At 61.9% G+C, this 56,919-nt stretch carries 53 protein-coding genes and 1 tRNA gene (2 of these 54 cut by a window edge); 15 read left to right on the plus strand and 39 right to left on the minus strand.

Annotated elements, in window-relative coordinates; translation table 11 throughout:
* The 16 genes from rpsJ to V4T21_RS08575 form a co-directional block, all read right to left on the minus strand.
* Positions 1-227: the 5' portion of a 30S ribosomal protein S10 gene (gene rpsJ / locus V4T21_RS08500; RefSeq protein WP_309160994.1), read on the minus strand. 82 nt of this gene lie to the left of the window's left edge; only the first 227 of its 309 coding nucleotides appear in the window; its start codon is at positions 225-227; the stop codon falls past the left edge of the window.
* A 72-nt stretch (positions 228-299) separates the two neighbouring features.
* The gene (gene tuf, locus V4T21_RS08505) at positions 300-1,490 is read right to left on the minus strand and encodes an elongation factor Tu (protein WP_332715462.1); all 1,191 of its coding nucleotides are present in this window, start codon (positions 1,488-1,490) and stop codon (positions 300-302) included.
* Between the two features lie 50 nt (positions 1,491-1,540).
* Positions 1,541-3,631 carry an elongation factor G gene (fusA, locus tag V4T21_RS08510; protein WP_332715465.1) on the minus strand — a complete coding sequence of 697 codons (2,091 nt, stop codon included), beginning with the start codon at positions 3,629-3,631 and terminating at the stop codon, positions 1,541-1,543.
* Positions 3,632-3,643: 12 nt separating this feature from the next.
* Positions 3,644-4,114, minus strand: a complete 471-nt coding sequence (gene rpsG, locus V4T21_RS08515) for a 30S ribosomal protein S7 (RefSeq protein WP_332715467.1) — start codon at positions 4,112-4,114, stop codon at positions 3,644-3,646.
* A 15-nt stretch (positions 4,115-4,129) separates the two neighbouring features.
* Positions 4,130-4,501 carry a 30S ribosomal protein S12 gene (rpsL, locus tag V4T21_RS08520; protein WP_041528652.1) on the minus strand — a complete coding sequence of 124 codons (372 nt, stop codon included), beginning with the start codon at positions 4,499-4,501 and terminating at the stop codon, positions 4,130-4,132.
* Between the two features lie 451 nt (positions 4,502-4,952).
* Positions 4,953-6,032 carry an esterase-like activity of phytase family protein gene (locus V4T21_RS08525; protein WP_332715469.1) on the minus strand — a complete coding sequence of 360 codons (1,080 nt, stop codon included), beginning with the start codon at positions 6,030-6,032 and terminating at the stop codon, positions 4,953-4,955.
* A 75-nt stretch (positions 6,033-6,107) separates the two neighbouring features.
* The gene (locus tag V4T21_RS08530; RefSeq protein ID WP_332715471.1) at positions 6,108-7,424 is read right to left on the minus strand and encodes an esterase-like activity of phytase family protein; all 1,317 of its coding nucleotides are present in this window, start codon (positions 7,422-7,424) and stop codon (positions 6,108-6,110) included.
* A 157-nt stretch (positions 7,425-7,581) separates the two neighbouring features.
* Positions 7,582-11,784, minus strand: coding sequence for a DNA-directed RNA polymerase subunit beta' (rpoC, locus tag V4T21_RS08535; protein WP_332715473.1), 4,203 nt, complete (start codon positions 11,782-11,784; stop codon positions 7,582-7,584).
* 120 nt (positions 11,785-11,904) lie between these two features.
* Positions 11,905-16,047, minus strand: a complete 4,143-nt coding sequence (gene rpoB, locus V4T21_RS08540; protein ID WP_332715476.1) for a DNA-directed RNA polymerase subunit beta — start codon at positions 16,045-16,047, stop codon at positions 11,905-11,907.
* A gap of 355 nt (positions 16,048-16,402) precedes the next feature.
* Positions 16,403-16,780, minus strand: coding sequence for a 50S ribosomal protein L7/L12 (rplL, locus tag V4T21_RS08545; protein ID WP_332715478.1), 378 nt, complete (start codon positions 16,778-16,780; stop codon positions 16,403-16,405).
* Positions 16,781-16,840: 60 nt separating this feature from the next.
* On the minus strand, positions 16,841-17,356 hold the full coding sequence (rplJ, locus tag V4T21_RS08550; protein WP_332715480.1) for a 50S ribosomal protein L10: 516 nt from the start codon (positions 17,354-17,356) through the stop codon (positions 16,841-16,843).
* 378 nt (positions 17,357-17,734) lie between these two features.
* Positions 17,735-18,427, minus strand: a complete 693-nt coding sequence (rplA, locus tag V4T21_RS08555) for a 50S ribosomal protein L1 (protein WP_332715482.1) — start codon at positions 18,425-18,427, stop codon at positions 17,735-17,737.
* 5 nt (positions 18,428-18,432) lie between these two features.
* Positions 18,433-18,861: a 50S ribosomal protein L11 gene (rplK, locus tag V4T21_RS08560; RefSeq protein WP_332715484.1), complete on the minus strand. Its 429-nt coding sequence runs from the start codon at positions 18,859-18,861 to the stop codon at positions 18,433-18,435.
* A 126-nt stretch (positions 18,862-18,987) separates the two neighbouring features.
* Positions 18,988-19,518 (minus strand): transcription termination/antitermination protein NusG, encoded by a 531-nt coding sequence (gene nusG / locus V4T21_RS08565; RefSeq protein ID WP_332715486.1) that lies wholly within the window; start codon positions 19,516-19,518, stop codon positions 18,988-18,990.
* A 33-nt stretch (positions 19,519-19,551) separates the two neighbouring features.
* Complete coding sequence (gene secE / locus V4T21_RS08570) at positions 19,552-19,746, minus strand: preprotein translocase subunit SecE (protein WP_332715488.1); 195 nt, start codon at positions 19,744-19,746, stop codon at positions 19,552-19,554.
* 152 nt (positions 19,747-19,898) lie between these two features.
* Entirely contained in the window at positions 19,899-20,297 is a 399-nt protein-coding gene (locus V4T21_RS08575) for a VOC family protein (RefSeq protein WP_332715491.1), read from the minus strand.
* Between the two features lie 324 nt (positions 20,298-20,621).
* Between V4T21_RS08575 and rnk the strand changes: the two genes are divergently transcribed.
* Together rnk and V4T21_RS08585 are read left to right on the plus strand one after the other, a co-directional pair.
* Positions 20,622-21,074: a nucleoside diphosphate kinase regulator gene (rnk, locus tag V4T21_RS08580; RefSeq protein WP_332715493.1), complete on the plus strand. Its 453-nt coding sequence runs from the start codon at positions 20,622-20,624 to the stop codon at positions 21,072-21,074.
* A gap of 215 nt (positions 21,075-21,289) precedes the next feature.
* Positions 21,290-21,880: a YbhB/YbcL family Raf kinase inhibitor-like protein gene (locus tag V4T21_RS08585; RefSeq protein ID WP_332715496.1), complete on the plus strand. Its 591-nt coding sequence runs from the start codon at positions 21,290-21,292 to the stop codon at positions 21,878-21,880.
* Positions 21,881-21,892: 12 nt separating this feature from the next.
* Here the strand turns inward: V4T21_RS08585 and V4T21_RS08590 are convergent.
* The 10 genes from V4T21_RS08590 to V4T21_RS08635 form a co-directional block, all read right to left on the minus strand.
* Positions 21,893-21,968 (minus strand) — tRNA-Trp (locus V4T21_RS08590).
* 158 nt (positions 21,969-22,126) lie between these two features.
* Complete coding sequence (tuf, locus tag V4T21_RS08595) at positions 22,127-23,317, minus strand: elongation factor Tu (protein WP_332715462.1); 1,191 nt, start codon at positions 23,315-23,317, stop codon at positions 22,127-22,129.
* A gap of 109 nt (positions 23,318-23,426) precedes the next feature.
* The gene (locus tag V4T21_RS08600) at positions 23,427-24,620 is read right to left on the minus strand and encodes a TadE/TadG family type IV pilus assembly protein (protein ID WP_332715498.1); all 1,194 of its coding nucleotides are present in this window, start codon (positions 24,618-24,620) and stop codon (positions 23,427-23,429) included.
* Positions 24,621-24,773: 153 nt separating this feature from the next.
* Positions 24,774-25,748 carry a class 1 fructose-bisphosphatase gene (locus tag V4T21_RS08605; RefSeq protein ID WP_332715500.1) on the minus strand — a complete coding sequence of 325 codons (975 nt, stop codon included), beginning with the start codon at positions 25,746-25,748 and terminating at the stop codon, positions 24,774-24,776.
* Positions 25,749-25,822: 74 nt separating this feature from the next.
* Positions 25,823-27,751, minus strand: coding sequence for an acetate--CoA ligase (acs, locus tag V4T21_RS08610; RefSeq protein ID WP_332715502.1), 1,929 nt, complete (start codon positions 27,749-27,751; stop codon positions 25,823-25,825).
* A gap of 113 nt (positions 27,752-27,864) precedes the next feature.
* Positions 27,865-28,623 (minus strand): ABC transporter ATP-binding protein, encoded by a 759-nt coding sequence (locus V4T21_RS08615; protein ID WP_332715504.1) that lies wholly within the window; start codon positions 28,621-28,623, stop codon positions 27,865-27,867.
* Positions 28,623-29,390: an ABC transporter ATP-binding protein gene (locus V4T21_RS08620; RefSeq protein ID WP_332715506.1), complete on the minus strand. Its 768-nt coding sequence runs from the start codon at positions 29,388-29,390 to the stop codon at positions 28,623-28,625. Before V4T21_RS08620 ends, V4T21_RS08615 begins: the two co-directional genes overlap by 1 nt.
* Before the next feature lie 11 nt (positions 29,391-29,401).
* Positions 29,402-30,550, minus strand: coding sequence for a branched-chain amino acid ABC transporter permease (locus V4T21_RS08625; RefSeq protein WP_332715508.1), 1,149 nt, complete (start codon positions 30,548-30,550; stop codon positions 29,402-29,404).
* Positions 30,551-30,553: 3 nt separating this feature from the next.
* Positions 30,554-31,582, minus strand: coding sequence for a branched-chain amino acid ABC transporter permease (locus V4T21_RS08630; RefSeq protein ID WP_332715510.1), 1,029 nt, complete (start codon positions 31,580-31,582; stop codon positions 30,554-30,556).
* 74 nt (positions 31,583-31,656) lie between these two features.
* The gene (locus tag V4T21_RS08635; RefSeq protein ID WP_332715512.1) at positions 31,657-33,012 is read right to left on the minus strand and encodes a substrate-binding protein; all 1,356 of its coding nucleotides are present in this window, start codon (positions 33,010-33,012) and stop codon (positions 31,657-31,659) included.
* 173 nt (positions 33,013-33,185) lie between these two features.
* Here V4T21_RS08635 and V4T21_RS08640 point away from each other — a divergent pair, with 173 nt between their 5' ends.
* The 4 genes from V4T21_RS08640 (at position 33,186) to V4T21_RS08655 (ending at position 38,200) form a co-directional block, all read left to right on the plus strand.
* Positions 33,186-34,766, plus strand: coding sequence for a helix-turn-helix domain-containing protein (locus V4T21_RS08640; RefSeq protein WP_332715514.1), 1,581 nt, complete (start codon positions 33,186-33,188; stop codon positions 34,764-34,766).
* A 76-nt stretch (positions 34,767-34,842) separates the two neighbouring features.
* Entirely contained in the window at positions 34,843-35,232 is a 390-nt protein-coding gene (locus tag V4T21_RS08645; RefSeq protein ID WP_332715516.1) for a response regulator transcription factor, read from the plus strand.
* A 5-nt stretch (positions 35,233-35,237) separates the two neighbouring features.
* Entirely contained in the window at positions 35,238-35,471 is a 234-nt protein-coding gene (locus tag V4T21_RS08650) for a hypothetical protein (protein WP_332715518.1), read from the plus strand.
* Positions 35,468-38,200 carry an ATP-binding protein gene (locus V4T21_RS08655; RefSeq protein ID WP_332715520.1) on the plus strand — a complete coding sequence of 911 codons (2,733 nt, stop codon included), beginning with the start codon at positions 35,468-35,470 and terminating at the stop codon, positions 38,198-38,200. Before V4T21_RS08650 ends, V4T21_RS08655 begins: the two co-directional genes overlap by 4 nt.
* A gap of 3 nt (positions 38,201-38,203) precedes the next feature.
* On the opposite strand, the gene panC is transcribed toward V4T21_RS08655, so the two are convergent.
* From panC to pcaD, 7 genes are all read right to left on the minus strand, one after another.
* The gene (panC, locus tag V4T21_RS08660; RefSeq protein ID WP_332715522.1) at positions 38,204-39,070 is read right to left on the minus strand and encodes a pantoate--beta-alanine ligase; all 867 of its coding nucleotides are present in this window, start codon (positions 39,068-39,070) and stop codon (positions 38,204-38,206) included.
* A complete protein-coding gene (gene panB / locus V4T21_RS08665) occupies positions 39,067-39,909 on the minus strand; it encodes a 3-methyl-2-oxobutanoate hydroxymethyltransferase (RefSeq protein WP_332715524.1) in 843 nt (280 codons plus the stop codon). Before panB ends, panC begins: the two co-directional genes overlap by 4 nt.
* 108 nt (positions 39,910-40,017) lie before the next feature.
* Positions 40,018-41,088: a 3-carboxy-cis,cis-muconate cycloisomerase gene (locus V4T21_RS08670; protein ID WP_332715526.1), complete on the minus strand. Its 1,071-nt coding sequence runs from the start codon at positions 41,086-41,088 to the stop codon at positions 40,018-40,020.
* Positions 41,088-41,699: a protocatechuate 3,4-dioxygenase subunit alpha gene (gene pcaG / locus V4T21_RS08675; protein WP_332715528.1), complete on the minus strand. Its 612-nt coding sequence runs from the start codon at positions 41,697-41,699 to the stop codon at positions 41,088-41,090. Before pcaG ends, V4T21_RS08670 begins: the two co-directional genes overlap by 1 nt.
* Positions 41,699-42,451 carry a protocatechuate 3,4-dioxygenase subunit beta gene (gene pcaH / locus V4T21_RS08680; protein WP_332715530.1) on the minus strand — a complete coding sequence of 251 codons (753 nt, stop codon included), beginning with the start codon at positions 42,449-42,451 and terminating at the stop codon, positions 41,699-41,701. The genes pcaG and pcaH overlap by 1 nt, the downstream gene beginning before the upstream one ends.
* Positions 42,444-42,851 carry a 4-carboxymuconolactone decarboxylase gene (gene pcaC, locus V4T21_RS08685; RefSeq protein WP_332715532.1) on the minus strand — a complete coding sequence of 136 codons (408 nt, stop codon included), beginning with the start codon at positions 42,849-42,851 and terminating at the stop codon, positions 42,444-42,446. Before pcaC ends, pcaH begins: the two co-directional genes overlap by 8 nt.
* Complete coding sequence (pcaD, locus tag V4T21_RS08690) at positions 42,838-43,656, minus strand: 3-oxoadipate enol-lactonase (RefSeq protein ID WP_332715534.1); 819 nt, start codon at positions 43,654-43,656, stop codon at positions 42,838-42,840. The genes pcaC and pcaD overlap by 14 nt, the downstream gene beginning before the upstream one ends.
* A gap of 95 nt (positions 43,657-43,751) precedes the next feature.
* On the opposite strand from pcaD, the gene pcaQ reads away from it, so the two are divergent.
* On the plus strand, positions 43,752-44,666 hold the full coding sequence (pcaQ, locus tag V4T21_RS08695) for a pca operon transcription factor PcaQ (RefSeq protein ID WP_332715536.1): 915 nt from the start codon (positions 43,752-43,754) through the stop codon (positions 44,664-44,666).
* Here pcaQ and V4T21_RS08700 read toward each other — a convergent pair.
* On the minus strand, positions 44,644-45,528 hold the full coding sequence (locus tag V4T21_RS08700) for a helix-turn-helix domain-containing protein (protein WP_332715539.1): 885 nt from the start codon (positions 45,526-45,528) through the stop codon (positions 44,644-44,646). The genes pcaQ and V4T21_RS08700 overlap by 23 nt on opposite strands.
* A gap of 109 nt (positions 45,529-45,637) precedes the next feature.
* On the opposite strand from V4T21_RS08700, the gene pobA reads away from it, so the two are divergent.
* The 6 genes from pobA (at position 45,638) to V4T21_RS08730 (ending at position 51,659) form a co-directional block, all read left to right on the plus strand.
* Positions 45,638-46,807, plus strand: coding sequence for a 4-hydroxybenzoate 3-monooxygenase (gene pobA, locus V4T21_RS08705; RefSeq protein WP_332715542.1), 1,170 nt, complete (start codon positions 45,638-45,640; stop codon positions 46,805-46,807).
* A gap of 83 nt (positions 46,808-46,890) precedes the next feature.
* The gene (locus tag V4T21_RS08710; RefSeq protein WP_332715545.1) at positions 46,891-47,637 is read left to right on the plus strand and encodes a cytochrome c oxidase assembly protein; all 747 of its coding nucleotides are present in this window, start codon (positions 46,891-46,893) and stop codon (positions 47,635-47,637) included.
* Positions 47,634-48,137 (plus strand): CopD family protein, encoded by a 504-nt coding sequence (locus V4T21_RS08715; protein ID WP_332715547.1) that lies wholly within the window; start codon positions 47,634-47,636, stop codon positions 48,135-48,137. Before V4T21_RS08710 ends, V4T21_RS08715 begins: the two co-directional genes overlap by 4 nt.
* Positions 48,134-48,808 carry a cytochrome c oxidase subunit II gene (gene coxB, locus V4T21_RS08720; RefSeq protein ID WP_332715549.1) on the plus strand — a complete coding sequence of 225 codons (675 nt, stop codon included), beginning with the start codon at positions 48,134-48,136 and terminating at the stop codon, positions 48,806-48,808. The genes V4T21_RS08715 and coxB overlap by 4 nt, the downstream gene beginning before the upstream one ends.
* Entirely contained in the window at positions 48,805-51,315 is a 2,511-nt protein-coding gene (ctaD, locus tag V4T21_RS08725; protein ID WP_332715551.1) for a cytochrome c oxidase subunit I, read from the plus strand. Before coxB ends, ctaD begins: the two co-directional genes overlap by 4 nt.
* Before the next feature lie 29 nt (positions 51,316-51,344).
* Positions 51,345-51,659: a hypothetical protein gene (locus V4T21_RS08730; protein WP_332715554.1), complete on the plus strand. Its 315-nt coding sequence runs from the start codon at positions 51,345-51,347 to the stop codon at positions 51,657-51,659.
* An 11-nt stretch (positions 51,660-51,670) separates the two neighbouring features.
* Here V4T21_RS08730 and V4T21_RS08735 read toward each other — a convergent pair whose 3' ends face one another.
* From V4T21_RS08735 to V4T21_RS08750, 4 genes are read right to left on the minus strand one after another with little or no spacing between them, the layout of a single operon-like run.
* Positions 51,671-52,177, minus strand: coding sequence for a DUF2231 domain-containing protein (locus tag V4T21_RS08735; RefSeq protein ID WP_332715556.1), 507 nt, complete (start codon positions 52,175-52,177; stop codon positions 51,671-51,673).
* 50 nt (positions 52,178-52,227) lie between these two features.
* Positions 52,228-53,637 (minus strand): PAS domain-containing HWE histidine kinase family protein, encoded by a 1,410-nt coding sequence (locus tag V4T21_RS08740; protein ID WP_332715558.1) that lies wholly within the window; start codon positions 53,635-53,637, stop codon positions 52,228-52,230.
* An 18-nt stretch (positions 53,638-53,655) separates the two neighbouring features.
* Positions 53,656-54,159: a response regulator gene (locus V4T21_RS08745; protein WP_332715560.1), complete on the minus strand. Its 504-nt coding sequence runs from the start codon at positions 54,157-54,159 to the stop codon at positions 53,656-53,658.
* Entirely contained in the window at positions 54,156-54,554 is a 399-nt protein-coding gene (locus V4T21_RS08750; protein ID WP_332715562.1) for a response regulator, read from the minus strand. Before V4T21_RS08750 ends, V4T21_RS08745 begins: the two co-directional genes overlap by 4 nt.
* A gap of 244 nt (positions 54,555-54,798) precedes the next feature.
* Between V4T21_RS08750 and V4T21_RS08755 the strand changes: the two genes are divergently transcribed.
* Positions 54,799-55,419, plus strand: coding sequence for a flavodoxin family protein (locus tag V4T21_RS08755; protein ID WP_332715564.1), 621 nt, complete (start codon positions 54,799-54,801; stop codon positions 55,417-55,419).
* Between the two features lie 19 nt (positions 55,420-55,438).
* Positions 55,439-56,176 carry a Crp/Fnr family transcriptional regulator gene (locus V4T21_RS08760; protein WP_332715566.1) on the plus strand — a complete coding sequence of 246 codons (738 nt, stop codon included), beginning with the start codon at positions 55,439-55,441 and terminating at the stop codon, positions 56,174-56,176.
* 59 nt (positions 56,177-56,235) lie between these two features.
* On the opposite strand, the gene ligD is transcribed toward V4T21_RS08760, so the two are convergent.
* On the minus strand, positions 56,236-56,919 hold the 3' portion of the coding sequence (gene ligD, locus V4T21_RS08765; RefSeq protein ID WP_332715568.1) for a DNA ligase D. The gene runs 1,779 nt beyond the window's last position; only the last 684 of its 2,463 coding nucleotides appear in the window; its start codon lies beyond the right edge, outside the window — the gene reads right to left on this strand; the stop codon is at positions 56,236-56,238.

Raw genomic sequence — 56,919 nt, forward strand, 5'->3', positions numbered from 1 at the left:
ATGTCGAGAAGACGCTTGTGAGTCCGGATTTCGAACTGCTCGCGGCTCTTCTTGTCGATGTGGGGCGACCGGTTGACGGTGTATTTGTCAATTCGCGTCGGCAGCGGAATGGGACCGCGAACCTGCGCGCCCGTACGTTTGGCCGTGTTGACGATCTCGCGGGTCGAATTGTCGAGCACGCGATGGTCGAACGCCTTGAGCCGGATGCGAATATTCTGACCGTTCATTGTGTTCTATCCCGAAAAAAGGATTGCGGTGCGCGCCAGGATCGGGCGCACCGCATTCTCTATTGCTTGCCCTTAAGCGACGATCTTGGAGACGACGCCGGAGCCGACGGTGCGGCCGCCTTCGCGGATGGCGAAGCGCAGCTTTTCGTCCATGGCGATCGGAACGATCAGCTCGACATTGATCTTCACGTTGTCGCCCGGCATCACCATCTCGACGCCGTCATTGAGCGTCACCACGCCCGTCACGTCCGTCGTGCGGAAGTAGAACTGCGGGCGGTAGTTGGTGAAGAACGGGGTGTGACGACCGCCCTCTTCCTTGGTCAGGATATAGACCTCGGCTTCGAACTTGGTGTGCGGGGTCACCGAACCGGGCTTGCACAGCACCTGGCCGCGCTCCACCTGCGTGCGGTCGATACCACGGATCAGCGCGCCGATGTTGTCGCCGGCTTCACCCGAATCGAGCAGCTTGCGGAACATCTCAACGCCGGTCACCGTCGTCTTGAGCGTCGGCTTGATGCCCACGATCTCGACTTCCTCGCCCACCTTGACGATACCGCGCTCGACGCGACCGGTCACAACAGTGCCACGACCCGAGATCGAGAACACGTCTTCGACCGGCATCAGGAACGGCTGGTCCTTCGGACGCTCGGGGGTCGGGATGTAGGCATCCACGGTGTCCATCAGCGCCAGGACAGCATCGCGGCCGATTTCCGGACGCTTGTCTTCCAGCGCCATCAGCGCCGAACCCTTGGTGATCGGAATGTCGTCACCGGGGAATTCGTACGAGGAGAGCAGCTCGCGCACTTCCAGTTCAACCAGCTCGAGCAGTTCCTCGTCGTCGACCTGGTCGACCTTGTTGAGGAACACCACAAGCGCCGGCACGCCGACCTGGCGGGCCAGAAGGATGTGCTCGCGGGTCTGCGGCATCGGGCCGTCGGCGGCCGAAACCACCAGGATCGCACCGTCCATCTGCGCGGCGCCGGTGATCATGTTCTTCACATAGTCGGCGTGGCCCGGGCAGTCGACGTGCGCATAGTGGCGCGCATCGGTCTCGTACTCGACGTGCGAGGTCGAAATGGTGATGCCGCGCGCCTTTTCTTCGGGCGCCTTGTCGATGTTGTCATACGACGTGAACGTGGCACCGCCCTTTTCGGCCAGAACCTTGGTGATCGCAGCCGTCAAGCTCGTCTTGCCGTGGTCAACGTGGCCAATCGTGCCAATGTTAACGTGCGGCTTGCCGCGATTGAATTTTTCCTTGCCCATCACATATCTCCATCTTCAGCAGGTTGGGGCTGCCGATAAATTGTTTCTACTTAGGCGTACTTGGCCTGGACTTCGTCGGCGACCGCCTGGGGCACCTGCTCGTAGTGATCGAATTCCATGGTGTACTGTGCACGTCCCTGGCTCATCGAGCGCAGCGAGTTCACGTAACCGAACATGTTGGCCAGCGGCACGAAGGCGTTGATGGCCTGCACCACACCGCGGCTTTCCGTGCCCTGGATCTGACCACGGCGGGAATTGAGATCGCCGATGACGTCGCCCATGTAATCTTCAGGGGTGGTCACTTCGACCTTCATGATCGGCTCGAGCAGCTTGGCGCCGGCCTTCTGAAGACCTTCACGGAATGCCGCACGACCAGCGATTTCGAACGCCAGCACCGAGGAGTCGACGTCGTGGTAGGCACCGTCGATCAGGGTCGCCTTGACGTCCACGATCGGGAAGCCTGCCAGGATACCGGCGCCCATCACGGACTCCAGACCCTTCTGCACGCCAGGAATGTATTCCTTGGGCACCGAACCGCCGACGATCTTGCTCTCGAACGCGAAACCGGCACCGGTCTCGTTGGGCTCGATGACGAGCTTGACGCGGGCGAACTGGCCCGAACCACCCGACTGCTTCTTGTGGGTGTAGTCGATTTCGGCCTGGCGGGTAATCGTCTCGCGATACGCCACCTGCGGCTGACCGATATTGGCCTCGACCTTGAACTCGCGCTTCATGCGGTCGACAAGGATGTCGAGGTGCAATTCGCCCATGCCCGAAATGATCGTCTGGCCCGATTCCTCATCCGACTTGACGCGGAACGAAGGATCCTCGGCAGCGAGACGCTGCAGGGCGAGGCCCATCTTTTCCTGGTCGGCCTTGGACTTGGGCTCGACGGCGATGTCGATGACCGGATCGGGGAACACCATGCGCTCCAGGATAACCTGGCTGGTCGGCACGCAGAGCGTATCACCAGTGGTGGTATCCTTGAGACCCACGATGGCCACGATGTCGCCGGCAAAGGCTTCAGTGATCTGCTCGCGGGAGTTCGAGTGCATCTGGAACATACGTCCAACGCGCTCGCGCTTGTCCTTGACCGTATTCTGAAGCTGCGCACCGGCCTCGAGGTGACCCGAATAGACGCGGCAGAAAGTCAGCGAACCCATGTGGGGATCGTTGGCGATCTTGAATGCCAGCATCGACAGCGGCTCGTTATCGTCGGCGTGACGCTCGATCGGCTCTTCGGTCTTGGCGTCGATGCCCTTGATGGCTTCGATATCGTCAGGAGCCGGGAGGAAATCGACAACCGCATCAAGAAGAGGCTGCACGCCCTTGTTCTTGAACGCGGAACCGCAAAGCACGCCAAAGAAATCATTGGCGATGATGCCCTTGCGGAGCAGCTTCCGGATCGTATCGTTATCCGGCATGTTGCCTTCGAGATAGGCTTCCATGACGGTTTCGTCGAGCTCGACGGCGGCTTCGATGAGCTTCTCGCGGTATTCCTCGGCCTTGGCCTGGAGGTCAGCCGGAATCTCGACGACATCCCAATGAGCGCCCAGCTCTTCGTTGTGCCAGATCAGGGCATTCATCTCGATAAGATCGACCACACCGGCAAAATCGCTCTCAGCACCAACCGGAAGCTGAAGAACCACCGGCTTCGCACCGAGACGCTTTTCGATCATGTCGACGCAGCGGAAAAAGTCGGCGCCGATCTTGTCCATCTTGTTGACGAAGATCAGGCGGGGCACCGCATATTTGTCGGCCTGACGCCACACGGTCTCGGTCTGGGGCTCCACACCGGCGTTGGCATCGAGCAGCGCAACGGCACCGTCGAGCACGCGCAGCGAACGCTCGACCTCGATGGTGAAATCCACGTGGCCCGGCGTATCGATGATGTTGAAGCGACGACGCTTGCCGTCACGGCCCTGCCAGGACGTAGTGGTCGCAGCGGACGTGATCGTGATGCCGCGCTCCTGCTCCTGCTCCATCCAGTCCATGGTGGAAGCACCATCATGGGTCTCGCCCATCTTATGGTTCTTGCCGGTATAGAACAGGATACGCTCGGTCGTGGTGGTCTTGCCGGCATCGATGTGCGCCATGATGCCGAAATTGCGGTAGTCTTCGATCTTGTATTCGCGGGCCATGATCGTTCTTCCTTACCAGCGGTAGTGCGAGAACGCGCGGTTGGCGTCAGCCATACGGTGCGTGTCTTCGCGCTTCTTGACGGCCTGGCCGCGACCGTTCATCGCGTCCATAAGCTCGCCGGAAAGACGGCCGACCATGGTCTGCTCACCGCGCTTGCGGGCAGCGTCGATCAGCCAGCGGATGGCAAGAGCCTGCTGGCGGTCGGTACGGACTTCGACCGGCACCTGGTAGGTGGCACCACCGACGCGGCGCGAACGCACTTCAACGGCCGGACGGATATTGTCCAGCGCGCCGTGGAAGACCTGGATGGGGTCCTGCTTGGTGCGTTCTTCGATGATCTCGAACGCGCCATAGACAATGCCCTCTGCGGACGACTTCTTGCCGTCCTTCATGAGCGAATTCATGAATTTGGAGACAACCAGATCACCGAACTTGGGATCGGGGTTGATCTCACGCTTTTCTGCACGATGCCGACGGGACATGACTCACAGATCTCCTTATTTCGGCCGCTTGGCGCCGTACTTCGACCGGCGCTGCTTACGATCTTTTACCGACTGGGTATCCAGCACACCGCGCAGCACGTGATAACGCACACCCGGAAGGTCACGCACACGACCGCCGCGGATCAGCACCACGGAGTGCTCCTGCAGGTTATGACCCTCGCCAGGAATATAGGTAATGACTTCACGCTGATTGACCAGGCGCACCTTGGCCACACGACGCAGAGCCGAGTTCGGCTTCTTGGGGGTCGTCGTGTAGACACGCGTGCAAACACCGCGCTTCTGCGGGTTGGCCTCCATAGCCGGAACCTTGTTCCGCTTCGGCTTGGCCTGCCGGGGCTTGCGGATCAGCTGATTAATGGTCGGCATATTGCTCGAACCCTCTTTCCATCCGTACAAACAAAATCCTTGTTCGACATAACAAGCGAGCGGCGCCAGTCCGGCATTCCAACGGGAACCGGCGGCGCCAAGAATGCAGAGGATCACCCCCATACGGAAGCAATCATGCGCCCAAGACTTGTTTCGTCTAACTACCCGACAGTGTGTTTGATCGGCTTGAATGCGTCGCATTGGGCGCTTCGCATTCGGTGCCGGATCACGACCGACCGCTTAGGTAGGGCGGGTATTACTGGGTTGATTCAGAATCGTCAAGGCTTTCCGGGAAAAAAGCCTCGCACCCGCATCGATCACCTGCCCTGCATCTCGTGCATGGCGGAAATATGGGAGAGCGGACGCCGCGATCAAGAGGTTGACCGAAGGTTAATGAAAAGAAAAGGGGCGCGAAGGCCCCTTCCCCAACAAACCATGTCGATAAACCGACTCAGAGACCGGGAACCGAGAACAGCACGAATTGAGTGAACTGGCCGACGCGGTTGAAATTGTTGTCCGAGGCGATGACGATCGTGCGCTCGCCATCCACGTCCGGACCCCAGGTGATGGATTCGATATTGTCGACGTCGAGCCCGAAATCGCCTTCGCCGATGGTGAACCAATGCTGCTTGTTCATCGCGGCCACGTCCTGGCCCTCGATGGTTTCGCTGCCGGCAATGTCGTCGGCCTCGTCCCAAGAGGCGACATAGAAGGCGATCTCATTGCCATAGCCGCTCGCGAAGGTGCGCTCGACGGCGATCAGGCGATTGTCGTCCAGCATCAGGAATTCCGAGAGGCCGTTGTCGTTGTAATGCGGCTCCTCGGTGGAGGGCACGCGGATCGGGTCGGTCTGGTAGATGTATTCGGCGAACAGATCGCCGCTTTCCCGATCGAACACGGCGACGCGCGCCGGGCTGCCGGCATCGACGGTGGCCTTGTCGCCATCCTGGGCCAGGCCATTTTCGGTGCCCACGAAAATACGGGGGCCATCGGTGGACAGCGCAAGGTTTTCGAAGGCGAGGTTGCCGTAGATGCCCTTGGATTCGGCGTCGGGCAGATAGGCGGCGGGCACTTCGATCCGGCGGATGGCGCTGCCGTCGAGGTTCGCTTCATAGATGGCGGGATTGCCGTCCGCATCCCCCTCGCTGGACCAGAAGAGTGTGCCGGTCTCGGCAGAAAAGCGGATGGCTTCGGGATCGACGCCGCCTTCGGGGAAGCTGGCGCCGTCCTCATCGGTGAGTTCATGGGTCGAGACGATATCGAGCCTTGCGATCTCGCCATCCTCGACGGCCAGCTTGATCACATAGAAGCGTGCCGGGCCGTTCTGGGCGCGATCGTCGGAGATCGCGTAGAAGACGTCGTTTTCCGCGTCATAGTCGAGGCCCGATATCCCCCCGAAGGGAACGCCGGCGATGGCCAGTTCGGTGGGCAGCACCACCTCGTCGAGAAACACCGGCGCCGCCAGTTCCTGAGCATTGGCGGCGGAAGCAAGAATCGCGATGGACGGCAGGATCGAATACAGGCTGCGCATTTCAGCAATCTCCAGGGCTGATATTTCGCTTTAGAAAAGAAAGGGGCCGAAGCCCCTTCCCTGCTTTCGGCACGCTTATTCGGCGGCCAGGAAATCGGCGACGTCGAGCAGGATGATCTCGTTGTCGTCGGCACGGCCCTGTTCACGGCCGGTCGAGCCGGGATAGTTGTTGTCGTTGGCGACAACGATGGTGGTTTCATCGACGCGGTCGACGTCCTCGATGGTGACGAAGGGGAAGTTGAAGACGCCTTCGATCGAACCGCGCGAGGCGATGCCGTCGGGGGCCTCGATGTTCATCAGGTCGATATAGGCGATCTTTTCGAGGACGCCGTTCTCGTCGGCGCGCTCGAGATCGACCAGATAGATGCGCTTGAACCCGGCGGGATTTTCGACGCTCTCGTCGCGCGGATCGCCCTGGTTGTTGTCGCGCTCGATAATCAGGGCGCGGGTGCCCTCGATGATGTTGAAATCGCCGATGGCGTGGGTGGCGTCATCAAGCGGATAGTAGCGGATGACGTCGCTCCATTCGCCTGCCTGGGTGTCGAACTCGAACATACGCAGCACGGACGTGCCATCGACGGTTTCCTGGGCACCCTCTTCGGGCATCCAGATCGGCTTTTCGAGCAGCGGATAAAGCGTGGTGCCGTCCTCGCCGAGCGCCATGCCTTCATAGCCGCCCGAGTTGAAGGTGCGGACGTTTTCGGGCTGAGCGGCGCCGGGGTTGACCGAGCCGATGAAGAAATTATCAGGGCTGCGCAGCAACTCGCCGTCCGGCTCGGTGGCGAACACCTGCTGAACAACGCCCTCGGCATCGACCTCGAACAGCCAGGGACCGAACTCGTCGCCAATCCAGTAATGATCGCCGACCGGCTGGATGGATTCGGGGTCGAAATCGGCGCCGGTGAGATAGCGGGTATCGGTGTGCTCATTGGTGATCGGGAACGGCACGACGCGGTTCGGGTCGGACAGGAACACCGTCTTTTCGATGGCGACCTGACCTGTCTGCCAATCGGGATGAAGGATGTTGAACATCAGCATGGCGTCGGACGAGTTGAATTTGTTGCCGAAACCGTTGTCGGTGAGGAACAGGAAACGATCCTCGCCCAGCGAGCGCACGCCGGAGAAACCCTGCAGCGGCTGGCCGGGGAACGGGCGGCCGAGGCCGGAATTGGCGTCGATGACGCTGTAGGGCGCTTCGCTGCGCTCGCCGCCGGCAAACCGCCCCGAAATGTTGAGGCTGGCGGGCGCATCGGCCGGAGCGGGAAGGAAGGTTTGCGCCGGAACCTGGGCGTGCTCGATGAGAAGCGCGGGGAATTCCTGCGAGTCCTGCGCCTGCGCGACAGCGCCGACAGCAAGAATGGAAACGACGGACAACAGCGATTGCCGGATCATTTGGGCCTCCTGACCGGTGGGTACGGGTCGGGATTTAGGCCCAGGTATATGACAGCCCGTTTACCGTTGCGCGACGGATCGATGTCGGTTTGACGACACCGCCGCAAATGAAAATGGGGGCCGAAGCCCCCATTTCCCTGTTCGATGATACGCGGCCTTATTCCGCCGGTGCGTCCGGAGCGGCCGGCATGGCCTCGGGCGCCGGAATGGCGACGGTTTCGGCCTGGCGGCGACGCTCTTCGAGGATGAGGTCGTCGCGCTTGGTCGCGATCTGGCGCACGTTGGAGATGCGCGCACCTGTACCCGCCGGGATGAGACGGCCGACGATGACGTTCTCCTTGAGACCTTCGAGAAGGTCCGCCTTGCCCGAGACGGCGGCCTCGGTGAGGACGCGGGTCGTCTCCTGGAAGGACGCGGCCGACACGAACGAGCGGGTCTGCAGCGATGCCTTGGTGATGCCGAGCAGGACCGGAACGGCCACAGCGGGCTTCTTGCCATCGGCAACGAGCTGCTCGTTGAGCTCGTCGAAATCGAGGCGATCGATCTGCTCGTCCTTGAGCAGGCCGGATTCGCCCGGATCGGTGATCTCGACCTTCTGCAGCATCTGGCGAACGATCACCTCGATGTGCTTGTCGTTGATCAACACGCCCTGGAGGCGATAGACCTCCTGGATCTCGTTGACGAGGTAGCGCGCCAGCTCCTCGACGCCCTTGATCGCAAGGATGTCGTGGGGGGCCGGGTTGCCGTCGAGGATGTACTCGCCCTTTTCGATCGGATCGCCTTCCTGCAGGTGGAAAGGCTTGCCTTTCGGGATGAGGTACTCGACCGGCTCGATGCTCTCGTCGTTCGGCTCGATGATGATGCGACGCTTGTTCTTGTAGTCGCGACCGAAGCGGATCGTGCCATCGAGTTCGGCAATGATCGCGTGATCCTTCGGACGGCGAGCCTCGAACAGTTCGGCCACACGCGGCAGACCGCCGGTGATGTCCTTGGTCTTGGCGCTTTCGAGCGGGATACGGGCCAGGACGTCGCCCTGGGCCACGCGGGTCCCCGGCTCGACGGCGATGACCGCGTCCACGCTCATCAGATAGCGCGCATCGGTGCCACGATCGGTCTTGAAGGGCTGGCCCTTCGAACCGACGGCGATGGCGGGCTTGAGCCCGTCGCCGCGCTGGCTCGAACGCCAGTCGATGACCAGACGCTTGGTGAAGCCGGTGGTCTCGTCGGTCTGCTCGGAGACCGAAGCCCCATCGACCAGATCCTCGAAGATCACTTCGCCTTCGACCTCGGTCAGGACCGGACGGGTATAGGGGTCCCATTCGGCAAGACGCTGGCTGCGCTTGACCTGATCGCCTTCGTTGACCCGCAGACGCGAACCATAGGCCACCTTGTGGACGGAGCGTTCCTTGCCCTCGGCATCGACGATGACGAGGGAAACGTTGCGGCCCATGACGACGATATGGCCGTCCGAGTTGGTCGCAATGTTCTTGTTGCGGAACGCAATCGTACCCTCGGCACCGGCCTCGAGATACGAATTGTCCACCACCTGGGCCGTACCACCGATGTGGAACGTACGCATGGTGAGCTGGGTGCCCGGTTCACCGATCGACTGCGCGGCGATGACGCCGACGGCTTCGCCCATGTTGACGGGCGTACCGCGGGCAAGGTCACGGCCATAGCAGGTCGCGCAGGTGCCCTGGCGGACTTCACAAGTCAGCGGCGAGCGGATGCGCACCGACTGCACCTTGGCGGCTTCGACCTTTTCCACGTCGGCTTCGTCCATCAGCGTGCCCTTGGCGACGAGAACCTCGTCGGTGCCGGGAACCAAGATGTCGTCGGCCGAAACGCGGCCCAGGATACGCTGGCCGAGCGAGGCCACGATCTGACCGGAGTCCACGATCGCTTCCATGGTCAGGCCGCTCTCGGTGCCGCAATCCTGCTCGGTGATGATCGCGTCCTGCGCCACGTCGACGAGACGACGGGTCAGGTAACCCGAGTTCGCCGTCTTGAGCGCGGTGTCGGCCAGACCCTTACGGGCACCGTGGGTCGAGTTGAAGTACTCGAGAACGGTCAGGCCTTCCTTGAAGTTCGAGATCACCGGGGTTTCGATGATTTCGCCCGACGGCTTGGCCATGAGGCCGCGCATGCCGGCGAGCTGCTTCATCTGGGCGACCGAACCACGGGCGCCCGAATGGCTCATCATATAGACCGAGTTGATCTGCTTGGAGCGGCCGTTTCCGTCCTTCTCCTGCGCCGAGATGCGCTTCATCATCTCTTCGGCGACCTTGTCGCCGCACTTGGCCCAGGCGTCGACGACCTTGTTGTACTTCTCACCATGGGTGATCAGTCCGTCATTGTACTGCTGCTCGAATTCCTCGACCTGCTTGCGGGTGTCGCCCACAATCTTGGCCTTGGAATCGGGGATCACCATGTCGTCCTTGCCGAACGAGATACCGGCGCGGCAGGCCTGCTTGAAGCCCAGATCCATGACGCGGTCACAGAAGATCACAGTCTCCTTCTGGCCGCAGGCACGGTAAACCGTGTCGATGACCTTGGAGATGTTCTTCTTGGTCATGAGCTGGTTGACCACCTCGAACGGAACGTCCTTGGGCAGGATCTGACCCAGCATCATGCGACCCGGCGTGGTCTCGATGACCGCCGTGACCATGTTGCCGTCCTGATCCGTGGTCTTGACGCGACCCTTGATCTTGGTGTGCAGCGTGACCGACTTGTTCTCCAGCGCGTGCTCGAGTTCGGACATGGACGAGAACGCCATGCCTTCGCCCGGCTCGCCCTCGGCCATGATCGACACGTAGTAGAGACCGAGGACGATGTCCTGGCTCGGCACGATGATCGGCTGGCCGTTGGCGGGGTGCAGGATGTTGTTGGTCGACATCATCAGGACGCGCGCTTCAAGCTGGGCCTCAAGGCTCAGCGGAACGTGCACGGCCATCTGGTCGCCGTCGAAGTCGGCGTTGAACGCGGCGCAGACCAGCGGGTGAAGCTGGATGGCCTTGCCTTCGATCAGGATCGGTTCGAACGCCTGGATGCCCAGACGGTGAAGCGTGGGCGCGCGGTTCAAGAGAACCGGGTGCTCGCGGATCACTTCGTCAAGGATATCCCAGACTTCGGGCTTTTCCTTTTCGACAAGCTTTTTCGCCTGCTTGACGGTCGAGCTGAGGCCCTTCGCGTCGAGACGCGAATAGATGAAGGGCTTGAACAACTCGAGCGCCATCTTCTTGGGCAGGCCGCACTGGTGCAGCTTGAGTTCCGGACCCACGGTGATGACCGAACGGCCCGAATAGTCGACGCGCTTGCCGAGCAGGTTCTGACGGAACCGGCCCTGCTTGCCCTTGAGCATATCGGACAGCGACTTGAGCGGACGCTTGTTGGCACCGGTGATGGTGCGGCCACGGCGACCGTTGTCGAACAGCGCGTCGACGGCCTCCTGAAGCATGCGCTTTTCGTTGCGGATGATGATGTCGGGCGCACGCAGCTCGATGAGGCGCTTCAGACGGTTGTTACGGTTGATCACGCGACGGTAGAGGTCGTTGAGATCGGACGTGGCAAACCGGCCGCCATCGAGCGGAACGAGCGGACGCAGTTCCGGCGGGATCACCGGAATGACGGTCATGATCATCCATTCGGGCTTGTTGCCCGAAACGATGAACTGCTCGACAATCTTGAGCCGCTTGGCGAGCTTTTTGGGCTTAAGTTCCGTTGTCGACTCGGCAATTTCAACGCGCAGATCGGCGGCGAGCTTTTCGAGGTCGAGAGCGGCCAGCATCTCGCGCACGGCTTCAGCGCCGATCATGGCGGTGAAGGCGTCGGGACCGTAATTGTCCTGAGCGTCGAGATATTCTTCTTCCGTCACCAGCTGGTGCTGGGTGAACGGGGTCAGGCCCGGCTCGATAACCACATAGTTCTCGAAGTAGAGGATGCGTTCGACATCCTTCAGGGTCATGTCGAGCAACTGGGAAATGCGGCTCGGCAGCGACTTCAGGAACCAGATGTGAGCGACCGGAGCGGCCAGCTCGATATGGCCCATGCGCTCGCGGCGAACGCGCGACAGGGTGACTTCCACGCCGCACTTTTCGCAGATGACGCCCTTGAACTTCATGCGCTTGTACTTGCCGCACAAGCACTCATAGTCCTTGGTCGGGCCGAAGATACGCGCGCAGAACAGGCCGTCACGCTCGGGCTTGAACGTACGGTAGTTGATGGTCTCGGGCTTTTTGATTTCGCCGTAGGACCACGACAGGATTTTTTCCGGGCTCGCGATGTTGATCTTGATCTGATCGAAAGTCGGCGCAGCCGCCTGCGAGTTGAACGGATCCATGACGTGCTGATGATGATTCATCTGGTGTCTCCTTGATGCCCGGGCAGCGCTTGGGAGCAGCACGCGCCCTGGGGCAAAAGCAATCGGTTCAGGCCGGAACCGTCCTATATAGGAACGATCCGGCCAGATGGAAGCGGCGGATTATTCCGCCGCGTCCGCAGGAGGTGCGAGTTCGGGATCGCCACCCGGCTCGTCATTGTCCGCTTCGATATCGGTCAACTCGACATTGAGACCCAGCGAACGGATTTCCTTGACGAGAACGTTGAAGCTCTCGGGGATGCCCGCTTCGAAGGTGTCATCGCCTCTGACGATGGCCTCATAGACCTTGGTGCGGCCGGCAACGTCGTCGGACTTGACGGTGAGCATTTCCTGCAAGGTGTATGCGGCACCGTAAGCTTCGAGCGCCCACACCTCCATTTCACCGAAGCGCTGGCCGCCGAACTGGGCCTTACCGCCCAGCGGCTGCTGGGTGACGAGGCTGTAGGGGCCGATCGAACGGGCGTGGATCTTGTCGTCCACAAGGTGGTTGAGCTTCAGCATGTAGATGTAGCCAACGGTGACCTTGCGGTCGAAGGCATCACCCGTGCGTCCGTCATAGAGCGTGGACTGACCCGAACCATCGAGGCCGGCCATTTCCAGCATATCCACGATATCGGCTTCTTTCGCACCGTCGAACACCGGCGTTGCGATCGAAACACCCTTGGAAATCTGCTGGCCGAGACGGACGATGCCGTCGTCGTCCAGATCGCCCACGAAGTCGTCGCCGTCATAGAGAGCGGAGATTTCCTTCTTGAGCGGGGTGACGTCCTTGGACTGCCGATAGGCCTCCATCATCGCATCGATCTTGCGGCCCATGCCACGAGCCGCCCAGCCAAGGTGCGTCTCGAGGATCTGGCCCACGTTCATGCGCGAAGGCACGCCGAGCGGGTTGAGCACGATATCCACATGCGTGCCGTCTTCGAGGAACGGCATGTCCTCGACCGGCATGATGCGCGAAACCACACCCTTGTTACCGTGACGGCCGGCCATCTTGTCGCCCGACTGGATCTTGCGCTTGGTCGCGACGAAGACCTTGACCATCTTCATCACGCCCGGCGGAAGCTCGTCACCGCGCTGCAGCTTGTCGACCTTGTCGATGAAGCGCTGCTCGAGCAGGCGACGGGATTCGTCGTACTGCGCCTGCAGGGCTTCGATTTCGCTCATCAGCTTGTCGTCCTCGATGGCGAACTGCCACCACTTGGACCGTGCGTGAGCGTCGAAGATCGAGTCGTTGAGCTTGGTGCCCGCGACATAGCCCTTGGGGCCCGAGGTCGCGGCCTTGCCGAACAGCATTTCCTTCAGACGCGCATAGACGTTGCGGTCGAGGATCGACTGCTCGTCGTCGCGGTCCTTGGCCAGGCGCTCGATTTCCTCGCGCTCGATGGCCATGGCACGCTCGTCCTTGTCGATGCCGTGACGGTTGAAGACACGGACTTCGACCACGATGCCCGCATCGCCGGGAGGCATGCGCAGCGAGGTGTCGCGAACGTCCGAAGCCTTCTCGCCGAAGATGGCGCGCAGGAGCTTTTCTTCCGGCGTCATCGGGCTTTCGCCCTTGGGCGTGATCTTGCCGACGAGAATGTCGCCTGCCTGAACCTCGGCACCGATATGGACGATACCCGCTTCGTCGAGGTTCTTGAGAGCCTCTTCGGAAACGTTGGGGATATCGCGCGTGATTTCTTCCGGACCGAGCTTGGTGTCGCGGGCCATCACTTCATATTCCTCGATATGGATCGAGGTGAAGACGTCGTCCTTGACGATCTTTTCGCTCAGCAGGATCGAGTCTTCGAAGTTGTAGCCATTCCAGGGCATGAACGCGACGAGCACGTTCCGGCCCAGGGCGAGGTCGCCCAGTTCGGTCGAAGGACCGTCGGCGATGATGTCGCCAGCCTGAACATGGTCGCCGACAACCACCAGCGGGCGCTGGTTGATGCAGGTCGACTGGTTCGAACGCTGGAACTTCATCAGATTGTAGATGTCGACGCCCGACTTGGACGCATCGGTTTCCTCGGTCGCGCGGACAACGATACGCGTCGCGTCCACCTGATCGACGATACCCGAGCGACGTGCGGCGATGGCGGCGCCGGAGTCCCGAGCCACGACCGACTCCATGCCCGTGCCCACGAAGGGGGCTTCGGCACGCAGAAGCGGCACGGCCTGACGCTGCATGTTCGAGCCCATCAGCGCGCGGTTGGCGTCGTCGTTTTCCAGGAACGGAATGAGCGAGGCGGCAACCGAGACGACCTGCTTGGGCGAAACGTCCATGAGGTCGACCATCTCGCGCGGGGTGAGCGAAGGCTCGCCGGCGTGACGGGCCACGACCATTTCGTTGGCGAACTGGCCGCTCTCGTCGATGTTGGCGTTGGCCTGGGCAACGTGGTGCTTGGCCTCTTCCATCGCCGAAAGATAGACGACCTCGTCGGTCACCTTGCCGTCCACGACCTTGCGGTACGGGGTTTCGATGAACCCGTACTTGTTGACGCGGGCGAAGGTGGCCAGCGAGTTGATCAGGCCGATATTCGGGCCTTCCGGCGTTTCGATCGGGCAAATACGGCCATAGTGCGTGACGTGAACGTCGCGAACTTCAAAGCCTGCACGCTCGCGGGTAAGACCACCCGGCCCAAGCGCCGAAAGACGGCGCTTGTGGGTGATTTCCGACAGCGGGTTGATCTGGTCCATGAACTGGCTGAGCTGGCTCGAGCCAAAGAACTCGCGCACGGCTGCGGCGGCCGGCTTGGCGTTGATCAGATCCTGCGGCATGACCGTATCGATCTCGACCGAGCTCATGCGCTCCTTGATGGCGCGTTCCATGCGCAGAAGGCCGAGGCGATAATGGTTTTCCATCAATTCGCCCACCGAACGCACGCGGCGGTTGCCGAGGTTGTCGATGTCGTCAATATCGCCCTTGCCGTCGCGCAGTTCGAGAAGCGTGCGAACGACCGCAACGATATCTTCCTTGCGCAGGACGCGCACGGTGTCTTCGGCTTCCAGATCGAGACGCATGTTCATCTTGACGCGGCCGACCGCAGAAAGGTCATAGCGCTCGCTATCGAAGAACAGCGAATTGAACATCGCTTCGGCGGTTTCGATGGTGGGGGGCTCGCCCGGACGCATCACGCGGTAGATGTCGAACAGCGCGTCTTCGCGGCTTTCGTTCTTGTCCACGGCCAGCGTGTTGCGGATGTAGGCGCCGACATTGACGTGGTCGATGTCGAGGATCGGCAGCGCGTCGAAGCCCTTGTCGACCAGGGTCGCAAGCAGCTTCTCGTCGATCTCGTCACCGGCTTCGGCAAAGATCTCGCCATTGGCAAGATCGACCATGTCGCGGGCCAGATACATGCCGAAGAGGTCTTCGTCGGTGGCCAGCAGGTGAGTAACGCCGGAATGGATGAGCTTCTTGGCGGCGCGCTGGGTCAGACGCGTGCCACCTTCGTGGACGACGTCGCCGGTCTTGGCGTCGATCAGGTCGAAGACGGGCTTGGTGCCCTTCATCTTCTCGGCGTCGAACGGCTTGTTCCAGCCCTTCTCGCTCTTGGTGTAGCTCTGGATGTCGTAATAGGTATCGAGGATTTCCTCGGCATCGAGCCCCAGCGCCTTGAGCAGCGAGGTCACCGGAATCTTGCGGCGACGGTCGATGCGCGCATAGACGATGTCCTTGGCGTCGAATTCGATATCGAGCCAGGACCCGCGATAGGGAATGATGCGCGCGGCGAACAGCAGCTTGCCCGAGGAATGGGTCTTGCCCTTGTCGTGATCGAAGAACACGCCGGGCGAACGGTGCATCTGGGAGACGATAACGCGCTCGGTGCCGTTCACGATGAACGTACCGTTGGACGTCATGAAGGGCATGTCGCCCATATAGACGTCCTGCTCCTTGATGTCCTTGACCGAACGCGCGCCGGTGTCTTCATCCACCTCGAACACGATCAGGCGCAGCGTCACCTTGAGCGGCGCGGCGAAGGTCATGTCTCGCTGGCGGCACTCGTCGACGTCATATTTGGGCTGTTCGAATTCGAAGCGCACGAATTCGAGGCTTGCCGTGTTGGAGAAGTCGGTGATCGGGAAGACCGACTTGAACACCGATTGCAGGCCCTCGTCGGCCCGTCCGCCCTGCGGTTCATCGACCATCAGGAACTGATCGTAGGAGGCCTTCTGGACCTCGATCAGGTTCGGCATCTCCGTGACTTCACGAATGGACCCAAAGGACTTGCGCACCTTGCGGCGCCCGTTGAACGTGGTAGCCATGTACCCGCTTCCTCTCGTTTGCGGACCGGAACACCGGTCCTCAGTCTCTTTTCGCCACGCTCCCGAACCGAAAAAGTGATGCTCACTTTTCCTTGGAAACGCGTCTTGATGTCTCGGAGGCAGCTGTTCAAAGAATCGACAATCAGCCGTCGGTTCTTTGAACAGGTGCCCTTTCTGACGTTATTCTCGTGTGGCGATCTTCGATACCGGCTGATTGTGGCCTTGCCGGGATCATCGCCATTTTCGCAACTTCCGCCCTACCCCGGTCCGGGGCGGCGTCCGCATCCGTCAAACACCGGAGGCGGGAACGGGACGGCCCTTGGGCCATCCCGCAAATCTATCGCAGAAGACGAACTTACTTGAGTTCGACCTTGGCGCCAGCAGCTTCGAGCTTCGCCTTGATGTCTTCGGCTTCCGCCTTGTTGACACCTTCCTTGACGGGCTTGGGAGCGCCTTCGACCAGGTCCTTGGCTTCCTTCAGACCCAGGCCGGTGATGCCACGGACTTCCTTGATGACGTTGATCTTCTGATCGCCAGCGCCGGTCAGGATCACGTCAAATTCAGTCTGTTCTTCGGCCGGAGCGGCACCGGCGGCAGCGCCACCGGCAGCAGCGACGGCAACAGGAGCGGCGGCGGAAACGCCCCACTTTTCTTCGAGCATCTTGGAGAGCTCGGAAGCCTCCAGGACGGTCAGTGCAGACAGATCGTCTACGAGCTTTGCAAGATCAGCCATTTGATCAGCCTTTTCTTTTCAACTTAGGTTTCAGTTTGAACCGTGGATGGTCGCGCCGCCTTATGCAGCGCCCTTTTCCGAATAAGCGGAGATAACGCGGGCGACGGATGCGCCCGGTTCCTTGGCCAGACGTGCAAGCTGTGCCGCAGGCTGCGTGAGCAGACCGGCGAGCTTGGCGCGCAGTTCGTCCAGCGAAGGCAGATCGGCCAGAGCCTTGATGCCGTCGGCATCGAGCTCGGTCGAACCCATCGCGCCGCCGAGGATCACGAACTTATTGTTCGAATCGGCGAACTTCTTGGCGACCCGGGGGGCCGTGATGGGATCTTCCGAATAGGCAAGGACCGTCGGGCCAGTCAGAAGGCCCGAGAAATCCGCAATTTCGGTTTCCTTAAGAGCGAGCTTGGCAAGGCGGTTCTTTGCGACCTTAACCTGTCCACCGGCCTGCTTCATCTGCACACGCAGCTTTTCGAAGTCAGACACCGACAGACCGGCATAGTGAGCGACGACGACCGCGCCCGAGCCGGCCAATGCCTGCTGGAGCGAGGAGACGACCTCAGCTTTTTCCGCTCTATCCATTGCTACTCTCCACGAGTTAGGCCCGATCCGAGCGGGATCGAACCCGTTGCAATAAGCCGCTTTGAGGGCGGCGGTGCAGCGCCTGTAAACCGGTCAAAACAACCGGTTCGGTTCAAACCAAAACGAGTGGGCATTCGCCCGAAATCTCGTGCCGGTCATCACCCCATCTCTTGGTGGCCACCGGGAGCCCCCGGCGATTAGGATGGCAAGCCGCCATCACCACACAGTCTCGGACAGGACTTTACCGGAAAGGGATTTCGCCCTTCCCGGCATCTCGGGCGGCCGGAACCGCCCGAAACTTGCTGGAGCGTTTCCGGAAAAAGTGGCACCCACTTTATTCGGTTCGGAAACGCGACCACTTAATCTTTCTCGCTGGTCTTAGAGGACCGACGAGGGATCGACATGGACGCCAGCGCCCATGGTCGAGGAAACGGCGACGCGCTTGACGTAGGTGCCCTTGGCGCCCGCGGGCTTGGCCTTGGACACGGCGTCGGTCAGCGCCTTGATGTTCTCGACGAGCTGGGCTTCGGTGAACGAAGCCTTGCCCACGCCGGCATGGATGATGCCGGCCTTTTCGACGCGGAACTCCACGGCGCCACCCTTGGCGGCCTTCACGGCGCCGGCGACATCGGGGGTCACGGTGCCGACCTTGGGGTTCGGCATCAAATTGCGCGGGCCCAGGATCTTACCGAGACGACCGACCAGCGGCATCATGTCCGGAGTGGCGATGCAGCGATCGAAATCGATCTTGCCGGCCTGAATGTCAGCAGCCAGATCGTCGGCACCGACGATATCCGCACCGGCAGCCTTGGCTTCGTCAGCCTTGGCGTCCTTGGCGAACACGGCGACGCGAACGGTCTTGCCCGTGCCGTTGGGCAGGTTGACGACGCCACGGACCATCTGGTCGGCGTGACGCGGATCGACACCCAAATTCATCGCGACTTCGACGGTTTCGTCGAACTTGGCCACGGCGCGTTCCTTGACCATCTTGATGGCCTCGTCGACACCATAAAGCTTCTTGCGGTCAATACCTTCGCGGATCGACTTCGTGCGCTTTGCGAGCTTGCTCATAACCCTCAACCCTCGACCTGGAGGCCCATGGAACGGGCGGAACCGGCAACCATGTTCATTGCGGCTTCGATGGTATCCGCATTGAGATCCTTCATCTTCTTTTCAGCGATCTCACGCACCTGCGCTTCGGTCAGCTTACCGGCGCTGTCGTGGCCCGGCCGCTTGGAACCGGACTTGAGGTTGATCGCCTTCTTGATGAAGAAGGTCACCGGCGGCAGCTTCATCTCGAAGGTGAAGCTCTTGTCGGCGAAAGCGGTGATCACCACGGGGATGGGCGAACCCTTTTCCATTTCCTGCGTAGCCGCATTGAAGGCCTTGCAGAATTCCATGATGTTGAGACCGCGCTGGCCGAGGGCCGGGCCGATCGGGGGCGACGGGGTCGCAGAGCCGGCAGGCACCTGCAACTTGATGTAGCCTGTAATCTTCTTTGCCATGATCGTTCCTTTCAATAAGCCGCCAAAGCGGCCATTTGGTGACGGTGTGGTGCGAGGTTTACCCGACGGATGGCAACCGCCGCCCTCTCCCACACATCGCTTGATCCATTTTCAGGATCAGACGGATCAGACCTTTTCGACCTGACCGTATTCCAGCTCGACCGGCGTGGGCCGGCCGAAAATCGAAACCTCGACCTTGAGGCGCGAACGTTCTTCGTCCACTTCCTCGACGACGCCCGAAAAGCTCGCGAACGGACCGTCCGACACACGCACGTTCTCGCCAACCTCGAAGCTGACGGACGGCTTGGGACGGTCGACGCCCTCCTGCACCTGCTGCAGGATGCTCATGGCCTCGCGCTCGGAGATCGGCTGCGGCTTGTTGTCCGCGCCCAGGAACCCCGTAACCTTCGGCGTGTTCTTGATCAGGTGGAACGTCTCGTCGGTCAGTTCCATCTTGACCAGCACATAGCCGGGAAAAAACTTGCGCTCGGCATCGACCTTGCGGCCACGGCGCACTTCTGTGACCTTTTCGGTCGGCACGAGAACGTCGTCGAACAAATGGTCAAGGCCGTTGGAGGCAACCTTCTGCTTGATGTCCTCGGCAACCTTGCGCTCGAAATTCGAATACGCCTGAACGATGTACCAACGCTTGGCCATACTGCTGTTTCGCTCCTCTTCCGTCGCTTCGCCTTAGCGAATGGACAGAATTAACCCGACAAAGAACTGGATGATCTGATCGGCGGCCAGAAAGAAAAGGCTCGCGAAGACCACCATGGCCAGCACCATCACGGTGGAGATCAGCGTCTCGTTCCGGGTCGGCCATACGACCTTGGCAATCTCCGAACGGACCTGCTGAAAGAACGTAAAAGGATTAGTCCGGGCCATATACCGCTCGATACCTGGTGTTTAAATCTGGGGCTTTTAGTCCATAAGCAATTGCCGCGCGAGTCGGATCGCACGGCCAAGAATGGCCTATCTAGACGTTGCGGCCTGTGAAGGCAAGTCCTGCCACTATCTTTTTTGGTCCGCCCGGGGCCTCAAACAAACCTGCCGCCGCGCTGTATAACCTCGATCTTATATCCGTCGGGGTCGGTCGCGAAAAAGAAGCGCGCGAAGGGCTGGCCCTTATAGGGGAAATCCTTGAGATCGCCAACCTCCAGATCCTCGGCCTTGAAGCGGGCGTGCTCCGCCTCGAGATTCTCGACGGTCACCGCCAGATGGCCATAACCATTACCCAGATCGTAGGGCTCGGACTGGTCGAAGTTGACGGTGAGCTCGACTTCGAAATCGGACTCGTCGGGGTGGCGCAGATAAACGAGCGCGAATCCTTCGAACTCCAGCCTGTCACGAATTTCCAGCCCGAATGCGCGGCGATAGAAATCGACCGACCGGTCCTCGTTGAGAACGCGGATCATCGAATGGACGGGCTTGGCCATGAAAACTCCGAGGGGTCGGGAAGGAATACCCATTTAGGTATTTCCAGCCCCGATTGCAATGGCCCCTGCCCTTATCGCGGAGGCATTGACTTTGCCGCGAGGTGACTTACCTTTGCCCCATGACAAAGCTTGCGGATATTTTCTTCGATAATCTCCGCCGCGGCCACATCGTGATGGGCTCGCGGCCCTAAGGTCATGCTTTGCGTCGCATGGCCTTGGGGTCATGCCTGTTGCCGATTCCGACACCGGAATCCCGACGCTTCTTCCTATTTCAGTTTTATATGATCGCCGCCCTCGTGCGGCCCACAACTCATGGAGTGAACAATGAGTTTGTTTGCACCTCACGGGCAGTTGCCCGCAATCCTGGTCAGCCAGGACGATTTCGAACTCCTCAGCCGCCTTGCTTCCGCCGGGCGCGGGGAAACTGCCGAGGACCTGATGAGCGAGCTCGAGCGCGCCACCCTGGCCGACCCTATCCCCGCCGATATCGTGCGCATGGGATCGACGGTGAGCTATGCCATCAATGATGAAGGCCCGCGCACCGTTCGGTTGGTCTATCCCGCCGACGCCGACATCTCCTCGGGCGCCATTTCGGTGCTCACGCCCATCGGCACGGCCCTTCTCGGGCTGAGCCCCGGCCAATCGATCGGTTGGACCGCGCGGGACGGACATGAACGCCAGCTCGAGGTGATCGCCGTTTCCAACGACGACGCCAACACGCAGGCAAATGGCGCCATCCAGCCTTCCCCAGAGGCGCCCGGCCCGTTCGCCGCCTGAAACTCTTGAAGGAGCCGGTTCCGCCGCGCTCCTTCTTTTTTATTCACGGCAAAGCACTATTCCGGGCCTTTCCGCGCCCTTCCGACAAATCCAAAATAGTAAAATAATATAATTCCTGGCGCCGCCAGATTTTATCGGCGGCGACATTGACCATGATGGATGCATGAATTGTACTCCCCGGTGGGGGATCATGAACTCACCAATGGAGATACAGAATGCGTAATCTATTTCTGAGCTCAATCCTGAGCATGAGCATGCTGGCCGCCGGAGCGGCAGTTGCACAGGATACCGAAGCCCCACCGCCCTTCGTGCTGTCCATACCCGGCTTCGAGGATGGTGGCGAGATTCCCGTCGATTTCTCCCAGGCCGCCGAGGGCGTCGCGGAAGGCGAAGGCACTTCCCCCGAAATCACATGGGAAAACGCGCCCGAAGGCACCGAGAGCTTCGTGCTCTACATGCACGATATCGATGTGGTTCGCGACATGACGCTGGAGGATCAGCTTCATTGGCTCGTCTGGAACATGCCGGCCGATACGGCGATGCTGCCCGAGGGCGTCGAACGCGGCGAGCAGCTCGAGGACGGCAGCTACCAGACCAGCGCCACCGGACCGGTCTATCGCGGCCCCGGCGCTCCCGCCGCCGGCCCGCTGCATCACTATGTCTTCGAGCTCTACGCGCTCGATACGACATTGGATGTCGAACCGGTGGAAGATGCCTTCGAGAATCGCCGCGCCGTCCTCGACGCCATGGACGGACATATTCTGGGCAAGGCGACTTATGTCGGCCTGTTCAAGCGTCCCGAATGACTGGAAGGAAAATGGCAGGGGCGGAGGGACTCGAACCCACGGCCCTCGGTTTTGGAGACCGATGCTCTACCAACTGAGCTACACCCCTGCAGCGCCTCGAAGGCGCGTATGTGGACCTGCAAAGCAGGTCGAGGCATGATCTAGTCGAGTTGGATTTGGAGTGCAAGTGCCAGTTGCGATACAGGCACAAAAACAAGAAGGGCGGCCGTGGTGGCCGCCCTTCAAAATCTCTGGAAGACGTAACGCTTAAGCGACGATCTTGGAGACGACGCCCGAGCCGACGGTGCGGCCGCCTTCGCGGATGGCGAAGCGCAGCTTTTCGTCCATGGCGATCGGAACGATCAGCTCGACATTGATCTTCACGTTGTCGCCCGGCATCACCATCTCGACGCCGTCATTGAGCGTCACCACGCCCGTCACGTCCGTCGTGCGGAAGTAGAACTGCGGGCGGTAGTTGGTGAAGAACGGGGTGTGACGACCGCCCTCTTCCTTGGTCAGGATATAGACCTCGGCTTCGAACTTGGTGTGCGGGGTCACCGAACCGGGCTTGCACAGCACCTGGCCGCGCTCCACCTGCGTGCGGTCGATACCACGGATCAGCGCGCCGATGTTGTCGCCGGCTTCACCCGAATCGAGCAGCTTGCGGAACATCTCAACGCCGGTCACCGTCGTCTTGAGCGTCGGCTTGATGCCCACGATCTCGACTTCCTCGCCCACCTTGACGATACCGCGCTCGACGCGACCGGTCACAACAGTGCCACGACCCGAGATCGAGAACACGTCTTCGACCGGCATCAGGAACGGCTGGTCCTTCGGACGCTCGGGGGTCGGGATGTAGGCATCCACGGTGTCCATCAGCGCCAGGACAGCATCGCGGCCGATTTCCGGACGCTTGTCTTCCAGCGCCATCAGCGCCGAACCCTTGGTGATCGGAATGTCGTCACCGGGGAATTCGTACGAGGAGAGCAGCTCGCGCACTTCCAGTTCAACCAGCTCGAGCAGTTCCTCGTCGTCGACCTGGTCGACCTTGTTGAGGAACACCACAAGCGCCGGCACGCCGACCTGGCGGGCCAGAAGGATGTGCTCGCGGGTCTGCGGCATCGGGCCGTCGGCGGCCGAAACCACCAGGATCGCACCGTCCATCTGCGCGGCGCCGGTGATCATGTTCTTCACATAGTCGGCGTGGCCCGGGCAGTCGACGTGCGCATAGTGGCGCGCATCGGTCTCGTACTCGACGTGCGAGGTCGAAATGGTGATGCCGCGCGCCTTTTCTTCGGGCGCCTTGTCGATGTTGTCATACGACGTGAACGTGGCACCGCCCTTTTCGGCCAGAACCTTGGTGATCGCAGCCGTCAAGCTCGTCTTGCCGTGGTCAACGTGGCCAATCGTGCCAATGTTAACGTGCGGCTTGCCGCGATTGAATTTTTCCTTGCCCATTGCTCACAACCATACATCAAGAGTTAGAACTGCCGGGGCGTTTACCCGGTTGAGCGCGGTGAGACAAGTGGTTTTTGTCGCATGGCCGCTACCCCCGCTACAGACGACCTTAGCTGAGCAGGCGCGCGTTGCGTTCGCCCGAACGCACCTCCGTGGGACAGGCCATCACGACGCGAATGTCGTCAAAGTCCCGATCGCCGTTAACACGGTCTTCCCATCCGTAATACATGTACTGTCCGGAGCTGCAGCCAATAACCGCTTCTTGCGGATTTCTGTTGGTCCGTCGCGGCGGGATGAGCGTACCGGGCTTGCCGTCGGGGGTCACACACTCCCCACGCGTCTGGCAATGAATGGTTTCGAGAACCTTGGCCGAACCCAACCCCGTCAGTCCCGTATGCATATCGGCCCTGCCGCGTTCGGATACCGTATCGGTGTAGCGATTGTACCGCGTGCCGCCGCTGTCCCAACGGGCCGCCGTCACGCGCCCTTGCCGGACATGTTCCAGCGCGTTCTCAACGTTCTCCAGGCGCATGCTCAAATGCGAGCCTGTCGGACATTGCGGCATGATATAGGTGTATCTGCGCTGGCCGATGCTTCCGCCCCTGATCTGCCGCCAAACCCCTTCCACCTGGGTATCGAGATATTCCGGCCCCAGCATTGTGCGGGTTTCATACGTAGATCGCAGCCACGAATCCTGGATGGGATTGTCGTCATCGTTGGGATCGCCCGGATCGGGGATAAAGGTTGAGCCGCCATTGTCGGCGATCGGCACCATTTGGGTGCGCTGGGGCCTGTTGGGATCGTTGGACGGACGGTCGGGCCAGTAGCAATAGAGCCATAGCCGGTTGAAATCCCACGCCTCGAACTCGAGAGCGGCAAATTCGGGTGGACTATAGCGAAGCTCGGGTTCCGACACACGCCCCACCGCCGAAACCCGGATATGCTGGGTTTCCCCCACTCCTGGCAGCAATTTGATGAAGGCCAGCGGCACGTCGGCTTCCGCCACGACCTCGAAGTCGACAGCGTTCAACCAGCCACCGGAAAAGTCGACGTCGTGCTCCACCCAACTGCCACTATAGCTCCGTCGCATCTCGGCAATCGCAGCATTGCGGATATCGTCCCATTCCAAATCATCATGTAGGGCGCTGAGCGCGGCTGCATCCACCTCGACCTGCAACCTGTCCTTCACATGCTGCAACCGCACGTAATCTACAGCCCATCCGGCCATCGCGATGAACGGTATCGCCATAACGGCGAAGATAACCGCCACGACACCGTCGTCGCGCCGGAGCAAATCCAACAAGCTGCGTCCCATGCCCATGTCGCCCTGTTACGGAAGGCGGAGCGCCAACCGATAGCGGGCAAACAATAGCTGAAGTGATTTTAAGTAAACTTACGCAGCACTTCCAAAACCGTCCGGCAAGATTTACCTTTCGTTAACGCTACAGGGAACGGGTCAGTAAAAGGATTTGGCCCGCGCCACTTCCTCACGCGAGCCGATGATGATCCCGATGCGCTGGTGCAACCCCGCGGGAACCACATCAAGGATACGTTCGGTCCCCGTAGTCGAGGCCCCTCCTGCCGCTTCGATGATCATGCTCATCGGGTTGGCTTCATAAAGCAGCCGCAGCCGTCCACCCTTGTCCTTGGTGCCCTCGTCCTCGGGGTAGAGAAACACGCCACCGCGACACAGGATACGGTGAAGATCGGCCACCATCGCCGCGCACCAGCGCATGTTATAGCTCTTGCCGAACGGCCCGTTCTTGCCCGCGATGCATGCGTCGATAAAGGCCCGAGTGGGCGCATACCATTGGGATTGGCGCGATGCGTTGATGGCGAATTCGGCGCTCTCGGCGGGTATCTTCACCCCGTCGTTGACGAGAACGAAGCTGGCGCTGGACTCGTCGAGGCTGAACACCGAAACGGATTTCCCCGTAGTCAGCACAAGCAGGGTGGCCGGGCCGTAGAGCACATAGCCGGCCGCCACCTGCCGCGCGCCGGGCTGGAGAACGTCACCGGTCGAGATCGCTTCCGACTTGCCCAGATCGAGGACCGAAAAGATCGACCCGACGGCACCGTTGATTTCGAGATTGGACGAGCCGTCGAGCGGGTCGAAAACCAGGGCATGCCGCGCGCCCTTCGCGTTCTCGACACGTTCGATCTCATCGAGTTCCTCGGACACCATTGCGGCGAGAACTCCGCTGGCACGGCCGTGATGGAGAAAGATCTCGTTGGCGACGACGTCGAGCTTCTTCTGCACTTCGCCCTGGACGTTGACCGCCTGGGCCGCACCCGTATCGCCCGCGACGGACGCCATGCGCAGGGCAACGGCGATTTCGATGGCGCAATCGGCGACCATGGCGAACACCGTCGCGATCGGAGCGTCCAGCCTGTTTTCGGCGATCCAGGTTTCGAGGGTCTTGCGCGCCACGGTCCATCTCCAAGTCGTGAATTTGCGACCTGCTTATGACGCGCACTGCCACGGCGTCCAGACCAACAAAAGGATTACCGGTTCAGCCGGTTCTCCACGAGGCTATCGACGACGCCCGGATCGGCGAGGGTTGAGGTGTCGCCCAAGGCGGCATAATCGTTCTCGGCGATCTTGCGCAGAATGCGGCGCATGATCTTGCCGGAGCGCGTTTTGGGCAGGCCGGACGCAAACTGGATCAGATCGGGCGAAGCGATGGGGCCGATCTCCTTGCGCACCCAGTTTCGCAATTCGGCGCCCAGCTCGGGTTCTTCATCCTCCCCCGCCATCAGCGTGACGTAGCAATAAATCCCCTGCCCCTTGATCTGGTGCGGATATCCCACCACCGCCGCCTCGGAAACCTTGGGGTGGGCGACCAGCGCGCTTTCGATCTCGGCGGTGCCGAGCCGGTGGCCGGAAACGTTGAGCACGTCATCGACCCGGCCGGTGATCCAGTAATAACCGTCCTCGTCGCGCCGAACGCCGTCGCCGGTAAAATACAGCCCCTTGTAGGTAGAAAAATAAGTCTCCACGAACCGGGCATGATCGCCCCAGATGGTGCGCGCCTGCCCCGGCCAGCTATCGGCTATGGCAAGCACGCCTTCGGCTTTCGTGTCGGCGATCTCCTCGCCCTCTGCGGTGAGGACCAGCGGCTTGACGCCCAGGAACGGTTTGGTCGCCGAACCGGGCTTGGTCGCGATAACGCCGGGCAGCGGCGTGATCATCGCGCCGCCGGTTTCGGTCTGCCACCACGTATCGACGATTTCGCAGCGCTCCTTGCCGATGTTCTTGTCGTACCAGTGCCAGGCCTCGGGGTTGATGGGCTCTCCAACGGTGCCGATCAGGCGCAGGGATGAAAGATCGGCCTTTTCGATGAATTCGAGGCCCGCCCCCATCAGCGCGCGGATCGCCGTGGGCGCCGTATAGAAGATAGTGACCTTGTGGCGGTCCACCGCCTGCCAGAAACGCGAGCAATCGGGCCAATTGGGCACGCCCTCGAACATCACCGAGGTCACCGCGTTGGTGAGCGGGCCGTAGATCACATAGGTGTGGCCGGTCACCCAGCCCACATCGGCGGTGCACCAGAAGATGTCGTCCGGGCGCGTATCGAAGATCAATTCATGGGTGAGCGACGCCCAGACGAGATAGCCGCCCGTGGTGTGCAGCACGCCCTTGGGTTTTCCCGTCGAACCGGACGTATAGAGGATGAACAACGGGTCTTCCGCATTCATCGGCTCTGGCGCGCAGATCGGCTCGACACCGGACGCCGCTTGATGCAGCCAGATATCGCGCGTGTCCTTCATCGCTACGGGGTTGCCGGTATTTTCGACGACGATCACTTTTTCCACGCCGGGACAGCCCTCGAGCGCGATGTCCACATTGGCCTTGAGCGGCACGGTCTTGCCGGCGCGGCGGCCTTCATCGGCGGTGATGACCAGCCGGCTGTCGCAATCGTTGATCCGGCCGGCGAGAGCGTCGGGCGAAAACCCGCCGAACACCACCGAATGGACGGCGCCGATGCGCGCGCAGGCCAGCATGGCGTAAGCGGCGGCAGGGATCATCGGCAGATAGATGGTGACGCGATCGCCCTTTCTGACGCCGTGGTCCTTGAGGACGTTTGCCAGCCGGCACACTTCGTCATGAAGCTTTTGGAAAGTGATATGCTGCGCGGGATCGGCAGGATTATCCGGCTCGAATATAAGCGCAGTCTTATCGTCGTTTTTCGCCAGATGCCGGTCGATGCAATTGGCCGAAACGTTGAGAACCCCGTCTTCGAACCATTTGATCGAAACATCCGGATAGGCATAACTGGTGTTCTTGACCCTGGAATATGGCTCGATCCAGTCGAGGCGCTTGCCCTCCTCGGCCCAGAACGACTCGGGGTCGGAAATCGAGGCGGCGTATTTCTCTTCGAACTGCTGCGGGGTCAGGCGCGTGTGCCGCGCAATCGGGGCCTGGCTGCTCATGGCGCGCTCCTAAAGCGTTTCCAGCAAAAGTGGACATCACTTTTGCGGTTCGGAAACGTGATAAAACAAAGACTTAGAGCTATTGAAGCGATTCGAAGAAACGCGGAAATGCTCTAGATCGCAAGGTATTCTTGGCGTAGCTCGGCGTTGTCGAGCACTTCTCGGGCCGAACCGGAGAAGGCGACTTCGCCGGTATCGAGAATGACGGCCCGGTCGGCGAGCTTGAGCGCCGCCACCGCATTCTGCTCCACGATGATCGTGGTGATGCCCAGCTCCTTGATCTCGTGCAGGATGGTCTCGATCTCCTGCACGATCACCGGCGCAAGGCCCTCGTAGGGCTCGTCGAGCAACAGCAACTTGAGGTCCCGCGCCAGCGCGCGAGCGATGGCCAGCATCTGCTGCTCGCCCCCCGAGAGCGTGGTGCCCTCCTGCTTGCGGCGTTCGGCCAGACGCGGGAAATGGCCGTAGATGCGGTCCAGCTCCCAGCCCGCGCCGGGAGAAACCTGCGCAAGGGCGAGATTTTCCTCAACCGTCAGCCCCTGGATGATGCGCCGGTCTTCCGGGACGAGCTGGATGCCCGAGCGGGCGGCCTCGAACGCCTTGAGTTTGTGGACGGGTTGCCCGTCGAGCCAGATTTCACCCTGCTGCAAGGCCGGGTTGTCGAGCCGGGCAATGGTGCGCAGGGTCGATGTCTTGCCCGCCCCGTTGCGTCCCAGAAGAGCAAGGATTTCGCTATGCGCGATATCGAAGCTCACCCCCTGAACGATGTAGCTTTCCCCGTAATAGGAATGGATATCCTGCACCGAGAGAAACGGCGCGGCCGCTTCCGGTTTCGTGGTGGGATCGAGCTGGATGGTGGATACTGCGTTCATCAGTGCGCTCCTCCGAGATAGGCTTCCTGCACACGCGGGTCGCCGCGAACTTCCGAGGGCAGGCCCTCCGCGATGATCCGCCCGCCCGCCAAAACCGAAATCTTGTCGGCGAGCGAAAACACCACATGCATGTCGTGCTCGATGATCACCTTGGTCATCCCCCGGCTCTTGATCTTCTTCAAAAGCTCGATGGTGGTGTTGGTGTCGTGCCGGCTCATGCCGGCGGTGGGTTCGTCGAGCAGCAGCAGGCGCGGCTTCTGGATGAGGCACATCGCCAGTTCGAGCCGTCTCTTGTCGCCGCGCGACAGCGAGCCGGCGTGGACATGGCGGCGCTCGATCAGCCCCACATCCTCGAGCATGGCTTCCGCTTCCTCGCGCAGCGCGGTTTCCCGCTCGAGCGGCGTCGCCAGATTGATCTTGAACGCACCGTCCCGGCGGGCGAAGGCCGGGGTCATGACATTATGGAGCACCGGCAGGTCCGCAAAGATTTCCGGCGTCTGGAAAACGCGGCTGACCCCAAGCTGGTTGATCTCGTGCGGCTTCTTGCCGGTCAGCACGACGCCGTCGAACACCACGGCGCCGCTGGTGGGCGGGATACGCCCGATCACCACATTGAGCAGCGTGGATTTTCCGGCCCCGTTGGGCCCGATGATCGCATGGGTCTTGCCCTCCTCGACCTGAAGGTCGATGTCGGCGAGCGCATGCAACCCACCGAAACTCTTGTGAACGTCGGCAACGTGCAGAACGACATTTTCTCTGGTTTCCATCGTCCGTGCTCCTATTCGGCTGCCGAGGTGCTGAGGGCGGAGCGGGTTTTGCCCGCTCCCCTGTTGTCGAACATCGCCCGGATGCGGCGCACGCCCTCCATGATGCCGCCGGGCAGAAACACCACGACGAGGACGAACACCAAACCTTGCGTGAGATGCCAGCCCTCGCCGACAAATTTGGATGCGATCGCCACCCAGATGTCTTCCAGCCCATCGGGCATCCATGAAAAGACGTAGTGCAGGATACGCTCGTTGAAGGCCGAGAAGATGTTTTCCATGTATTTGATGAGCCATGCGCCGATGACCGGGCCGATCAGCGTGCCCACGCCGCCAAGAATGGTCATGAGCACCACTTCGCCCGACGCCGTCCACTGCATGCGCTCGGCGCCCGCCAGCGGGTCGGTGACAGCCAGCAGACCGCCTGCGAGCCCTGCATACATGCCCGAGATGACGAAGGCGGCCAGCGTATAGGGACGCGTGTTGAACCCGGTATAGGCCATCCTCGTCTGGTTGGATTTGACGGCGCGCAGCATCATCCCGAAGGGCGATGTGAAAATCTTCTGGGCCACGAAAAAGGCGATCAGCAGGATGATCGCGCAGAGATAGAACCCCTGAATGCCTCCGAGGGGGTTGCCCAGAAGGCTCGGCGACGGAATACGGCCCGAAACCCCCACCGTGAAGAGGTTATCGAGAACCCTCGGGTCCGAGCCGGCCAGTTGCAGCGCGGTTTCGCCATTGGTGATGGGCGTCAGCACCGAATAGGCCAGATTGTAACTCATCTGGGCGAAGGCCAGCGTCAGGATCGAGAAATAGATCCCCGAGCGGCGCAGCGACACATAGCCGATGACCAGCGCGAACAGCGCCGCCGTGACGATGGCGAACAGCAGCGCCGGAATGACGTCCATCGACAACAGCTTGAACGACCAGACGGCTGTGTATGACCCCACGCCCAGAAAAGCGGCATGGCCGAAGCTGAGATAGCCGGTGAGCCCGAACAGGATGTTGAAGCCCACAGCGAAGATCGCAAAGATCATGAATTGCTGCATCAGGCCCGGATAGGCCGCGCCCAGCGGCTGGAGCCAGAACGGCATGGTGAGCACGACCAGCGAAAACACCGCCAGGGTGACGTACTCGTTCTTGGGAAGCCGGAAGAAGTTCATCGCTCAGGACTCCATCATGCCGCGCCGGCCCATCAGCCCACGAGGACGGACAAGCAGGATGATGACGGCAACCGCGTAAATGATGATCTGGTCGATCCCCGGAATGATGGCCTTTACGGCGGTCATCGAGGCGAACGATTGCAGGATGCCCAGGAGAAATCCCGCCGCGACCGCCCCGGACAGCGAGCCCATGCCGCCGACGACCACCACCACGAACGACAGCACGAGAAAATCCATGCCCAGATGGTAGGTGGGCGGCAGCAGCGGCGTGTACATCACCCCCGCGAGCCCGGCGACGACGGCGGCGATGCCGAACATGATCGTAAACCGGCGGTCGATATTGACCCCCAGCAACCCCACGGTTTCGCGATCGGCCATCCCCGCGCGCACCACCATCCCGAACGTCGTGAACCGCAGGAAGGCGAAGACCGCGCCGATCACCACGAGCGAGAAGCCGAGATAGACGAGCCGCCAGAGCGGATAGGTGACGGCGCCCGCCTGAAGCCCGAACAACGCGCCGACATCGGCGGCGCCCCTGAAATCGGACGGGATAGGCTGCGGCCAGGGGTTGGGACCGAAGAAGGTCTTGACCAGTTCCTGAAGCACGATGGCCAGACCGAAAGTCACCAGAATCTGTTCGGCATGGGGGCGCTTGTAGAAGTGTTTGATGAGCCCGCGTTCCATCGCGACACCGATGATCAGCATCACCGGAATGGCCAGCAGGATCGATAACGGCACCGAATAATCCACGAGCACCGCGCCCCATTCGCCGAACCATGTTTCGGCCAGCGGCGTGCGCACTTCGAGCGGCGTGCCCCAGGGCGAAAGCTGGGTTTCGTCGATAACCACGCTTTCCATGGTGATGAGCGCACGGAACGCCACAGCGCAGAACGCGCCCAGCATGAACAGCGCGCCATGGGCGAAATTGACAACGCCCAGCGTGCCGAAAACCAGAGTGAGGCCCAGGGCGATCAGGGCGTAGGCTCCGCCCTTGTCCAGCCCATTGAGCAATTGCGCGAGAATTGCATCCATCGAAGTGCTCCAGATGTACCGGTTTGCCCGGCCACTCTCGCGGCCGGACACTCATGTGTGCTCTCAGGCGGGCGTCACGCGCACATGTTGGGTTCGTAAGGGCCCAGCTCGCCGCCGAAGATCGAGGGATCGTAGGTCACCGCATCGCGCGATGCAGTGTTCACCACTTCGAGCAGATCGTATTCGTTGGACGGGGTCTCCTTGCCCTGCACGACCAGCACGTCCTTGAAGCACTGATGGTCCGCGCCGCGGTACAGGGTCGGGCCATTGCCCATGCCGTCGAATTCGAAATCTTCCAGCGCCGCGATGACTTCGGGCGGATAGAAGGTCCCTGCCCGCTCCACAGCATCGGCATAAAGCAGGGTCTGCACATAGGATGTGTGGGCGGCCTGGCTGGGGGGCGAGCCCCATTTCGCGCCGAACGAGGCGGTGAAGGCCTTGGAGGCGTCGTCGCCCAGGCTCCAGTACCAGTTGGACGTGCCGTAAACGCCCTGAATGGCCGTTCCCGCGCCATGGGCCATGAGATCGGACACCAGCGGCAGCACGATCTCGAAGTTCTGCCCATTGGCCTGACGGTCGCGCAGGCCGAACTGGGTGGCCTGAGTGATCGAATTGACGCCGTCGAACCCGTAGTGATTGAGGATCAGGACGTCGGCGCCCGAATTGAGAACCGGGGTGATGTACTGGCTGAAATCACCCGCGCCCACCGGCGTACGCACGGTTTCGACGGTCTCCCAACCCAGCGCTTCGGTTGCCGCGATCATCGATTCTTCCTGGGTCCAGCCCCAGGTGTAATCGGCGGTCAGGTGATAGGCGCGGCGCGTATTGCCATAGGCGGCACCGAGCTGCGGCCCGAGGCCCACACCGGACTGATAGGCGTTGAAGAAATGGCGGAAGCCATAACGCCGCTTGTCCTTGCCGGTGGTATCGTTGGAGTGCGTAAGGGCGGACATGAAGATGACCCCCATGTCCTGGCACAGGCTCTGCACCGCCACCGCCACGCCCGAGGACGAACCGCCAGTGATCATGATCGCGCCATCGCGCTCGATCATGCGGCGGGCCGATTCGCGGGCCGGGTCGGACTGGGTCTGGGTGTCGCCGGTGACGTATTCGACGCGCTTGCCGAGAATGCCGCTACCGGTCAGCGTCTTGGACGAAAAGTGTGGGATAAGCCCACCGTCGCCCTCGCCATTGAGATGCTCGACGGCCAGCTCATAGGCCTTGAGTTCGTCGGCGCCTTCATCGGCATAAGCCCCGGTTTGCGGGACGTTGAAGCCCAGCGTAACCGTATCGCCCGTGGGGGCATTGCAGAATTCCTGCGCCCAGGCCGATTTGGACAGGATAAGGGGCGATACCCCCGTGGCGAGAATACCGGCCATGCCCGTCTTGACGACGCGCCGACGGCTGATTCCGCGTTTCATTTCGCTCATTGATCTCCTCCTTTGACGCCGAAGCGGCATACCTCCATACGCCTCTTCGCCTCACCGAAGTATCGATGCGCGTTAATCCCGCCGCAATATGCGATTGTATTTACAGGATAATTCTGTCAATCATTGACCAGATTTGGCCATTATCCAGTCAATGACTTAACAATCGAGGGCTCATGCGCGCGCCCATCGGGCTCAGGATCAGCACACGCCGCAAGGCCAAGCGTCTCTCCCAGGCGGCGCTGGCGCGCAGCGTCGATATCTCGCCGAGCTATCTCAACCTGATCGAGGCCAACAAGCGTCAGGTGGGCGGAACCCTGCTCCAGCGCATCGCCGCCGAACTCGGCGTCCCCATCGACGAGTTGACCGGCGAGGCCGAGCACCGGCTCATCCACGAACTCGTCGAAGCCTTCGCAGATCCGGTCCTGGCCAATGCCGGGCTGGAGGCGGAGCAGGCCCGCAGCCTCGTGGCCACCCAGCCCCAGATCGCGCAGGTGATCGCAAGGCTCCACCGCGCCTATATGGCCGCCTCGACCAACGCCGATGCATACGCCAACCGGCTGCGCGCCGATCCGCTGCTCAGCCAATTGCTGCACCAGGTTCTTTCGAGCATCACGGCTGTGCGCTCATCGGCCGAAATTCTCGAGGAGACCGACGATCTCAGCGAGGCCGACCGGGGGCGGTTCGTCGGCTCGATATCGCGCGAAACGAGGGGGCTGACGGCTGTGGCGCAAAACCTCATCGGCCAGTTCGACCACGCCAGCACCGTAAGCCGTTCCGCCTCGGTCCGGCGCGAGCTCGACGACATGATCTTCGCTGCCCGCAATTATTTCCCCTCGCTCGAGGAGCGGGCCAACCGGATCGCGAAAACCCTCGGCAAGGCAGTCCCGTTCGGCGAACCGGCAATCGTGCGCCACCTGCGGGACGCCCATGGCATCGCCGTGGAGCGAACTGCAAATCCTCCCGCAGGGCAGGCCTTCGCCTATGATGCCGCGCGCGCCACGCTCTGGTTCCGCAACACGGTCCCCCAATCGACCCGCCAGTTCCAGATGGTCCGCCTGATTGCGGAATTGACCGGCGGCGACGTGCTCGACGCCGCCGCCAACACCCCTTACCTCTCCTCGGATACGGCGCGGCGGCTGGCACGCTCTTACCTCTCGTCCTACATGGCCGGCGCGGTTCTGTTTCCCTATGAACCGTTCCGCGCCGATGCCGAAACGCTGCGCTACGATATCGAAGCGCTGAGCGAGCGCTACAACGCGAGCTTTGAGCAGATCGCCCATCGGCTGGTGACGCTCAGGCGAGAGGGTGCCGAAGGCGTTCCCTTCGGGTTCCTGCGGTCGGACCCGGCCGGACGCCTCACCAAGCACTTCCCCCTGCCCGGCCTGCTGCTGCCCCAGACCGGTCACGCCTGCCCGCTCTGGGCCATATACGCCGCCTTCCGGTCCTCGGGCCAATTGGTGCGCCAGGTGGTGCGGTTTTCGGACGGCTCGCGCTTTCTCTTCATAGCCAAGGCGGTCTCCCGGCGATCCTCGGGGTTTACCGACCAGACCCTGCCCCATTCGATCCTTCTGGCCACCGATATCCTGCACGCGGACAGCACCGTCTATGCCGATGGTCTCGATTTGAGCGACGCGACCGCCGATGTTCCGGTCGGCCCGAGCTGCCGGCTGTGCACGCGCGCCGACTGTCCCAGCCGTCAGGAGGCGCCTTTCGCACCGGGCACGGAAGCATGGCTGGCCGGTGCCATCGCCTGACGGGGGTTGGCGAACCGTCACAATTGCGTTTATCTGGAGTCGAGGCCCGGGGAGGATGGGACTCGGAGGGGGAGTTTTGGCTATCGACATTCTCATTGCAGAAGACGAGCCATCCATTCTTGAAGCCCTTGATTTCGTCCTGAAAAGAGCAGGATGGACCATCGGCGCCGTCATGGATGGGGAAGCGGTTATGGATGCCGTCAGGCGGCAGCGGCCGCGCGTGCTGGTTCTCGACATCATGCTGCCCAAGCGCAGCGGCTTCGAAGTGCTCAAGCAGATCCGCGCCGACCGATCCACGGCCAGCCTGCCGGTACTCGTGCTGACCGCCAAGGGCCAGCAGCAGGACCGGCGCATCGCCGAGGAACTGGGCGCCGACCGGTTCGTCACCAAACCCTATTCCAACGCGGATGTGGTCGATGCCGTGCGCAGCCTGCTCGATGAAGCGGCCCCGCTCCATCCCCACTGACAGCCATGACGCGGCGTAAATTCATCGGCGCCTCGTTGTTTTTCACGCTGTTCGGCGCCATGGCCATTTTGCCGCCGCTCATCCTGCTGTTCCGCTTCGACGCGCTGATCGGCGGCGTCCCGGTCGAAACCATTTTCCTGTTCGGGCTCTGGCTGGTCCTGATCGTGGGCGCGGCGTGGTTCAGTGTCGTCCTGCCTCATGACGAACCGTCCGAGCCGCCCGAGGATCGCCACCCATGACGCTGACCGCCGATCTGGTGATTGCGACAGCCGTGGCCTATGTGGGCCTGCTGTTCGTCATCGCCTATCTCGGCGATCGCCACACGCGCCGGTCGACGGGCGGTTTCCTGCGCTCGCCCTTCGTCTATACGCTCTCGATCTCGGTCTATTGCACCAGTTGGACGTTTTACGGCGCCGTGGGCACCGCCGCGCGCAACGGGTTGGAATATCTCACGATCTATCTCGGCCCGACCGTCGTCTTCGTGGGCTGGTGGTTCATCTTCCGGCGGCTCGTTCGCATCAGCCACGACCAGCGCATCACCTCGATCGCCGACCTGCTCTCCTCGCGCTTCGGCAAGTCGAGCACGCTCGGCGTGCTCATCACCGTTCTCGCCGTCATCGCCATCGCGCCCTATATCGCCCTGCAACTCAAGGCCATCACCTCATCGATCGAAGCGATAGCCGGGTCATCCGAGTTCGGACGCGGCAGCCTGGAAGGCTGGGACGAAGTGGGCCTGGCCTTCGGCGTCGCGGCGGGCATGGCTGTGTTCACCATCCTGTTCGGCACACGCAACGTCGATGCCAAGGAGCAGCATCACGGCGTCGTCGCCGCCATCGCCTTCGAGGCCATCGTCAAGCTCACCGCTTTGCTCTGCGTGGGCTTTTTCGTCGTTTACATCGGCGGAGGCATGGAAACGATCTTCGCCGACGCCGCATCCGCCGGTCTGGACATCCACGCCACCAACACCTTCGGGGACCGCTGGATCTCCACGCTGGTTCTCGCCGCCGCCGCCGTCATCTGTCTGCCGCGCCAGTTCCAGGTGACCGTTGTCGAAAATTCCAACGAAAAGCACCTGCGCTCGGCAAGCTGGGCCTTCCCCGCCTATATGCTGGCGATGAGCCTGTTCACCCTGCCCATCGCGCTGTTCGGGCTCACCTCCATGCCGGCGGGTTCCAACCCGGACATGTTCGTGCTCACCCTGCCCCTGGCCCAGGGACAGGACGCTCTGGCTCTGTTCGCCTTCATCGGCGGATTTTCATCGGCCACCTCGATGATCATCCTCGAATCCATTGCGCTTTCGATAATGGTTTCCAACCACATCGTCGTGCCGATCATGCTGCGGCTGACCGCAGGTGACGGGATCGGCGACGGACAGGGCGTGCGGCGGCTGATCCTCAACGCCCGCCGGCTTTCCATCATGCTGATCCTGTTTCTCGGGTTCGGCTATTTCTACCTCACGCGCGGGTCCGATGCGCTGGCCCCCATCGGGCTCATTTCCTTCACCGGGGTTGCGCAATTCCTCCCTGCCATCCTCGCCAGCCTCTTCTGGCGCGATGCTTCAACAAAAGCCGCCATAGGCGGGGTTTGTATTGGTTTTATCGTCTGGCTGTGGTCGAGCTTCATGCCGTCCTTCGCCTCATCGTCCAGCCTTGTCGCCGACATCATGGCCAATGGACCATTGGGCATTTTGTGGCTGCGCCCACAGGGCCTTTTCGGCCTCGACGGGCTCGACCCGCTGACGCATGCGGTGTTCTGGAGCCTGTTCCTCAACACCTCTGTTCTGATCCTGGGGTCCCTGGCCACCAGCCAGTCTGCGCTCGAACATGTACAGGCCACGCTGTTCCTCAACGTCTTCCGCCGCACCGGCACGCAGGCCAACCCCATCCACGGCACCGCCACCGCCGACGATCTGTTCCTCGTCGCGCGCCGGGTGCTGGGACATGAACGCGCCGTGGCCCTGTTTTCCGAAGAGGCGAAACAGGCCCGCATGCCCTGGACGACGCTCGACCCCAGTCCCGCCTTCATCCGGCGGCTCGAACGGGAAATGGCCGGCTCCATCGGCGCCGCCTCGGCGCATGTCATGCTGTCCAAAGTGGTTTCCGGCGATGCCATTTCGCTCGAAGAAGTCATGCAGATGGCCGACGAGACCCAGCAGGCCATCGAATATTCCCAGGAGCTGGAGCGCACCTCCACCCAGTTGCGAGCAACGGCGGAAAAACTCGAGGAAGCCAATCGCCAGCTCCGCAAGGTCGATCTGCAAAAGGACGAATTTCTCAGCCAGGTCAGCCACGAGGTCCGCACCCCCATGACCGCCATCCGCGCCTTCTCGGAAATTCTCCTGAGCGAAGACGACCTCGACGAAGGCGCGCGGCACAAATTCGTTTCCACGATCCACAAGGAAAGCCTGCGCCTCACATCGCTGCTCGACGAAATCCTCGACCTTTCGGCATTGGAGCGGGGCGAACGGGCATGGGAAAACCGACCGGTCGACGCCGAGGAATCGCTCGATCAGGCCCTTCGGGTCTGCGACGCGCTGGCCCGGCAATCCAACACCAGCGTCAAGATCGGCACGCGCGCCTCGGCGGCCTATGTGCGGGCCGATCCGGACAGGCTCAGCCAGGTTCTCATCAACCTCATCTCCAACGCCATCAAATACAATGGCGCCATCGCTCCCGTCGTCGAAGTGCGCTCACGCCTCAAGGGCAAGAGCTACATAATCGAAGTCGAGGACAACGGCCTGGGCATCGCCGAGGAGGAGCGCCTGCGGATTTTCGACAAATTCTATCGCGGGCGATTGGGAGAAACCGGCCCCTATGCCGGAGCCGGGCTCGGCCTGCCGATCAGCCGCGAAATCGTCTCGCGCATGAACGGCAATCTCGAACTCGTCTCGGGCACCGACGAAGGCGCCTGCTTCCGCATAACGCTGCCCCTCATCACCCGCGACGATATCGAAAAAGCCGCGCAGTAACCGTCAGGCCGATCTGCGCGATGATGGAAGCACCGCGATATTGTCGATAAGCCGCACGCCATCGAGCCACGCGGCCACAAGCAACCGGGCCGGTCGTTCCACCCGCGAAACCGGCTCGAGCGTCTCGGCATCGCGCAATTCGAGATATTCGACCTCCGCATACCCACCGTCGACAATAGCGGCTTTCGCCGTATCTATCGCCGCGCCGGCCGCCTCGCCGCCTTCCATCGCCGCCCCCGCCGCCGCCAGCGCTGCCGCGAGAGCCGGCGCGCTCTGCCGTCCCTCGGCGCTCAGCCGCACGTTCCGCGACGACAGCGCCAATCCATCCGCTTCCCGAACCGTGGGCACGCCCACGATCTCCACCGGTATATCGAGATCCCGCACCAGACGGCGGATGACGCTCAATTGCTGATAATCCTTTTCCCCAAACAGCGCGACGTCCGCCTGCGTCTGGAGCAGCAGTTTGGTGACGACGGTGGCAACGCCATCGAAATGACCGGGCCGATGCGCCCCGCACAGCCCCTCGCTCAGCCCGACGACCGAAACCGTCGTCGAAAACCCCTGCGGGTACATCTCCTCGGCATCGGGAGCAAACAGTAGGTCGACATCCTCAGCCGCCAGCCTTGCCCGATCCGCGTCCTCATCACGAGGATATCGGGCCAGATCGTCGCTGTTGTTGAACTGCTTGGGGTTGACGAACAACGTCACGATCACCCGCGCCGCCCTGCCCCGCGCCGAACGCACCAGCGACAGATGCCCCTCATGCAGCGCCCCCATGGTGGGCACCACGGCAATCTTGTCGCCCGCCGCGCGCCACCGGGCGATTTGCGCGCGCAAATCGGCGACCGTCCGGCAAACCGAAAGGCTCATGAAGCACCCTTTACGCTGGCCGGAGCATCACCGAACAGATGTTCGGCCGCCGGAAAGCGGCGGGCCCGAACGTCTTCCGCATAGGCCGCAACCGCCTTTTCAGCATCCAGGCCAAGTTCTGCATAGCGCTTGACGAATTTGGGTTTGAAATCGGCGAACATGCCCAGCATGTCATCGACGACGAGAATCTGCCCATCGCACGCAGCCGAAGCCCCGATGCCGATGGTGGGAATGTCGATATCCGCCGTAACGCGCCGCGCCAGAATGTCGGGCACTTTCTCGATCACCACAGCAAAGGCCCCAGCTTCGGCCACGGCCTGCGCGTCGTGCAACACCGCCTGCGCCTCGGCCCCGCGCCCCTGCACCTTGTAGCCGCCAAAGGTATGGACCGATTGCGGCGTCAGCCCGATATGGGCAACCACGGGAATGGCGCGCTGGGTGAGAAACCGAATGGTCGGCGCCATATGCGCGCCGCCTTCGAGCTTGACGGCACCGCACCCGGTCTCGCGCATCAGCGTCGCCGCGTTGCGGAACGCCTGCTCGGGGCTTTCCTCATAGCTGCCGAACGGCATATCGACCACCATCAGCGCCGATTTCAGCCCGCGCCGCACAGCCTTGCCATGCAGGATCATCATCTCGAGCGTGACGCCCAGCGTATCGGGCAGCCCATGCAGAACCATGCCCACGCTATCGCCCACAAGAACCAGGTCGCAGTGCTGATCCACCAGTTGAGCGATCGGCGTGGTATATGCCGTCAGGCAAACGATCGGCGCCTGCCCCTTGCGCGCCATAAGCGCGGGAGGTGTAATCGGCGGCGTGGGCGTCTTGCCATAGGTCATCAATGCTCTCCCACATGCGGCTGCGATGCCGGCTGTTCATGATATGTGGCCGCCGCCTTAGCCGATCTCAAGCCCCGCTCATACCCCGACATTGGATGGACGGCTCTTTCAGCCCGGCTGGAGCCGCCCGAGGCTTTCCACCGAACCGAGCAAGCGCGCCGCAAGCAGAAGCGAACTGCCGGTCGCCATGATCATCTGCGGCAGCACCAGCCATTCGAGCGTCCACGCCGCGCCCGAACGCTCCTGCTCATGGACCAGCGATTGCGCTATGGTGCCGCTGGCGCCGGCGCTATAGCGGGCGAGCGAAACCAGCACTTCGGCGGCAACAGGATTGGATTTGTGCGGCATCGCCGAAGACCCGCCTCCCCCGGCCAGGGCGATTTCGCCATTGGCGTTCTGCGCGAGAATGGCGATATCCTGCCCGATCTTGCCCAGGCTGCCGCACACCAGGCTCAGCCAGCCGGCAAATTCCACCACCGCATCGCGCTGATTGTGCCAGGATTTATCCGTTGTCCCCAGTTCCAGCCGCTCGGCCAGGGCGGCGACCACACGCGGCCCCTCCTCGCCCAGCTTTTCCAGCGTGCCCACAGCGCCGCCATATTGAAGCACCAGCAGGCGCGATTTGACCTGTTCGAGCCGCGCCCGATGGCGTTCGAGCGGCGCCTTCCAATCGGCGATCCGATCGGCCACCGAGATTTCGAGCGCGTCCTGCATACGCGTGCGGCCCATGAGCCGGCGCCCGCCGAAACGGCCCGACAGCGCCTCCAGCGTGCCCTCGATGGCGGCGATGCGGTCCGCGAGAATGTCGCAGATCGATTTGAACCGTAGGACAAGGCTGGTGTCCATCACGTCCTGGCTCGTGGCGCCGAAATGCAGCGCCTTGGCGGCGTCCCCGTCCAGCGCCCCGCGCATCTGCCGCACCAGTTCGGGCGCGACAACGCCGTCGCGCCCCAATCCATCGCGCAGGCCATCCATATCCAGAACCAGATCGGTCGTGAGACGGTCGATGGCCCTCGCCGCCTCGGCGGAAATCACCCCGCACTCGGCCTGCGCCGCCGCAAGCGCGATTTCGAACGTCACCATCGACGCGACGGCCGCCTCGGCCGAAAGGAAACCGGCCAGTTCGGGGTCACCGAACAGGCCGGAAAGAATTGGATGATCGAAGGGCGACAGACTCATCAGGCATCCAGGAAGACGGTTTCGTTTTCTCCCTGAAGATAAATGTCGAAAGTGACCGTGTCACCGTCCCGTTTGCCGATCATCGTATTTTCACGACCCACCATCCGCGCCTTGGCGAGAATCGGGTCCTTGCTGTTGGCGTCCTGCTCCTCGGAAAAATACATCCGGGTGTGCAGCCCGATATTGATGCCGCGCGCCACGATCCAGAAGGTGATGTGCGGCGCCATGAAACCGCCGCTGGGCGCCGGAACCGGACCGGGCTTTACGGTATCGAACGAGAACTCGCCATTGGTGCCGGCTGCCTGCCGCCCCCAACCCGAGAAATTGGGATCGACGCCGGTGCGGTGCTCGGCGGGACTGTTGTAGATGCCGTTGGCATCGGCCTGCCAGATTTCGACAACGCAGTCGAAAACCGGGTTGCCGCCTCCGTCGATCACTCGCCCCTTGACGGTGATGCGCTCGCCCTTGACCCCGTCGGAAACCACGTTGAGCCCCAGATCCTCGGGGATCACCCCATCGATATCGTAGAGGTTGGGGGTCATTCCGATATGGACATAGGGGCCGGCGGTCTGCGACGGCGTTTCCTTGAGATAGTCGTACGGCTTGACCATCAATTGCCCTCCGGACGGTTTTCAAAAAAGGTCGAGCGCTGTCCGCGCAGGACGATATCGAAACGATAAGCGCGCAGATCCATCGGAATCGTATTGTTCATGTCCAACCGCGCCACCAGCCGATCGATCGCCGCCTTGTCGGGCACAGTGTTGACGATGGGGCAGAGCGGGATGAGCGGATCGCCCTCGAAATACATCTGGCTGATCAGGCGCTGGGCAAACCCCGTGCCGAACAGCGAGAAGTGGATATGGGCAGGCCGCCAGTCGTTGATGCCGTTGGGCCAGGGATAGGGTCCGGGCTTGATAGTCCTGAACCAGTAATATCCGTCTTCATCGGTGACCGTTCGCCCGAACCCGCCGAAATTGGGGTCCAGCGGCGCGCGATAGCCTTCGCGCTTGTGGCGGTAGCGTCCCCCGGCATTGGCCTGCCAGAATTCCACCAGCACGTTGGGGATCGGCTTGGCATTCTGGTCGAGCACATGGCCGTGGACGACGATACGCTGCCCGATCGCCTCTTCGCCGGCCTTGGCGTAGTTGACGATGAGATCGTTATCGAGCTCGCCCAGCATGTTGTGCCCGAAGGCAGGACCGGTCTTTTCCGTCATTGTCGAGGAAAAGCTGATCAAGGCCTGCTTGGGCGCGCGCAGGGTGCTCGATTTGTAGCCGGGGGTGAATGCGGGCGGGTGCTGGCTGAAATCGCGCTCCATGAAGGCCGCGGCTTCCGGCCGGCTGTTGGAAAGACGCTCAGTCATTGTCATTGCCCTTTTTTATGCGCTCCAGCGCCTGCCGCGCCAGTTTGATCGCATGGTTGGCGTGCGGAACCCCGGCATAGATCGCAACGTGCAGCATGATCTCGCGGATATCCTCCTCGGTCGCGCCGGTGCGCGCCGTCGCCTCGATATGCATGACCATTTCTTCGTAGTGCCCCAGCGCGGCAAGCAGCGCAATGGTCACGATGGAACGCTGCCGCTTGTCCCAATTGGGCCGCGACCACACATGCCCCCAGGCCGCCTCGGTGATGAGGTCCTGAAATGGCCGCTCGAAATCGGTCATCGCAGCCTGCTTGCTGTCCACATAGTCTTCGCCCAGCACGCTGCGGCGCGTTGCCATGCCCTCGGCGTGGCGGGCCGACGGCCCTTCATGATGCGACATTGCGCATTTCTCCCTGTTCGACCCGTTCGGCCAGCGCGGCGATTGCCGCCGCGACCGGCAGGGGTGTCTCGATGCAGGGCAGATGCCCCGCACCTTCGATGATCTGAAATTGGCTTCCCGCAATCTGGCGCGCGAACTCGGCGACCAGGTCGGGCGGCGTGGCGCCGTCCTCGGACCCCACCAGCACCGACACGGGCACCGCGATGCTCGCTGTATCGGCCCGCCGGTCGAACTCCGCTATCGCCGCGCAGGTGGCAAGATACCCTTCCACCGGCTGACGCTCGAACATGGCCCGCGCGATATCGTATTCCGGCCCGCCGGACTGCCTGAAACCGGCGCTGAACCAGCGCTCCATGATGCCTTCGGTCACCGACGCGATTCCATCGCGGGAAATGGCCTCGATCCGCCTGTGCCAGAAATCGGGATCACCGATCCTTGCGGCGGTATCGCAAAGCACCAGCCCCGCCACGAGATCGGGCCGGTCGAAATAGAGCTGCTGGGCGATCTGCCCGCCGACCGAAAGGCCGCAGACAATGGCGTCGGATATGCCCAGCGTTTCGAGCAGCCGCACCAGATCGCCCGCATGATCGGCGATTGTGTAGGGCGTGCTTCCGATGCCCGAAAGCCCGTGCCCGCGCTTGTCGTAAACCACAACGCCCAGATCGGCATCCAGCGCTTCGATCACGCCGTCCCAGATGCGGAAATCGGTCCCCAGCGAATTGATGAACACGACCGTCCGTGCGCCCGGCGCGGCTGGCCGATGTCGATAATGCACGACGATGTCGCCAAGCCTTACGCAATTCATGGGAGTCCTCCTTGCCGCCCACAGTGGAACGACAAAATGGTTTTGTAAAATGAAACTATGAGCCATATAGATAACCCATAGTTCATGGATTAGGCATGATCGAAACCCGCATCCGTTTTCGGCATCTGCACACCTTCGTGGAAATCGCCCGCCACAATTCCGTGGGCCGCGCGGCGCAGGTGCTGGGCATCACCCAACCGGCGGTGACAAAGACCATGCGCGAGCTCGAGAGCATCCTCGACAAAAAGCTGCTCGAAAAAGACGGGCGTGGCGTCCGCATCACCCGCTATGGCGAGGTTTTCCTCCGCCACGCCGGCGCCTCGATAGCGGCGGTCCAGAACGGCGTCGACAGCCTCAGCCGCACCGATGCCGGCCCGCCCATCCGCATCGGTGCCCTGCCCACCGTCTCGGCGCGGATCATGCCGATTGCGATGCAGCGTTTTCTTGCCGAGAATACCGACAGTCCGGTCAAGATCGTCACCGGTGAAAATCAGGTGCTGCTGGAACAGCTCCGCACCGGAACGCTCGATCTGGTCATCGGCAGGTTGGCCGCGCCCGAACAGATGAGCGGCCTGACCTTCGAATACCTCTATTCCGAGCAGGTCCGCTTCGTGGTCCGCGACGGCCATCCCTTGCTCAAGGACCTGCACTTCGATTTCGGACGCCTGCGCGACTATACCATCCTCATGCCCCCCGCCGGTTCCGTCATCCGGCCCTATGTCGACCGTTACCTGCTGGCCCACGGCATGGCCGAACTGCCCCATGCCATCGAGACGGTCTCGGATTCCTTCGGACGCGCCTTTATCGAAGAGACCGATGCGGTCTGGGTCATTTCCGATGGCGTGGTCGCCCGCGACGTCGCGGCAGGCCGGCTGCGTCCGTTGCCGATCGACACAACGGAGACGCAAGGGGCTGTCGGGCTCACCACCCGCGAGAACGCGCCGTCCAACGCCTCGCTCGATATCCTCGCCGGAATCGTCCGGGAAATTACCCGATCGCGTGCAGGCTGATCGAATCCCTGAGCGCCTGTGGCCCCTGCCCCATGCGCTGGGAAAAGAAGCGACTGAAATAGGCCGGGTCGGGATAGCCCAGGACGATACCGATTTCCTTGATGCTCAGGCCGGAAAACTGCAAATAGCGCCGCGCTTCGAGCAACACCCGCCGCTCGATCGCCGCCAGCGCCGAAAGACCCAGCACCTGCCTGCACACGCGGTTGAGATGCGTGGGGGTAATCCCGAGCTTGCCGGCATAAAACCCCACCCGCCGCGTATCGCGAAAATGCTGGTCGACCAGTGCGAGAAACTGATGCGCATGCCGTTCGCCCGCATCGCGATGATCCTCCGCCTGCCGCGACGCCGCGAGATCGAGCCTGTGCGCCATGACGAGCAGCAGCGAAAGCCGGGCTCGAAGCGCAGCCACCTGCCCCGGCGCGCGACGGTCCGCCTCCGCGATCAGCCGCCGTATCGCATGCTCAAGATCCTGCGCCTCGACGATGGCTTCGTCGGGCGCGAGAATGAGCGGACGCATGAGCCCGTTGGCGCTCGGTCCAATCTCTTCGAGCGCCGCTTTGACGTCCCGCGCAAAAAATGTGAGCACGAACCCGTCCACATCGGTCGAAAAGACGAAGCTGTGGACGATCAGCGGCGGCACCAGAATCATGGCGGGCGGGGAAACCTTGAAGGTTTCGCCATCGAGCATCACCGTGGCGCTGCCGCTCTTGAGATAAAGGATCTGGTGCAGCAGATCGTGCCGATGCGCGGAAATACGGAAGCCGTGCAGGCGCGAGCGCGAGGTGATGGTTTCCCAATGCAACCAGCTCTCGTCGCTGCTTTCGTTTTCCCCGTAAAGGGCATAGGTCGGTATGGCTTTCATGTTGTTATAGTCCAACTCTTTGTTGCGCCTGTCCATTGGCAAGTTGGGGCGCGATGCCCATCCTCCCGGCAAATCCGGCGATAGACCTGCCGGTATGGGGAGGAAAATCATGCGCACGCAGGTTGCGATCATCGGCGCCGGCCCGGCCGGCTTGACGCTCGGCCGGCTTCTGGAAAAAGCCGGGATCGACGCGGTGATCCTCGAACGCCAGAGCGCCGACTACGTGCTCGGCCGCATCCGCGCCGGCGTGCTCGAACAGAGCTCGGTCGATCTCTTCCGTGACCTCGGCGTCAACGCCCGCATGGATGCTGAAGGCATCCTCCATGACGGTGCCGAGCTCTCGTTCGACGGCGACATGCTGCGGATCGATTTTCACGAACTCGTCGGTCGCCGCGTCATGGTCTATGGCCAGACCGAAATGACCCGCGATCTGATGGATGCACGCGCGGAATCGGGCGGCAAAACGGTCTACGAAGCCGCCGAAGTCAACATCGCCGATTTCGACCGTTCAACACCACGAATCTCGTACAAAAAAGACGGTCAACACCATAGTGTTGAATGCGATTTCGTCGTCGGCTGCGATGGCTTCCACGGCATCTCCCGCGCCAGCGTCCCCACCTCCGCGATCTCGGTCTTCGAACGCATCTATCCCTTTGGCTGGCTTGGGATTCTGGTCGACGAACCCCCGGTTTCCGAGGAATTGCTCTACGCCCACCACGCCCGCGGCTTCGCCCTGTGCTCAATGCGCTCCCACACCCGCTCGCGCTACTACATCCAGGTCGACGCCAGCGAAAAGGCCGAGAACTGGTCGGACGACCGGTTCTGGGACGAACTGCGCAACCGCCTCAATCCCGACATCGCCCAAGCCATCAAGACCGGCGGCTCGATCGAAAAATCAATAGCCCCCTTGCGCAGTTTCGTCGCCGAACCCCTGCGTTTCGGGCGATTATTCCTCACGGGCGACGCCGCTCACATCGTCCCACCGACCGGTGCCAAGGGGCTCAACATGGCCATCCACGACGTCAGCGTCCTCGCCGGAGCCCTTGAAGAATTCTACAGCGAACGCTCGGAAGCCGGCATCGAAGCGTATTCGGCGGCAGTGCTCGAAAACACCTGGCGCACCGAGCGTTTCTCCTGGTGGATGACCCAATTGCTGCACACTTTCCCCGACAGCGGCGATTTCGGCCGGCGCATCCAGCGTGCCGATTTCGACTATCTGCGCGCCTCCCGCATTGCCCGACAGTCGCTGGCCGAAAACTACACCGGATTTCGCGCCTAGCCGGAGGAACCGAAATGCCCTGAACGGCATTGGAAACCCTAAGCGCGCGTTGCGTGCGCCAAGGTTTTCGGGGGCATCTCTCTATGAATTTTTCCGACGCGTACTGTGGTCCGCCGCCGCTTCCGTCCGATCTTTGGCTGCAATGGAATTTCGATCCCTTTGCTGCCGGGCTGATGGCCGCGCTGTTCGGAGCATGGCTGTTGGCCGGTCGTCGGGATACGACCGGCCGTCTGGCGTTGATCGGCGCGTTTGGACTGATCGTAATCGCGTTCTTTTCCCCGATCTGCGCGCTTACCACGGCGCTGTTTTCGGCGCGCGTCGCCCACCATGTAGTGCTTATCGGCATCGTCGCCCCGCTTCTCGCCATCGCCCTGCCCTGGCGGGACGGGCCATTGCTGCCGCTTGCCCCTCTAACCATCCTCAACGCGCTGATTTTATGGATATGGCATGCACCCAGCGCCTATGAATGGGCGATCTACGGTGCCGGCCCTTATTGGTTGATGCAGCTCTCCCTTCTCGCGTCTTCCTGGCTGCTCTGGCGCGAAGTGCTCTCGCCGCTCGCCCGGTCCGGAGGCGCGCTGGTCGCGCTGGCGGCCTTTATCGGACAGATGGGCCTGCTCGGCGCTCTCCTCGTCTTCAGCCCCTTTGCGGTCTATGCGCCGCATCTGAGCACCACGGCGCCCTATGGGCTTTCCGCGCTTGCCGATCAGCAATTGGCCGGGCTGCTCATGTGGGTGCCCGCCATGCTGCCCTACCTGGGCGCCGGACTCTGGCTGGTGCTGCGTCTCACCAACGGATTGTCGAACACGCGCACCGGTCTCGCCCGATGACGGAACTGCTCAAGTTCGTCCATATCGCCACGATCTCGGTCTGGGCCGCCGGGCTTGTGTGCCTGCCGTTTCTCTTTGCCCAACGCAAGGATGTCGGCCATGAGGACGCGCTTCACCGGCTCCATGCGATGGTGCGCTTCCTTTATGTCGTGATCCTTTCGCCCACTGCGTTTGTCGCGATCGGCAGCGGGACGGCGCTGGTTTTCCTGCGCGCGACATTCGAACCATGGTTTGCGCTCAAGCTGTTGCTCGTGGGCCTGATGGTCCTGATCCACATCATCTCGGGGCTTCTGGTCCTCTCGCTGTTCGACGAAAGCGCCCGATATTCGCGCTTGCGTTATATCGTTTTCACGGGTGGAACGCTGGCCATCGTTTCGGCAATTCTGGCCGTCGTGCTCGCCAAGCCCGAATTCGATATGAACCGGATCACGCCCGATTGGATAGCGCCCGGCCAACTTTCCGAGCTGGCGCAGAATATTCTGGGGTGGGACTTCCAATGAGGCGCCTCGCCCTGCTCTTGCCCATCCTGCCTGCGGTTTCAGGTTGCGCCGGATCACTCTCCACCCTCGATCCCGCCGGCCCATCCGCCGAAGCGGTGGCCACCCTCTGGTGGGTGATGTTCTGGGCGTCGGTCGCCCTCTTCCTCCTCGTTTCGGGCCTTTTGGCCGCTGTTTGGCTGCGCCCCGGTTTCGGAGCCTCGGTTTCACCGAAGCGTTGGATCGTATTCGGTGGCCTCGTCATGCCCGGCGTGCTGTTGACCCTGTTGGTTGGCTACGCCCTTTTTACCGGCGAGCGCCTGCTGCCAGTCGCGCTCGCCGACCAACCGGCGCGCGTTGCCGCCCATGGCGTTCGCTGGCAGTGGCAATTCAGTTATCCCGATGCGCCCGGCAGCGAAACGACGAGCGTCCTTCACATCCCGGCCGGAGAACCGGTGGACGTGCTGGTCACCAGCGGAGATGTGGTCCATTCGTTCTGGGTTCCCCGGCTTGCCGGCAAGATAGACGCTATTCCCGGCCACCAGAACATCATTCGAATACAAGCGGATAGGCCCGGGACCTATAGCGGGGTCTGCGCCGAATTCTGCGGCGGGGGCCATACCGATATGCGCTTTGTCGTCGAAGCTCACGCGCCCGAGGACTATCCGGCGGCGATCAACGGGGGCCAGCCATGACCGAGCCGATGTCGCCGATACGCCTGCACAAGGCTCTCGAACGCGCATGGGGCACCGGCCCCGGCTGGCAGCAACTGGCCGTCGTGAACCACACGGTGCTCGGTAAGCGTTTCATGGTGACCGCCTTCGTGTTCTTCACCATCGGCGGCCTTCTGGCCATGCTGATCCGGGCGCAACTGGCAACGCCCAATTCGGCGTTCGTGGGTCCGGAAATCTATAATCAGCTTTTTTCCATGCACGGCACGGTGATGATGTTTCTTTTCGCCATCCCCATGCTGGAAGGGCTGGCGATCTACCTTCTGCCCAAGATGCTCGGGGCGCGCGACTTCGCCTTCCCGCGCCTCTCGGCTTATGGCTATTGGTGCTATCTTTTCGGCGGCACCATCGTGGTGGCCTCCATGCTGTTCGGCGTTGCGCCCGACAGCGGCTGGTTCATGTACACCCCGCTCTCATCGCAGCCCTATGCGCCGGGGATCAATTCCGACATCTGGCTCCTTGGCATCACCTTCGTCGAAATCTCCGCCATCGCGGCGGCCATCGAGATTACCGTATCGATCCTGAAACTGCGCGCGCCGGGCATGTCGCTCGATCGGATGCCGCTGTTTGCCTGGTATATGCTGGTGACCGCACTGATGATGCTGTTCGGCTTTCCGCCGCTGATCCTGGGCTCGATACTGCTCGAACTCGAACGTGCCTTCGGGCTTCCGTTCTTCGATCCCACGCGCGGCGGCGATCCGTTGCTGTGGCAGCACCTGTTCTGGCTGTTCGGGCACCCCGAGGTCTATATCATCTTCCTGCCGGCAGCCGGGGCGCTCTCGACGATCATCCCGGTTTTCGCCCGGCGGCCGATCGTCGGATATCATATCATCATCGCCGCGATCGTCGCCCTGGCCTTTCTCTCCTTCGGGCTTTGGGTGCACCACATGTTCACCGTGGGCATCCCGCATCTGGCGCTGGCGTTTTTCTCGGCAGCCAGTGCGCTGGTGGCAATTCCGACGGCTGTGCAGATTTTTGCGTGGCTGGCGACGCTCGCCCATGGCAGGCCGCGCTTCGATGTTCCGATGCTTTACGTCACGGGCTTTTTCCTGATCTTCGTGATCGGTGGGTTGACCGGCGTCATGCTGGCGATGGTTCCGTTCGACCAGCAGGCCCATGACAGCTATTTCGTCGTCGCCCATTTGCACTATGTGCTGGTCGGCGGCTTCGTCTTTCCCATGCTGGCCGCCATTTATTTCTGGCTGCCGCACATTACCGGTCGCGCCTCGGTGCACCGCATATCGGTGCCCGCTTTCTGGCTGATTTTCATAGGTTTCAACCTTACCTTTTTCATGATGCACCTGACGGGCCTCATGGGCATGCCGCGCCGGATTTATACCTATCCCTCCAATTTCGGCTGGGACTGGCTGAACCTTTTATCCAGCATCGGCGGGTTCATTCTGACCATGGGATTTGCCCTGTTTGCTGTCGATATGGCACTCCACCTCCGGTTCGGGCGCCGCTTCGGGCGCAATGGCTGGAAGGCCCGCACCCTCGATTGGGCCATGCCGACGCGCCCGACTTCCTACGGGTTCGCCTCGCTGCCGACCATCGATCGGCGTGCCGACGATCTTGATCCCGATGAGCTGGGGCCAAGGCTTGCGGCGGGTGAAGGATATCTGGGGTTCGTGCGCGACAATCGGATGGAAACCCTTGCCGTGGACATGACCACAGGCAGGCTGGAGCATCTGGTCGTCCTGCCTAAACCGACCTTCATGCCGCTGGTATCGGCGTCGCTGACGGGGATGACGGTTCTGGCCATGCTGTTCAAGATATACCCGCTGGCTGCGCTCCTCGCCATCGCGACGGTGGGGAGTTTCCTGTTCTGGCCGGCCATCATGGGTTCGGAACGCGATGAGGGCACACTTTCCGTGGGGCACGGCGAATATACTCCGCGCGATACCGAGGTCGAACGCCCCTCCCAATGGTGGGCGATGGTCTTCGCCCTTGCGGCCAATGGCACGCTTTTCGTCTCGCTGCTGTTCGGCACGCTTTACCTCTGGCTCGTTGCACCCGGTTGGCCGCCTGCCGATATCGTCGAGCCCGATCTCTGGCTTTGGCTGGCTGCTCCCCTCTTGATCCTGGCGAGTATAGTCTGGCGCTGGAGCGCGGGGATAAACGCGCGGGGCGGCAATTTCGTGCCTGCTGCGATCCTCGCAATCGCCCTGGATGCGGTTGCAATTGTCGTTATTTCCCTGAGACTTGCCGGACTGCCCGACCCCACCCAGCATGCCCATCTCGCCACCAGCGCGGCGCTTTTGGGATATGCGGCGCTACATGCCGGGGTGGGGTTGGTGTTTTCGATCAACGCGTTGATGAAAAACGCCGGCGGCTATGTCTCGGCCCGCCGAGGCCTGCCGCTGCGGCTGGCCTCGCTGTGGCACGATTATACGGCGGTGACCGGGGTCGTGGTGGTGGCGATGATTGCCCTGATGCCAGGGCTGATCGGTGTATTGGCGGAGGTCGGATGAGCGGGGAATCGACAGTACCGGAATCGCGGATGATGTTGATTCCGCTTGGTTTTATCATCTGGAGCCTCGCCTTCGTGACGCTTTATGCGACCAATGCGATCGGGTGCGAATTCGGCTGGGCGGAGGGGACGCAGCGTGGCGTGCTGATCGCGCTGGCGGCAGGGTTTCTGGGGATTTCCGGCCTGGCGGGATGGCTGACCTTCAGGCATTGGCAGGACCGTGCGCGGGTTGAGGATGCACCCGCTCCCAGCCTTGGCATATTGGGCATATACGGGTCGAGTTCTGCGTTTGCTGCGCTTTTTGGACTGCTTGTGCCGGCCTTGGCGACATCATTGTGCATTTAGCCCATTGACGATCACTTATTGGGGTCGACCATGATCCCGATGCCGTGATCGAAAACCAGTTTGCCGCCATGCCATCCGGCAAGGCCCGTAAAGATGCCCGCGAGGACGGATAGGGCCAACCCGAGCGGGAGAACCGCATCGGGGTCGGTGAGGCGCACGCCCCAATTGGTGCCGGCAATGGCAAGGAGGGCCATGGCGGCGATGGCGTGTGTCCAACTACCGACGCGGCCACGGATGCCGGGGACGAGAACAAGTTCGGCGGTGCCCGCGATCCCGGCAGCGATGCCGAACCAGAAGGCGAAGCCGGCAGACCAGATGCCGGCCCGCACCCAGAACGGATCACCGCTCCACCAGTAGAAGATGTCGGCGCCAAGGGTGGCGAAGACCAGCGCAATGGGGAAATGCACCATCATGGCGTGGATTGGATGGCCCGCGACCGCCACCGCCGATTGGGCGTCGCGCTCGATGACTTCGGCAATCACCGGATTATCCGAGGATTTGGTATCGCGTTCGGCCATCTGCGCCCCCTTGCTCGCAAGATCAATGTTTGCGGCGGGCTGGCGGTTCCCTACCCCTCCTGCGGATCGAGCGGCAGGGCCATGACGCAATGAAGGGAGGTTGGTTCGAGAACGAAACGGGTGGACGCGCCCAATTGATAGGGAATGGCTTCCTCGATCAATTGCCGTCCGAACCCGCGCAGCCGAGCCGGATCGGGTGTACGGAACGCGAATTTTTCGCGCCACTCGATGACCAGCATGCCGTTTCCACCGTCCTCGCGCTTGAACCACTCGATATCCACACGGCCCTTGGGATCGGCGAGCCCGCCGTGCCGGACGGCGTTGGTGCTCAGTTCGTGGATGACCAGGGTCAACGTCTGGAGCGTGCCGTCGGCAACGAGGACGCGGGGGCCCTCGAGCGTGATGCGATCCCATGTCTCGGTAACAGCGCCAAGTTCCATGCGCAGCAGCGATTGGACCGTCACGGCATCTCCATCGACGCGCGAAAGCAACCCCTGGACGCGTGAAAGGGCACCCAGCCGGCTGTCGAAAGCGCTCAGGAAATCGGGAAGAGACTCTACCATCGACGCCGTCTGCGAAGCGATGGAGCGAACCACGGCGAGAAGATTGCGGGTCCGATGCTGCAATTCCCCCACGAGAATACCCTGGCGTTCCTGAAGCATGCGCATATCGTGGATGTCGGCGGCCGAGCCCACCCATTCCTGCTTATCCTGATCGAGCGCACGGATGGGAACGGCGCGCGACTGATGCCAGCGATACATGCCATCGCTCTGGCGGCGTATCCTGTGCTCGCCGTAATAACTTTCGCCATCGGTGCCGGCTTCATCCCATTTCGCGAGCGCCACGTTCCGGTCGTCGGGATGGATGGCATCGAGCCAGCCATATCCTTCCGACTGCTCGTCTGTCATGCCGGTATAGGCCTCCCATTGCGGGGAGGCCCATGTGCGCTTGCCCTGCGTGGTCGAGCGGAAGACCAGATGGGGCACGGTGGTTGCCAGCAGGCGGAAGCGTTCCTCGCTTTCCATGACCGCCATCTCGTGCTGACGCCGCAGGGTCATGTCCTGCCCGATCTTGAGAAAGCCTTTCGGCGCTCCGTCCGCATCCTTGAGCGGCCAGACGCTGCCCTCGATATAGACGCGCGAGCCTGAGCGGTGCTGGTGCCAGCGAATATCCGGGGCGTAGCCCCGGGTCAGTGCGGTCTGAAATTCTTGGCGCGGCACGCCGCTCTCGCGATCCTCGGCGACGAAAAGCGTCGCGGCGGACTGGCCTAGAATATCCTCGGCGTTCCAGCCGAACACATTGGCAGCACCGGGTGGCCAACTGTCGATATTTCCCTCGCGATCGGTGGTGAAAATGGCGTAATCGCGGGCGTTTTCGACGATCAGCCGAAACCGCTCCTCGCCGTCCGACCGTCCGGTGGCCGATGCCTGGGCGTTTTCCACATGCTGGTTCTCGCTCATGCTGCCCCTCCCCAAGCGTCAGGCGTCACGCATGGCCTCGAACAGCAGCCGCGCCCACCGATCCTGAGCCGAGCCGGAAGACTGCACAACGGCTTCCCGCGCCGCCGGCTCGGCACGATGCACCAGATTGCGCGGCGTCTGCGGCCTGAACGCGGCCACCTTGCGCCGCAGATGCGCCAGATTGAGGGGCTTGTGAAGCGTATCGACGGCACGATATCGCGCATCGATGCTCTCGGGCTGATAGGCGGTCGCAAAGACGATGGGGACGCCGCGCGCCATCAGCACATCGACGAGATCGTAAACCTCCTCGCCGAACAGCTTGATATCGAGAATGGCGCCATCGAGCCGTCTCTTCCCGATGATCAGATTGGCGTAATGGACAGTGGGCGCCGGCCCCAGCACATGGACCCCGTGGCTCTTGAGGTCGTTGCACACTTCGCGCGCCAGAACATAATCGTCCTCGACGACCAGAACGCATTTGCCGGCGATATCGTCGGACCCGCCATCTTCATTGAGACTCATGCAACCCCCGAACTGCCGCGCGCAACCAGATAGCCGGCGAGGACTTCTCCAAGGACCATAGGATCGGCGGGCTTTTCGAACCGCCTTATGTGCGAAAGCGTGGGCGGAATGGCCCAGTGGTCGTAACCTGTGGCGAAGACGAACGGAATGCCGCGATCGTTAAGGCGTTGGGCAACCGGGAAGACCGGGCGTCCACGGATATTGATATCGAGAATGGCCGCGTCGGGAAGCTCGCTCCCCTGCAGGGCCTCAAGGGCAGCATCGACGCTGGAAAAGGGACCGACCACCGTCGCCCCCATCTCCTCGAAGGCCAGCTCGATACTGATCGCGATCAGGTACTCGTCTTCCACCACCATGATGGCTTTCCCGGACAGAACAGGATTGACCGGTTCCATATGCGCCCCTCCGCTAACGGGGGCCGCATGCGGCCCCTATCCCAAAAACCGCTCGCGGCAGTTTCGTTGCACGAGCGGTCGATAATATGACGCCGGGCCGCCGCTTCCGGGTGGAACGCAGGCCGCGCCATTCCCGTTGATACAGAACCGCCCGGCCGGCTCCGACCGGGGAGCCGCCTCCACCGCCGCAAACCTTAACATGCGTTAAGAACCGCTCGTGTTGAGAACCGACAAAGAAAAGACCATGCCGAAAACCCTTTCCGTCCTTGCCCTCAACGGTACGCTCAAAACTTCCGCCAAAGGGGAGATTTCCTCGACCGACAGAATGATCGCACTGCTGCTCAAGGAATTGGAAGCCGAGGAAATAAAGGGCGAAACCATTCGCCTGGCCGATCATTCGGTGCTGCCCGGCGTCACCTCCGATGAAGGCGACGGGGACGCCTGGCCCGATATCAGGCGCCGCATATTGGATGCCGATATCCTGATTGCCGGCACGCCGGTGTGGATGGGACAACCCTCCAGCGTCATCAAGCGGGCGCTCGAACGCATGGATGCCTTCCTGTCCGAAAAAGACGACGAAGGCCGCATGCCGAGCTATGGCAAGGTCGCCATCATCGCAACAGTGGGCAATGAGGACGGCGCCCACCACGTTTCCGCCGAGCTGTTCCAATCGCTCAACGATGTGGGGTTCACGCTGGCGCCCAACGCTGTCGGCTATTGGGTGGGCGAAGCCATGGGTTCGACCGATTTCAGGGATCTCGACACGGTGCCGGACGTGGTGTCGGGCGCGGTGACCATGGCGGCGCGGTCGGCGGCGCATCTGGCGCGGCTGCTGGCCGACAAGCCCTATCCCAGCGTCCAATGAGACCGGGGAGTTGATGGACTTGACCGACCTTCTCGTCGCCCGGCTCGAAAGCCACCTGCCGCTCGATCAGGCCGAACGCAATGGGCTGCTGGCCCTGCCCGCCCAGGTGCGCCACATCTCGGTGCGCGGCCCGGCGCTAGCCGGAAAGCTGACCGAAAACCACGTCCATGTGCTCGAGGACGGCTTTGCCTGCCGATATCGCGATTTGATGGACGGGCGGCGCCAGATTCTTTCGCTGCTGGTGCCGGGCGATATCATCGACCTGCGCCAGTTCGTACTCGGTGGCGCGCAGCCTTCCCTATCGGCGCTTTCCCCGCTGTCGGTCCGTGCGATTCCCAACGCCAGCCTGTTCAAGCTGCTCGAAGTTTTCCCCCGCATAACCCGCGCGCTCTGGAGCACGACGCTGATAGAGGAATCCATATCGCGCGAATGGCTGGTGAGCGTAGGCAAGCGCTCGGCCATAGAGCGGGTAGCCCATCTGCTGTGCGAAATCTACCTGCGCCTTTCGGCGGTGGACCGCAACGACGGCGCACGCTTTCCGCTACCTCTGACACAAAGCGAACTCGCCGACGTGCTGGGGCTTTCGACGGTTCACGTCAACCGCACGCTCCAGGAGCTGCGCAAATCGGGGCTGATCGCCTTCCAGTCGGGGACCGTCGAAATCTTCGATTTCGCGGCGCTCTCGGAAATGGCGATGTTTGCGGCGGGATATCTGCATTTGCGCGAAACGCACTTGCCTCGGCCAGCGGCGGCATAGGGTCGAATTTCAATCGTTGGGATTTATTCCCGGAATCCAGCGCAGCGCTGGCCACGCCATCAGCCGGCCGATTTCGGAAGCGATTGCCTGAGCTTCGCATAGCCCGGCCAGGGGTCGTTCGCGGCCCGCTCGGCGGCAGCTTCGAGGGAGAAGGCGTTGGCCGCCGATAGAGACGCAACCTCATCCCAAGCAACGGGAACGGCGACCGGCGCGCCCTGCCGCGCGCGGCTGGAATAGGGCGCGATGGCTGTCGAGCCGCGTTCGTTGCGCAGATAGTCGATAAAGAGCTTTCCCTTGCGCGCCTTCTTGGACAAAGTTGCCGTGAACCGATCCGGCTCGTCGGCGGCCATCTGCTTGGCGAAGTCGGCGGAAAAGGCCTTGACCGCCGGCCATTCGGCGCGGCGAGTGATGGGGGCGACCACGTGCAGGCCCTTGCCGCCCGTCACGAGGGGGAACGTTTTCAACCCCAGATCGGCAAGGCGATCGCGGATATCGAAGGCGGCGGATTTGACATCGCCGAAATCAAGGCCCTCGTCGGGATCGATATCGAAGACGATCCTGTCGGGTTTCTCGATGGAATCGCGACGCGAGCCCCAGATGTGGAATTCGAGGACACCCATCTGCACGCCGGCCAGAAGGCCCTCGATACCGTCGAGGGTGAAATAATCGTCGGCAGTGCCGTCCTTTTCGACGATCGAAACCGTATGCATGCCCTGGGTGAAGCCGCCCGTATCGTGCTTTTG

Source organism: Pelagibacterium mangrovi (assembly GCF_036662815.1).
GTDB classification, from domain to species: Bacteria; Pseudomonadota; Alphaproteobacteria; order Rhizobiales; family Devosiaceae; genus Pelagibacterium; species Pelagibacterium mangrovi.

What these genes read in the sequence shown, in the direction of transcription:
- tuf (WP_332715462.1), bottom strand. Translation starts at nt 23,317, where the DNA reads ATGGGCAAGGAAAAATTCAATCGCGGCAAGCCGCACGTTAACATTGGC.
- rplA (WP_332715482.1), bottom strand. Translation starts at nt 18,427, where the DNA reads ATGAGCAAGCTCGCAAAGCGCACGAAGTCGATCCGCGAAGGTATTGAC.
- V4T21_RS08755 (WP_332715564.1), top strand. Translation starts at nt 54,799, where the DNA reads ATGCCGAAAACCCTTTCCGTCCTTGCCCTCAACGGTACGCTCAAAACT.
- tuf (WP_332715462.1), bottom strand. Translation starts at nt 1,490, where the DNA reads ATGGGCAAGGAAAAATTCAATCGCGGCAAGCCGCACGTTAACATTGGC.
- fusA (WP_332715465.1), bottom strand. Translation starts at nt 3,631, where the DNA reads ATGGCCCGCGAATACAAGATCGAAGACTACCGCAATTTCGGCATCATG.
- V4T21_RS08700 (WP_332715539.1), bottom strand. Translation starts at nt 45,528, where the DNA reads ATGAAAGCCATACCGACCTATGCCCTTTACGGGGAAAACGAAAGCAGC.
- V4T21_RS08670 (WP_332715526.1), bottom strand. Translation starts at nt 41,088, where the DNA reads ATGAGTCTGTCGCCCTTCGATCATCCAATTCTTTCCGGCCTGTTCGGT.
- rpoB (WP_332715476.1), bottom strand. Translation starts at nt 16,047, where the DNA reads ATGGCTACCACGTTCAACGGGCGCCGCAAGGTGCGCAAGTCCTTTGGG.
- V4T21_RS08745 (WP_332715560.1), bottom strand. Translation starts at nt 54,159, where the DNA reads ATGAGTCTCAATGAAGATGGCGGGTCCGACGATATCGCCGGCAAATGC.
- V4T21_RS08740 (WP_332715558.1), bottom strand. Translation starts at nt 53,637, where the DNA reads ATGAGCGAGAACCAGCATGTGGAAAACGCCCAGGCATCGGCCACCGGA.
- V4T21_RS08585 (WP_332715496.1), top strand. Translation starts at nt 21,290, where the DNA reads ATGCGTAATCTATTTCTGAGCTCAATCCTGAGCATGAGCATGCTGGCC.
- V4T21_RS08730 (WP_332715554.1), top strand. Translation starts at nt 51,345, where the DNA reads ATGATGTTGATTCCGCTTGGTTTTATCATCTGGAGCCTCGCCTTCGTG.
- rpsG (WP_332715467.1), bottom strand. Translation starts at nt 4,114, where the DNA reads ATGTCCCGTCGGCATCGTGCAGAAAAGCGTGAGATCAACCCCGATCCC.
- V4T21_RS08750 (WP_332715562.1), bottom strand. Translation starts at nt 54,554, where the DNA reads ATGGAACCGGTCAATCCTGTTCTGTCCGGGAAAGCCATCATGGTGGTG.
- V4T21_RS08525 (WP_332715469.1), bottom strand. Translation starts at nt 6,032, where the DNA reads ATGCGCAGCCTGTATTCGATCCTGCCGTCCATCGCGATTCTTGCTTCC.
- rpoC (WP_332715473.1), bottom strand. Translation starts at nt 11,784, where the DNA reads ATGAATCATCATCAGCACGTCATGGATCCGTTCAACTCGCAGGCGGCT.
- V4T21_RS08640 (WP_332715514.1), top strand. Translation starts at nt 33,186, where the DNA reads ATGCGCGCGCCCATCGGGCTCAGGATCAGCACACGCCGCAAGGCCAAG.
- rplJ (WP_332715480.1), bottom strand. Translation starts at nt 17,356, where the DNA reads ATGGATAGAGCGGAAAAAGCTGAGGTCGTCTCCTCGCTCCAGCAGGCA.
- V4T21_RS08575 (WP_332715491.1), bottom strand. Translation starts at nt 20,297, where the DNA reads ATGGCCAAGCCCGTCCATTCGATGATCCGCGTTCTCAACGAGGACCGG.
- pobA (WP_332715542.1), top strand. Translation starts at nt 45,638, where the DNA reads ATGCGCACGCAGGTTGCGATCATCGGCGCCGGCCCGGCCGGCTTGACG.
- nusG (WP_332715486.1), bottom strand. Translation starts at nt 19,518, where the DNA reads ATGGCCAAGCGTTGGTACATCGTTCAGGCGTATTCGAATTTCGAGCGC.
- V4T21_RS08655 (WP_332715520.1), top strand. Translation starts at nt 35,468, where the DNA reads ATGACGCTGACCGCCGATCTGGTGATTGCGACAGCCGTGGCCTATGTG.
- V4T21_RS08735 (WP_332715556.1), bottom strand. Translation starts at nt 52,177, where the DNA reads ATGGCCGAACGCGATACCAAATCCTCGGATAATCCGGTGATTGCCGAA.
- V4T21_RS08710 (WP_332715545.1), top strand. Translation starts at nt 46,891, where the DNA reads ATGAATTTTTCCGACGCGTACTGTGGTCCGCCGCCGCTTCCGTCCGAT.
- coxB (WP_332715549.1), top strand. Translation starts at nt 48,134, where the DNA reads ATGAGGCGCCTCGCCCTGCTCTTGCCCATCCTGCCTGCGGTTTCAGGT.
- V4T21_RS08650 (WP_332715518.1), top strand. Translation starts at nt 35,238, where the DNA reads ATGACGCGGCGTAAATTCATCGGCGCCTCGTTGTTTTTCACGCTGTTC.
- panB (WP_332715524.1), bottom strand. Translation starts at nt 39,909, where the DNA reads ATGACCTATGGCAAGACGCCCACGCCGCCGATTACACCTCCCGCGCTT.
- pcaQ (WP_332715536.1), top strand. Translation starts at nt 43,752, where the DNA reads ATGATCGAAACCCGCATCCGTTTTCGGCATCTGCACACCTTCGTGGAA.
- V4T21_RS08620 (WP_332715506.1), bottom strand. Translation starts at nt 29,390, where the DNA reads ATGGAAACCAGAGAAAATGTCGTTCTGCACGTTGCCGACGTTCACAAG.
- panC (WP_332715522.1), bottom strand. Translation starts at nt 39,070, where the DNA reads ATGAGCCTTTCGGTTTGCCGGACGGTCGCCGATTTGCGCGCGCAAATC.
- V4T21_RS08530 (WP_332715471.1), bottom strand. Translation starts at nt 7,424, where the DNA reads ATGATCCGGCAATCGCTGTTGTCCGTCGTTTCCATTCTTGCTGTCGGC.
- ctaD (WP_332715551.1), top strand. Translation starts at nt 48,805, where the DNA reads ATGACCGAGCCGATGTCGCCGATACGCCTGCACAAGGCTCTCGAACGC.
- pcaC (WP_332715532.1), bottom strand. Translation starts at nt 42,851, where the DNA reads ATGTCGCATCATGAAGGGCCGTCGGCCCGCCACGCCGAGGGCATGGCA.
- pcaH (WP_332715530.1), bottom strand. Translation starts at nt 42,451, where the DNA reads ATGACTGAGCGTCTTTCCAACAGCCGGCCGGAAGCCGCGGCCTTCATG.
- rplL (WP_332715478.1), bottom strand. Translation starts at nt 16,780, where the DNA reads ATGGCTGATCTTGCAAAGCTCGTAGACGATCTGTCTGCACTGACCGTC.
- V4T21_RS08635 (WP_332715512.1), bottom strand. Translation starts at nt 33,012, where the DNA reads ATGAGCGAAATGAAACGCGGAATCAGCCGTCGGCGCGTCGTCAAGACG.
- secE (WP_332715488.1), bottom strand. Translation starts at nt 19,746, where the DNA reads ATGGCCCGGACTAATCCTTTTACGTTCTTTCAGCAGGTCCGTTCGGAG.
- V4T21_RS08625 (WP_332715508.1), bottom strand. Translation starts at nt 30,550, where the DNA reads ATGAACTTCTTCCGGCTTCCCAAGAACGAGTACGTCACCCTGGCGGTG.
- rpsL (WP_041528652.1), bottom strand. Translation starts at nt 4,501, where the DNA reads ATGCCGACCATTAATCAGCTGATCCGCAAGCCCCGGCAGGCCAAGCCG.
- V4T21_RS08630 (WP_332715510.1), bottom strand. Translation starts at nt 31,582, where the DNA reads ATGGATGCAATTCTCGCGCAATTGCTCAATGGGCTGGACAAGGGCGGA.
- rplK (WP_332715484.1), bottom strand. Translation starts at nt 18,861, where the DNA reads ATGGCAAAGAAGATTACAGGCTACATCAAGTTGCAGGTGCCTGCCGGC.
- pcaD (WP_332715534.1), bottom strand. Translation starts at nt 43,656, where the DNA reads ATGAATTGCGTAAGGCTTGGCGACATCGTCGTGCATTATCGACATCGG.
- acs (WP_332715502.1), bottom strand. Translation starts at nt 27,751, where the DNA reads ATGAGCAGCCAGGCCCCGATTGCGCGGCACACGCGCCTGACCCCGCAG.
- V4T21_RS08615 (WP_332715504.1), bottom strand. Translation starts at nt 28,623, where the DNA reads ATGAACGCAGTATCCACCATCCAGCTCGATCCCACCACGAAACCGGAA.
- V4T21_RS08715 (WP_332715547.1), top strand. Translation starts at nt 47,634, where the DNA reads ATGACGGAACTGCTCAAGTTCGTCCATATCGCCACGATCTCGGTCTGG.
- rnk (WP_332715493.1), top strand. Translation starts at nt 20,622, where the DNA reads ATGAGTTTGTTTGCACCTCACGGGCAGTTGCCCGCAATCCTGGTCAGC.
- pcaG (WP_332715528.1), bottom strand. Translation starts at nt 41,699, where the DNA reads ATGGTCAAGCCGTACGACTATCTCAAGGAAACGCCGTCGCAGACCGCC.